Source organism: Candidatus Hydrogenedentota bacterium, assembly GCA_019637335.1.
In the GTDB taxonomy this organism is placed as follows: Bacteria; Hydrogenedentota; Hydrogenedentia; order Hydrogenedentales; family JAEUWI01; genus JAEUWI01.
In genome coordinates this window covers 1-57,671 of record JAHBVV010000010.1, presented here as the reverse complement: position 1 = coordinate 57,671, position 57,671 = coordinate 1, and the positions used below count along the sequence as shown (strand labels likewise).

The following is a 57,671-nucleotide window of genomic DNA, read 5'->3' as shown; positions in this document are numbered from 1 at the left end:
AGCCCCAAAAATATTCGCACACTTGATGCTCTTAATCTTTTCCCAATCCTTTACTCCTCTTAGCGATGCAAATACCAAGTAGGCACCACTCAAATCGGCACCGCGCAAGCTAGCACCACCCAAATTGGAATACAAGAACGTAGCGTATTGGAGGTTGCATTCCGACAGATCTGCATTACTCAGATCTGAATCATCAAATCCAGCGCCCCTCGCATCCGCCTGACTGAGATTTGCCCCGATCCATGTTGCTAGCACACTTCTCATTTGTACAAGTGTTGCATTCCTAAGATCGACTCTATCCAAGTGAGACTGCGAAACATTGGCATTTTGTAGATCTGCTCCAACTAGTGATGCCTCGGTCAGACAAGATTGAAACAAGTTAGCTCCACTAAAATTCACCCCGTCAAGCCTAACCTTACGAAAATCGCTCCGAATCAGATCAGGCGCCCCCCAAGGCTTCTCCTCTCGCCAAGCATTCCAAACTCCAACACCCTCCAACAATCGCCTCGTGTTAGGAGTGTTATTCCGACAATCCCGACCCACACCCAACCAAACACTTAACGCCATTAGCAGCGCTACGGAGAGAATTATCACAACCGCAGGACCACGAGAGCAACTTTCACGTGAACGTCCACTACTTTCGTCAAGAATCATAAAACAGCACTCAGCAGATCCGGGAACGCGAATTAGCGAACCAGATCATTGAAGCAAGACCCTTTTGGCCAACCCACTCTACAGCCTTTAATTCGGTTTTCAATGATTCAAGCTCACAAAATATTCAATGACTTTTCAATTCCTCTGCCAGTCGCATAAGTTTTCGATACTTTTCGGCATCCCTTTCACTTACGGATGCTAGCAGACTTTCACGCATTCCGGGATTCACCATGTGACTAAGGAGGTCAAGGTAAACATCATGATTACTTGAGTATGACTCGATTGCAAGCCACCGCTCTCCCGCCGGACCCAGTTCTTCCAATGCCTTTGCAACCTCACCGATCCCTCGATACTTTTGATCATTGACAAATTGCTCAAATTGCTCTCTCCACACAAACCTCCGCAGTCTATTATAATCGAGAACCCGCGTCATAAACTGGATTATATACACGGGATCCTTCACATGTAGCACAAATACGGCGTTTCCGGACACCTCTTCATATAACCCAACACGAGCTAAGGATATCTCGGGGGCTCCGCCAGGAGTGTCCATGAAGCGTACGGAATTGTTACCAAGGGACACTCGCCGATACGAAAGTCCAAATTGTTGGATATATGATGACCAACACGCTTCCTGCGGCATTACTGGCCTGTCCTTACAAAACGACATGAATGGTTTATAGTCAGCCCCGAACTCCCCGAGCGTCCGGTCCACTGCTTGGAACAGCCCCCGACCCGTCAAGTTGTTTCGGGAGCTAACACCACTCAATGCTTGCGAGAAGCTATTATCGACCTCCGATACCTTCTTTGCGAATTCAATCAGTAGCTCATCGATGGCCATCGTTATCATTCCCGCCAACACACATCTCACCACACTTTCTTCTTGAAGCCACCGATCCCGAACATCCAAATAGGCCTCCAAACGATTGATTGTCTCCGTAGAGACTTCTGAGTTCGCCATACTCATAAACTGGTGACGCAAATCTACCCGAAATAGACCAATCTCACTTTCAGTTTGCTCAGGATACGTTCCGGCCAAATCGGCCAGGCGTGGAAACTCATATCCAACCAATTGGTCAATCAATTTCTCCCTAACTTCTTGACACATGGCTGGCATCGCCAAGCTCAAGAAGATACAGAGCGTCACATATCTGCTCTTATTGTTCTCTAGTATTCTTCTTATCACGATATTCTCCGGACGGCGCGATCCGCTCAGTTTTTTTTAATCTAATGCGTTTACTTCCCTGATAAAATCATATTCTTTATTTATATGTATTCGAATTCCGAAGATTTGCCCCGGATGTCCGTAGACCGAATGACCGTTTTGGATTTCCGCCGCCAAGCGAGGAACTCGCAAATTCAATGGCCATATGACGGTATTGAAGTAATCGTAATCAAACACGTCGTCGATTACATACTGGGCGGTGACCCCACTGAGTTTGAATCGATTGAGTGGTTCATATTCTGCGGTCACCCAAATACCACCAATCACACGATCCAAGCCCCCGACTCCATATTGTGTAAGTCCAGCGATTCCAAAATCTACTCCGTCAAGAGGCACTTCAAAATAGATCGGCGTCTGGGAATTGACGTAATTGTCCGCAATTTGGGCATATGTAATTGTGTCAAAGACACCACGAACAGCTGATTTGATTGCACTGCTTTCCTCGAAGAAATTTGAGCCGACAGTTCCGTCGGAATATTCGAAATACGGAACAGATACCATATCGCCCACCCTGATCTGACTCGACAAATAGCCGAACCTGTGAGTAATTCTCCCTGCTGGCCGAGGCCCGTGGTGTCGGGGTATCGAATCTGCCCGCGTCGGTATCCATGGTCGATGGTCGGTCGTAGGATAACTGTTCCAGTTATTGTTGGCGGTATAATAGAACAATTGGCGCGCGACCTTATTCGTAAGATGCTCGGAGATAAGGTTTACGGCAAGCCGGCCTGCATCATACTCAAGTTCGCTTACATAGTAGATTCTAAACCCGACACCGGTTGCTTCCGTTGCGGTTACCACCCCATCACCGTCGGCATCACGACCCCAGAATAGTCTAAAGTCAAAGCCACTTCTGAGTGTGTGCTCCGCAACTGGCAGCACGATGTCGAGCGATTCTCCAGAGTTCAGCTGGCCGCTTTCTATTAACCTCGACTCAATAGTCGTGCCTCCCGCAGTTGGTTCGCCAACGATGACGTCATAATACTCAAAAAGTGAGAAATCAAGCGAGCCGCCTTGTTCCACTCCGATTCCTTTAAGGGTTATCTTGTCTGTAGCAATAATCAGATACCCACTCTGCCCTTTGTTGTCCACATAAGCCGGATCGACATAGTTGAATGGCCGAGCCGTCTCATACACCTTCAGGTCGATCGGTGCGCCCGGGTCGACGCGCATACGGACAGTCCGCCGGATTGTCAGCGGATTCGCATTCGAGTTATGGCTCTTGTACACGGGCACGTCGACTATCACTCGCTGGTAGTTTGTATCCTCTGAATCAAGGAGGCTTATGACAGGAGTCCCGGCCATGACCGATTCGGGAAGTTCTGGCTCGAAGTATGGATCGCTCAGGTAATCCCGCAGGTCCTCCCCTGGTAGCAGGTAAGCCCGCCCGCCCGGGAGCTCCGGCCTCACGACCAAATTGTGATTTCTGAAAATCGCGTTCACGTTCCGCGCCGGGTTGTTCTCCTCGATCGTGCCGGCCAGATGGTACAACGCATTGTTCGCTTCCCCTACGTCCGGCGTTACCTCCCACCGGTTCAACAAAGTGAGCATGCTAACCGGAGCAACATGGCTTGGAAGCGGTTTTAGCTCCATCCCGATATAGTAATTAAACTCCCCGTCGAGATCGCCAGCCGCCTGCCAACGCCAGTCTGGCGATGTTAGCCCGGACAGGTAGCCTTGTGCGACACCCATGCGGCAACCGTATATATTTTCGCCGTCCCCGTCCTGCAACGGCGGCACGCAATCCACCAATTCTCGTCTCCACGTGTTCTCGTCCACCCTGAATTCGACATATGAACGGAAATTAATGCTCCAGCCTTCGTGCCCGGTATTCCAGTAGCCTGTATGAATATTGATATTTGAATCGGGCATCTCGAACTCGATAATCCGATTCATATGGTTGTATAGATTCCCGTTTTGGCTGAAGCAACAGAATTCGTATCCTTCCGGCGAATATGCGTCCGCTTCGATTCGAACCGACGCACCAGCGGAAACCTGATACGTTCCAGGTGGCGGATCGGTCAAATCAAAGCCATTCCATGGCTCAATCGTCAGCGTAAACGTTCCTCCGCCCTCGCCTTCACCCTCGCCCTCTCCCTCGCCTTCTCCCTCGCCTTCTCCCTCTCCCTCTCCCTCTCCCTCTCCCTCTCCCTCTCCCTCTCCCTCTCCCTCTCCCTCTCCCTCTCCCTCACCCTCACCTTCTCCCTCACCTTCTCCTTCACCCTCACCCTCACCTTCTCCCTCGCCTTCTCCCTCGCCCTCACCTTCACCTTCGCCTTCACCTTCGCCTTCACCTTCGCCTTCACCCTCGCCCTCACCTTCGCCTTCACCCTCGCCCTCGCCCTCGCCCTCGCCCTCACCCTCACCCTCGCCTTCTCCCTCACCCTCGCCCTCGCCTTCTCCCTCACCTTCTCCCTCACCTTCTCCCTCACCCTCGCCCTCACCTTCGCCACCCCCGCCCCCACCGCCACCTTCCCCTTCGCCCTCACCTTCTCCTTCTCCTTCACCCTCGCCACCCCCACCGCCGCCTTCCCCTTCGCCCTCACCTTCCCCTTCGCCCTCGGCCGCGCCGATCTTCCGGAGCACGGCGGTGATCACCTTGATTTCCGGCTCGGGGGACTGGAACCGCACGTGCAGGTCCAACTCCGTAATGTCGCCGATCGCCTTTTCCTCGCCCGCGTCCCCGATGTCGTCCTCGTCGTCCCAGCCCGCCTCGTCCTCGCCCTCCCAGCGCACGAATTCATAGCCCTCGTGCACGTGCGCGCTGACCGTCACGTCCGCCCCCGCGGCATAGTACTTCCGCGCCGGGCTCGCCGAGCAATAGCCCGCGCAGGGCGCCGCCTCCCCGTCCTCCAGCACCGCCGACAGCACAAGCTGGCCCAGCGGCTTGAATTCCCCCGCCACCACAATGCCCTCCTGCTCGATCGGGCGCATCCCCTCCACCACCGACGCGTTGAAGTGCCCAATGTCCGGGATCGGCAGGCAATCCAGGCTCTCCGCGAAGCCCTGCGGGTGGCGCGGGCGCGTCGTGACCGAGCCCAGAAACATCGGCTCCAGATCGCTGTGGTAGATCGTCGCGTGCCCCATCGCCACGCGCCCGCCCCCGCTCGACGCGTCCACGTGCCGCAGGCGCCCCTGCGGGAAATAAACCGCGCCCGAGCCCCGGAGCAGCGGCCCCGAATGGTTCGGCCACACCCGCACCGGCGACGCCAGCGTCTCGTGCGTTCCACCGCCCAGCCCCGGCCCCCAGTTCCCCTGCCAGCTCGAACCCCCCGCGAGCATCACCGGCTCGTTCATCCGCGCGGCCAACACCGACGGCGTCCCGATACCGTCGTGGATATACAGCGTCAGCGCCGGCTTCTCGTTCGCCGCCACCGTCACCGCCCCCGTCACCGTGAACGTCTCCTCCGGCTCCCCGCTCCCGTCGATCAGGGTCCCCGGCGCCAGCCACGACAGAAACGCGCCCCCGTCCGGCGCGCTCACCGTGAACTCCGTGCCGATCGCCACCTCCTCGCTCCCGCCCGGATGCGTCACCGTAACCTTCGCCAGCCCGCTCTCGCAGTCTATCGTCGGCGGCTCCTCGCCTTCGCCTTCGCCTTCGCCTTCGCCTTCACCTTCACCTTCACCCTCGCCCTCGCCACTTTTCCACAGCGCGGACTTCGCGCCGCCGCCGGAGCCCGCGCCGGGCCAGTTCGGGTTGAGCGCGTTCGACGCGTAGTACCAGACCCGCAGCACGTTCGGATCCCAATCGAAGAATTGCGCCCCCTCCGTCTGCGACCACTCCGCCCCGTTGGACACGCCGTCGCCGTCCGCGTCCTCCCCGGGCAGCAGCCGGTAGCCCGCCAGGCGCTTGTAATTCCGCGCGTTCAGCGCCTCGCCGTGCAGCGACAGCGCCCACGCCTTCGCCTGGCCCACGTGGCCGTTCGAGCCCAGCGTCATGTAGCCCGCCAGCGCGTTTACCGCCGCCGCGCTCGCCAGCGGCAAGTCCGCCGCCATCCGCTGCCGGTTGTGGTGGAACGCGTCCCAAACGTGGTCGTGCGCGATACCGCCCTGGCCCGTCAAACTCAGGCGCGGGTTCTTCAGCGCCGCCAGCAGCAGCGCAAACTCCGCCGCGTCCGGAACGCCATTGCCCGAGAAGGCCCGCCCCCCGCCGGGGTAGGAGACCCCGCCGTAGTCCACGTCCAGCGCGTAGAGATCGGCGCCCGCCGTGTAGATCCCCGCCTCCACCAGGAACGCCCGCAGATCGCCCAGGAGATCCAGCGAATACAGCCCCGGGCGCTCCAGGAAGCGCGCGAAAATGTTCGTCGTCTCCCCGGCCGGAATCTCCGCGTGCGCCGCATACACCGGGTCCGGCAGTTCCCCGCCCTCCCAGCGCTCAAAAACCCAGTCCGTGTCCGGAACGGCCTCGGCGCGCAGCGCCGCGTATTCGCACGGCGGGCAGCCCGCCGGCAGCGGGTCGTCCCCGTCCTGGCACGCCTCGACGCATTCCAGATCCGCCCCCGCCCAGCGCGGCATCCGGTGGACGCCCTCCTCCGGGATCGTCGCGCCCTCGCCGATGACCTGAAGCTCCACGTCGATGTAGTCGATCGCCCCCTCCGGCGCGAAGACCGCCGTAATCTCCGTATGCCGCCAGATCCGGAACGCGCCGTCCGCCAGGTACGTCCCGTCGATGTTCGGGTCGTCGCTGAGCCACTGCCAGAACTCCGAGACGCTCTCCTCCGGGGCCGCCAGCAGCGGCAGGGCCTCCTCAGCCAGGTCCACGATGATGTTTACCGGCCCGCCGGACTCCGTGACGGTGTACGGCGTTTCGTCCAGTTCGTAATGCAGCGTTCCATCGCCCTCGACCGCAAGGGTCACCACATAGCCCTCCGCAAAGGTCGCCGTCACGCTCTTCGGCCCGTCCATCGTGATCGTCGTCTCCGCCGCCGTGCTGTCCGCCACCGCGTCGCCCGTCCAGCCCGTGAAATGCGTGTACGAAGTCCGCTCCGCGGCGAGATCCACCACGCTATTCGGCGCGAAATAGTGCGTCATTCCCTCCTGCGGCTCCGCCGTCCCGTAGCCCGCCACCGCCACCGTCAGCGTCGGCCACACCCGCACCAGCCGCGTCACCTCCACCGCCGCGTTGCTCGAGCTGTCGGTCACATTGTACGTCACCGCGTATTCCCCATAGGCCGCCGTATTCACCGCGCCGCTGTCCACCGTCACCGCCGGCAGATTCGGGTCGCAGCCGTCGTAGGCCGTTGCGCCCAATTCATTGTACGTGTCGTTCAGGTCCAGATACACCACCGCCGGGCCGTTCAGCGAGATGACCGGCAGGCTCACGTCCGTCGTGGTCACCGTCACCGTCCGCGTCACCTGCGCCGCCGCGTTCCCCTCGCGGTCCATCACGTCGTAGGTGATGGTGTAGACGCCCGGGTCCTCATTGTCCACCAAATCCCCGCCAACCACGATGTCCGCCGTGATATCCCCATACCGGTCATCGCTCGCCGTCGCCCCGGGGTCAACAAACGCCTCCCCGCAGTCGATGCTCATGCTCGCATCGCCCAGCAGCGTAATCACCGGCGCCGTGGTGTCCGACGCCAGGAATGTCGCGCTGATCGTCTTGTCGTCGTCCATCACCAGCGACGCCTGCGCCGGCAAGTCGCGAAATTCCAGGTTGTCGAAGGTGTAAGAGGTGTCCGAGCCCGTGCCCCACTCGAAGGCCGTTGTGGTCGTGTGGGTTGTTGCGGCGGCCAGCAGAAAGCGCTCGGGGCCATCGACTTCCGAACGCCAAACGGTGCTCGCACCCCTTGACAAGATTATTCGTAATCTGCCTCCGGAAATCCGGATCGCAAGCAGGCGCAGGCTCCCATTCGTCCCCGGTTGCGCAGTTCGCCATTTTCTGCTCGTAGCTCACTCGACGTCCGCGGACGCTTCCCCATCAGCCGGGCTAGTTTCACCTTTCCCCTCATACAATACCTCCAGTTCGCCCATGGCCACTTTCTCAATCAGCAACCCGGGCTTGCACACGTAGACGTACTTCTCGTCGTTCGTTACGGACAGCACCCTTCCCGGAGCCTTCAGTGTTCTTCCCGTCTCCACGTACAGAAGGTAATCTTCTAATTCCAACTTATAGTGGGGCAACATCGCGAGCGAATCGCTCATCCAATACAAGGGTGTTGCGTGCCGCCGTGTCTTCAATAGCTCAAATTCAGTGGATACTATCTCGTCCGTTTCCCAGTTCTTTATATACACGCCGCCCCAAGTCATATATCCCCATCGGTACGTACCCGCCGTTGAAAAACTACCGTAAAGCAGGTCCGAATCTTCGATCTCACCTGTTTCCATTAGATAACGAAACCCATCACCGCCTTCGCCGCTATTGCGTATGTAGAGAGACCTATTGAAGGACGCCCATTCCAAATACAAACCCGTTTCAGCAATCATCTTCTCTTCGCCCGTACTAAGGTCGTGCAGCCACGTTCCGCGACTCTCCGTGAGCAGATTCTTGTTCAGTTCGCCCCGAGTGTACACCATATTACTCCCTGCCGCATCGACAAACACCGCCGACACACCATCCTGAAACTTTTCCACCAATTCACCGTTGCGTTTTATAAGGTGCACTTCCTTATCGCCAGTTTCGTAGTTCGTTGCATGTACAATCATTCTATCGGATTGTTCCGCCGATACAACATCACGGAGCACAAGATCGCTGGTATAGATCACGCGCGCCGTGAAGTTTTCTAAATCAATTTCATACACCGATTTGAAATCTCCTTCAACCGGAAGTCGATTCTCGGTGAAGTACATCAAGGGGCTGACTTCTGCCTGCGCACTCAATCCAGTCACAAGCAATGTGATTCCAAGAACCAGAGTATGCATCTTAGTTCTCCAACCCGTCCGGGTCCTCATATCTCACGTGAAAATGCGTATCGTGACCGTCTACCCAACTGACCTCGCCGCCGAGCGTAATGCTGCCATTCGAAGTGAAAACAGCTATACAATCTGCATCTGCGGTAAATATCGCGATCAGGTCATCGGACAGCGCACCCGTGGCCTGATTCGCAATATCGACATCCAGTCCATTTTGATGGCTGTCGTGTCCCGGAAATGGGCCGCCGCCTTCATTGCTGATATCGTTTACACCCATCGTTCCATCTGGATGGATCGCCCGCCAGGAAGCTAATGCATCTTTCACCTTTTTGTGTATGTAATAGGCACATCCCCAGTCGTCCCCTCCTGCGTCAGCGTCCCCGAAGCGAAACATTCCGACCGGCAATGCTCCGAGTCGAACGTCACCAATCAAATAGCCATCGTCCACCGTTCCCCCATGAATACAATACTGACACGTGTCAGGATTAAAAGCCTCGTCCGGGGCTTCTGGAAACTGTTTGGCGAACACCGCCGTCACCTCATAGTCACTGTCCATGGTAAACGATATCTCGGGGCTGTAGGGCGACACGCCGTGGTGCCAGGTGGAGGCGTCGCCTGCCCACTCGACGAATTTGTAGCCGGGCAGTGCAACCGCCTCCAGGGTCACCCAAGTCCCCGGAAGATAGTACTTCTGCGCCGGGGTAGCGATCACGTAGCCGGAACATCCCGGGTCATCGCCATCGACTTCAATGGCCAGGCTGTACTCTTCCTTTTCCTCGAACAGGGCCGCAGCAAAATAATGCTTCCCGGCGACCAGAAAGGACGTGGTCGGCCCGTAGACGTAGTTCCCATTCCAGCCCGCAAAACCCACCCCCTGACTGCTGAACCCCGCGAACTTGTAGCCCGCGCGCGGGGAAGCGTCCACCCGAACCAGGGAGCCCTTCGCGTCGGTTACGCTGTCCAATACCCGCCCCACATTGTGCTCGTTCGAACTGCCCAGGAGATCGCCACCGCGGCTGGACAGCAGGCCGATGGCCGCCTGCCGCTCGCCGGCGGACACGGACGAGATATGCGCGTATCCCGCGCCCCGCACGGATACGGGATTGGTCCGGCTGTGGGAGGGCGCCGCATGGCCATAGCCCGGCTGGATCACCCACATCGACCGGCTGAACTGGGTGCTCGATCCCGAAAGTGTCGCCACTTGGTCCGGTCGCAGCACGTAGCGTACCAGCCCCGCATGCGTCGGGTGCGGCCCGGCGTTCAGGGCGCCGCCAACCGCATAGGTCACATACATGCTGTTCTCCGGGACGACCACGGTGTTTCGGGCGAAGCCAGCGAAAATAAACGTATCGCCGGTGGCGTAAAACGATTCCGAAAGCTCCCGCGAGCCATGAATCAGGGTGTCGCTTACGGACCACGAGTGGAATCCGAAGCGCTTTCCCGCGTCGGGCGTCGCCAGGACGAGTATCCTGGTGCCGATTGGGACGGCGGCGAACGAGCCGGGCGGGATTGTAGCCCCGGTATCCCCTCGGATAACGGTGACCGTGTTCTCATGACCTAACGGGTCGGGCGGGCCGAAAAGCGGCGGCGTCTGCGGGTCCCACACACCGATCTGTACGGTGGGGATACAATTCGCATTGGGGCAGTCCACCGCTACGACCTGCTTCGCCACGCCACCCGCCGCCTTCGCGGAATCCGGGCGCACTTCCGGGTCCAGGGCGACTTCGGCGTAGGCGGCGATGTCCTCTTCGATAATGCCCGTAAGGCTGAGCCCTTGCCATTCCTCGATATTCCGGGCGCCCTCGTTGTCCGCATCGGCATCGAACCTGAGATATCGCTGCTTACTCCGGTCGTAGGCGTCGAAATCCAGGACATCGGTCCCTGCATACGCGTCCATCACGACATCGATCCACGCCGTGCTCGCAGAGTCGCCCAGCGTGAAGTACGCCGCCACGACGCGGACCAGGTAGGGTTTGCCCGACAGGCCGGGAATCTCGCCATCGAGCTGCGCTTCCGCCGCCGCCAGGTTCTGCTCCCACGCCTGCCAGGTGAAATAACTCACCACGCCGCTCCGCGCGGAGAAATCGAGCGCCGTATCCTTCAGGACGGCATTCAGCAGCCCCAACTCCGCGACGTCCGGCATGCCGTTGCCCGTGAAAACGGGATTCACCTCGCTATCATAGCTTATGCCGTTCTCATCCAGCATCTCCCAGTCCTCCGCCGGCAACACCTCCGCCACGAAGTCCTCGAAGTCCGCCACCAGGTCCAGCGTACCCAACCCGGGCGATACCTTCATGACGGCATTAAGCTTCGTGTCCTCGAAGAGGATCACGGTCAGCTCGGCATTGTCCCGTGGGCCGAATGCGAAGTACGCGCCCATCCAGTAATCCAGATGTCCGTCCACATCCTCGGGCGTCGCCGTGATGCTCACCGGGTTCGACGGCGCATCTACGGTACCCGTTTCCGCCGGATACTCCGCCAACAGGAGGTCGTAGGTCTCGCCCTCGTAGTTTCTCAATTCGTGCGTTTCCACGCCGCCTGCGGGGACCGTGTTGATTGCGATTTCGCCCGTGCCCTGCTTCACGCCCACAACGAGCGTACGCAGGCCGTCCGATTCATGGCCGAGCACGTCATTATACGTCACTTCCCCGGCGTACTGCTCCAGAAGCGGCAACTGTACATGCCAGGCCAGGGAACCCAGGGGATTGTCCGTGAGGTCCAGCGTGCCGCCTTCGAGTATTCGCGTGTCGATCAACGCCTGGAGGTCGCTGATGTCGTTATCGCTGAGATCCAGTTCCGAGAGGACGGTCAGGCCTTCCAGATCGGAAAGGTCCTCCAGGCTGTTGCCGCTCAGGTCGAGATAGGCCAATGCGGTCAGCGAGGCCAGGGGCGCGAGGGAGGACGGGCTGACGCCGCGCAACGACAGATCGGTGAGCCCGGTAAGGTATGCCAGCGGCCCGAGGTCGCTGATGGTGTTTTCGCTGAGCACAAGGCTGATCAGATCGGCGATCTGCTGGATACCGCTGATATCCGTGATGCCGTAGTCGCCCGCATCCAGCGTTGTTAGATTTTCCAGGTCGCCCGGCAGGATTGAGCCGGTGGGCTTGCTGATGGCGTCGCGAACAGCCTGTTCCAGGTTCGCATCCGGAAAATAGATTCCCGCATGGAACACCGCCGTGACCGACTTATCCGCGCTCATGGTGATATCGATGGGATTGTCCGTCTCCAGGTGGATATCGTCGCCCTCCCAGTGGCTGAAGTTCGCCGGCGGGGTAGCAGAAAGGGAAACAACAGCGTTTAGCGGGAAGTAGTGACTTCCCAGCGCTGGGGTGGTGTTGCCTGCGTTGGTCTTGGCGATGGTGAGGGTGGGGGCTACAATTACGGTACGGACGACTTCAGTGGCTGCGTTCTCTTCCACGTCGGACACGTTGTAGGTCACCGTGTACGACCCGAAGTTGGCGCTGTTCACATCGGTGGCGTCCACCGTAATGGCGGGCAGTGCCGTATCGCAGTTGTCGGTTGCCGTTGCGCCCGGATCGCTGTAGGTCGCATTCCTGGCGAGGTAGAGGGGATTGTCGCCCGTCAGCGTGATGGCCGGGGGCGTCGTGTCGCCGACTACCACGTCTCGCGTTACTTGCGTCGCAGTATTGCCGTCGCGGTCCATGACATCGTAGGTGATGGTGTAAGTGCCCGGCGTCTCCGGTTCGACTGTGTCCCCGCCAACGACAATGTCATGCGTCAAGTCCCCGTAGCGGGCATCGTAGGCTGCAGCGCCGGGGTCGGTGAAGATATCGCCGCAGTCCAGCGTGATTTCCGTGTCGCCCAGCAGCGTGATTGTGGGCGGCACGGTATCCTCGGGCAGAAAGGTCGCCGCCACGGTGTGTGGTTCGTTCATGACTACGGAAGCGCGGTTCCTGAGTTCGCGCAGCAGCAGTTTGTCAATGTCATACGCCGTATCCGCGCCGGTTACGAATCCGAACACGCCCGAGTCCAACGTAGCGGCCGTAGCACTCAGGAGCAAGGACTTCGGTCCTTCGATTGGCTTCCGCCAGACGCGGATGCCAGCGCCGGCGGCTTCAATCTCCACGTGGTGCCACTCGCCGGCGCCGGAAGCCGCTCCGGTGGCGCTGTCGAGCGTGCTGATGCTTCCGCCGGACTTTTCCTTGAGAAGAACCTGACCAGCCTCGACGCGAAGATAAAGGTGGTTGTCCGCGTTCTCCCACCGAATCAATACGTCGAAGGGCGCCGTGCCAGAGACCCGGCGGTACTCGAATTCAATCTGGAGGTCGGGCTCCGGTTGGCTCCGGGTCAACTGTGGCAGTACGCCCGTCTCCGCCGCAACGGACAGGTATTCCTCGCCTGATTCGCTCCAGGATCCGCCATTTACCGCCCAAGCGGGGTCCAGGGTCTGGTCGTCGAAGTCGTCGGCGAGCAGCACGGCCTGGCCCGTTCCATACAGGTCCCCGCCCCATTCCCAGAACACGTAACCCGTTGCCGGTACGGCGGCGAGGAACACCTCTGTTCCAAAATCGTAATCGTCGCTGTAGTTGCCCGTACCGTCCTCCACCACGTGGACGGGATCCGGGGGAGTCAGAACGATATCACCCCCGACCGGACCCTCCACGAGCAGGGTCTGTGGTGGCCCCATGACGGTGACCACGCGGGACACGGTTTCCGCTTCGTTTCCAGCGGCATCCTCCACGTCGTAATAGCGGGTGTAATTGCCCGCCGTTGAAGTATCCACCGTGTCGCCAGTGACAACGATGGAACTCGTCAGGTCGCCGTCCACGTTGTCGCTGGCGGTCGCGCCGGGATCGCTGTAGGTACTCTCGAAGACAACGGATTGCGGATTGTCCCCGAGCAGGGTAATCACCGGCGGCGTCATGTCCACGACGTTGACCGTGCGGGTCACCTGCTGGGCGGGATTGCTGTCCGCGTCGGAGGAATCGTAGGTGATGACATACTGGCCCAGCGTATTGTTGTCCACGGTGTCCCCGCCGACGACAACGCTGGCCGCCGGGTCGCACGCATCGAACACCGTGGCCCCGGCGTCCTCGTAGGTCCCGCCCAGCGGGGTATCGACCGGGTTGTCCCCCAGCAGCGTAATCACGGGCGCGGTCGTGTCTTCCACGATCACCGTCCGGGTCACTTGCGCAGCGTCGTTCTCCGCCTCGTCCTGGACGTCGTAGGTGACGTAGTAGGTTCCGGGGGTCTCGGGGTCGACGGTGTCGCCGCCGACCACAATCCAGTCGGTGATGTCGCCGTTGTGGTTGTCGTCGGCGGTGGCGCCGGGGTCGTTCCAGGAGGCGCCGCATTGGAGGTAGAGCGGGTTGCCGCCGATCAGGGTGATAACCGGCGGGGTGCTGTCGGCCACGAAGACGGCGCAGACGCTTTTGGCGGCGTTCATGGTGATGGTTTCGGGATTGTCCGAGCCGCTGAGGGCGCCGGTCCAGTAGTCGAAGGCGTAGCCCGGGTCGGAATCGGCGGTGAGCGTGACCACGGTCCCGTCGACGTAGCTCGGCCCGATGGGGTCGGCCAGGATGGCGCCGTCATTCGGGGAGCAGAGCGTGAGCGTGTAGTAGGTGACCTGGCCGCCGCTGTCGGCGAAGGCGGGGGACGGGATGCGGCTGGCGCCCCAGAGGCCGGCGAGCACGGCGGCGGCGACAAGAAGGTAGGACAGCCGTGCCGGCTGTCCAACGAGGTCGCGGATGCGGTCGAGGGACATCGGAAAGGGGAAGCAGTTGGCGCGCTGGCATCCCTGCCGGCAGAGATGCCGGCGCTCCAGCGCGCGCACGTTCTTTGTTTCAGGGCGCCAAATCGACATGCGCTTACGCCCATTCCCCATGTTCCAATTTGACGGCGATTGCACGGACGAACGGGGCGCCCGCCCTACTTTGGGATCGGTCGCTTCGCGACCGGTGGACAGGTCCAGGATGCGCCGTGGCGGACGGGACGCCCGTCCTACTTTGGTTGCGAGTGCGTTCCAGAGGCGGCGCGGGATGTTGCGAAGGTTCATGGTGTGTTTCCCCCCTTGGATCAGCGCGCGCCGGCCGGCAGGCGGGCGGGCTTGTTTTCGAAGAGTTCGCCGCGCGCCCCATCGCCACGCGCCCGCCCCCGCCCGACGCGTCCACGTGCCGCAGGCGCCCCTGCGGGAAATAGGCCGCGCCCGAACCCCGGAGCAGCGGCCCCGAATGGTTCGGCCACACCCGCGCCGGCGACGCCAGCGTCTCGTGCGTACCGCCGCCCAGCCCCGGCCCCCAGTTCCCCTGCCAGCTCGAACCGCCCGCGAGCATCACCGGCTCGTTCATCCGCGCGGCCAGCACCGACGGCGCCCCGATCCCGTCGTGGATATACAGCGTCAGCGGCGTCTTTTCGTTCGCCGCCACCGTCACCGTGAACGTCTCCTCCGGCTCCCCGGTTTCCTCAGTTTTCCCGCCAATTGCTCCCCTGCTATCTATTGTCGGACGAATAAAAATGCATATATGTCTCCAATTGGTCCCAGTTGTTTATGTCATCACCGCCACCCATATACTCATCCGATGCGCCATTTCGGTAATGGCTGCTGACTGGAGGCAGGTAGAGATGCGAAGGATCGTAAAGCGGTTGATCAGACACTCCGTTTGCCCCATTGGACCAAATATAGACCTCCAAAGAAGGCTCAGCGGGGATACCTTGTTCGGCCCCATCAATACTGACTGTGAGCGGGTCTGCAGCCATAGAGTTTCGCGTCTCCCTTGACTGGCTTGGCCCGTAGTACGCTGTGCGTCGTTCGCGACCGTAACATCGAAATACTATTGGACCCCATTCGCCAGGCCATGGCCCAACGAAAAAGTGGAAAGGTCCACCCCAAGAATCGTGTATCAACAACGAATAACTTGGGGCCAGTACCTGAACGAGCTCTGGATCGAACGTACCAGCAAGCGCCCTCTCGCTCTGGCGTGTTGCAATAGCAAGAACCTCTGGCGCACGATTACCATGTTTTAGCAATGCACTTATGACCGTCGTATACTGGTCTATATAGGCTTGCACCACGTTTACTCCCGCATGTTTCGCATACTCAGGAGCGAGTCGGTGAAATTCTTCAACCTCAATCAGCTCGCTGATACTGTCCACTCCGGCATCCATACAAATCTTTACGAGCGCGGACTCGATACTTCGCATTGTATTCACAGTTTCGGCATGCTTGCCTGGCACCACCCCATGCATCCAGTTCGCTAGATGCTGGCGACTGAGGGCAATAAGGATGAGCGTAACCGCCAACCCGATTGCAATAACTCTATTGGAGGCACCTGATCGCCCCAATGTTAATCGCATATCATGTCTTACTCCCGGAGATGTCATGCCTCACGAATGCGCTGTGGAAACCAAGGGACAGCCACCTATTTCACCTCTCCATAAGCCGTGTCCCGCCGCCACAGCCACCCACCCCGACATTCCGAATGTGTCGACGCTGTCCATCGATTCACCATTTCTCGCTGATCCGCCGCTTGCCAAGAACTGCCATACCCGCAACTTAGCACAAGCGCGCCCGCCCGTCAAGAGCCCGCGGCGGGCATGCTCGCCGCTGATCGGGGCAAGCCATGCCTTGCCGCCAGGCAATACCCGTGGATACAAAGCCCCTGCCGCCCGCCCCAGACCGGAATCCGCCGGTTCTGTGCTATAGTCTCCCGCGTATTCGGGATAGTATCCGCGGGTGAGGAGGAAATACATGTTTGGACTACATCCGGCCGACTTCCTGGTGCTCACGGCATACCTCGCCGGCATTACCCTGGTTGGCATCTGGGCGGGAAAGGGCAGCACGACCACCGGCGAGTTTTTCATGCCGCGGCGCTTCGGCAAGTGGATGATGCTGATGAACGCGTTCGGGACGGGCACCGCCTCGGATCAGGCCGTCAGCGTGGCCTCGGGCACCGCGCGCACCGGGCTCTCCGGCATCTGGTACCAGTGGGTCTGGCTCTTTGTAACCCCGTTCTACTGGCTCATCGCGCCGCTGTTCCGCCGGTGCCGCGCCGTCACCACGGCGGACGTGTACGCGTTGCGCTATGACCGGAGCGTTGCGGCGCTCTTTGCCGTGGTGGGCATCGCGAGCCTCACGGTGAAGACCGGCGTACTCCTCAAGGGCACCGGCGCCCTGATCGAGGCCTGCACGGGCGCGACGGTCAATGCCGACGCCGCGATCCTGATCACGGCCCTGCTCTTCGTCCTCTACGGCACGGTCGGCGGATTGGCCGGGGCCATCGTTACGGACTTCTTCCAGGGCACGCTCACCCTCTGCTTCTCCTTCATGCTCCTCCCCTTTGTGCTATACGCCGCCGGGGGCATCGACGGCATCAAGACCACCATCAACGACCCGCAGATGCTCTCCCTCGTGGCGCCGGGGAAGGTCACCCTCTTCTTCGTGATCATGATGGGTATCCAGGCCCTCGTGGGCATCGTCGCGCAGCCGTTTATCATGGGCATCTGCGGGGCGGGAAAGACCGAGTACGAAGGCCGGGTCGGCATGATGTTCGGCAACTTCCTCAAGCGCGCCTGCACCATCGCCTGGTGCGTCACCGCGATTGCCGGCGTGGCCTGGTATGCGCAAAACGGGACGGGCCTCAGCGAGATCGAACCGGACAAACTCTACGGAAACCTGGCGCAGGCCTTTCTCCCCCAGCTGGCGCCCGGCGCACTCGGCCTCTTTCTCGCCGCCATGCTCGCCGGCGTGATGAGTTCCTGCGACGCCTACATGCTCTCCTCCGCGGCGCTCTTCACGCAGAACATCTACCGCCCGCTCCGCCCCGACCGCACGGAATCGCACTACCTCACCGTCGGCCGCATCACCAGCGTGCTCCAGGTGCTCGGCGGCATCATCTTCGCCTTCTGGGTGCCCAACGTGATCAAGGCCCTCGAAATCTGGTTCATGATCGCGCCCATGATGGGCATCGCCTTCTGGATCGGCCTGGTGTGGCGTCCCTTCACGCCCGCCGCCGCCTGGGCCAGCACTCTCACCGGGTTCGCCGTCTGGTGGCTCACCACCCAGCCCCCCGCCATCGCCTGGGTGGCCGCGCTGCCCGCCGCGGACGCGCTCCAATTCATCTGGCCGGAAAACGGGCGCGACGCCATCTATCTCCCCTGGCAGATTGTGGCCTATATGACCGCGGCCGCGGGCGTGGGCCTGGCGATCAGCGCCGTTTCACCCCGCGTCCCGGACGAACAGCTCGACCGCTTCTATCGCCTGATCCGGACACCGGTGGCGCCCGGCGAAAAAATTCTCGCCCCCTGCACCGTTCCCGAGGAGTCCATAGCCGGAGAACGCGCCATCCTCATTCGCGCACTGGGCTTCGAAATCGCCCGCCCGAGCTCCCTGTCCGTGGGCGGTTTCCTGATCGGCTGGCTCTGCGTACTTCTCATGATTCTCGGCTTCTGGTGGATATGGCAGTAGCCCGCCGCGGGCGTGCCCCCGCGTTTGAGAATGCGCGCACCCTATTCCCCCCGGTGGACTTCCATTTCCGCGACGACGCCGCGCAGGTGATGCCGATCCCCCGCCGCCGGGCCCGGCCGGCTTGGGCAAGCATTGGAATGGTGAAGAAAATATGATTCACTACGTGGTGATCAATTTCGATGCGATCCTCAACCCTGCCCACGCCCCTTTGCTTAGTCTGAAGATACTTAAAGAAGAATACGAAAAACACAATTGGACACCTCGATCATCAGGCATGGAAATACCTCCTGCCATTGCAACCAAACTGGAAAGGAGCTGGCTTGACCTTCCTGATATTGCAAAATACTATCGACCAGAGACGGATGATGAAAAGCTCTATCTTGATGGAAATCCAAGTCGCGCATTCGTCAAACGGTACGAGAGAAACCCCCACGCTCGGAAAGCTTGCATAGATGAGTACGGTTGTTCATACGCCGCATGTGGCTACGACTTCGAGAAAACCTTTGGCGAGCTGGAAAAAGGTTTTATTCATGTTCATCACTTAGAACAACTTGCAACTATTGGAAAGGAACACGCCATTGACCCAGTTAGAGACTTGCGACCTGTATGCCCCAATTGCCATGCCATGATCCATAAGAGAAGACAGCCCTATACCATTGCAGAGATGCAAGAGAGACTTGCCTTCCTGTCACAATACGCACACTCCCACGAAAGCATGAAAACCTAAGCTCGAACGCTCAGATGCGCGGGCGTGTCAACCGCCCTCCTCACGCCGATCTCGATATCCTGGCCGAGCGCAACGAGGAATCGGCACAACTCGTCGATAGTGAAGTCGTCCAGATCCGCGCAACATGCCATTTCGACGCGGTTGGGCAACGCGCCGATCTCATTCGCCGCCTCTTCATAGGAAAGGCCAAGCTCGCGTATGACGTCTATAAACTTCGCAGCGAGCTCCGCCTTCGCCGACAGTTCCTCAGCGCCAGGCAAACGCAATGTGTCGAACACGTTCTGGAATGTCTCAGGCTTGTTCATTGTTGCTCGGCCTCCAACTCCATGGCTTCCTTTAGACGCTGGCGAATTATCTCCAAGTCCTGCGGTGGGATTCCAATACCTTTCTTCGACTTTTTGTGAAAAACGTGCAATAAGTATACCCTATCGCCCAACACAACGGTGTACACGGCCCGATAGGCCTCCTTTACATCCCGAACTCGAATTTCGAGAACCTGCACCGGAAATTCGGCAAGCGCCTTCACATTGTCGGGCCTGCTACCCATTTGCACGATACGGAGAGCGAATCCGAGTTTCTTTCTCGCCCCCTCTGGAAGCCCCTGCAATATCCGTTGTGTGTTGCCGAGAAAGCTGATGGGGTTCGAATGTGGTGGCGCAAATCTCACTCCCTTACAGTTTTTGTACCTCTGTATGACGCCCATACACTCCAACAGCCAACCCGGCTCTTGAGAGCACAGCCACCAACTCCGTCGCGTCTTTGCCTACATCCTGAAAGGCCATAATGGCCACTTCCAGCAAGTTTTTCGCTGCCTCTTCACGCGTTTCCCCCCAAGTGGCCACACCCAGATGCTCGAACTCGGGTATGCACGCAAACCATTTGTCACCGTCGGGTTCCAGGACCACGGACAAGTTGAATCGTTCCATCGGCTGCTCCAAGAAATCGGTTACTTCCTCGATCATCGTACCGGAGGTCGTGCGATCTTTCAAGGGGTGGCGCGGTGAATTGAGAGCATTGGACGGATGCGACCGATTGGAGCGATTGCTGGGACTCCGGTTGTCATATGCGGAAGCTCAATATGCGTGATAACCAACAAAGGGCCGCCCAACCGGACGGCCCGTTGTCATTTTCAGCCTGGTCGATGACAGTTCTCATCACTGCCTATCACGGACACGCGCATCTCCGAACGTTACCCGGTATCGGTGAGTCCGCAAGCCCTCGCACGTCAGTTACCGACATCGAGATGATCGGACTTCAACGAGTTAAACCCAGCCTGCTGGAAATGATGGTCGAACGCCAACGCAGATGAAATGCCGCTACGCCCCATCAAGCCAAACGATATGCAATCAGTCAGCGACCATTCTTTATCTGGCCGGGCAGAGAAAAGCAAGAGCCCGGCCCGGAAATCCGATTGCGTGGCGGGCAAAACGTCCGTCGATTCCGACCTGTCAAGGAGATTGACAAATTCGAGAAAGAGCGTCCTGTTTCTCGGCGCCGATAACAGTGCCCCGAGCTCGCACATGACGAACTCCGATGTAACACGCCGTCCCGAGAATTCCTTCGAGAGTCTAAGAGCCTCTTCGTGCCATCGGTCGTCAGGAACCAGTAGCGCGAGATAAAACGACGTATCTACAAAAACGGTTTTCACGCCGAATGCTCGTCCCGAAGGTATCTGTCGTGGTTCTCGGATACATCCGATGGAAGCGCTTGCGCCTTCCCGATAACCGCCGCCAATTCTTCGGCCAGCGTTTTGCCTGCGAGGGAAATCTCGGCAGCATGCTCTTCAGCGTATAGTTCGACACGAACCCGAGCGCCTTCTTTCAGCGGGGCGGGTTCGTCGAACACCACTTTGCCAGCTTCGATGTGCCCTTGATAGGTCATAGGTCGTGAATCCTTTCTGAGCGTCGAACGCCCTAATCATCCTAGCGAAGGTCGATCATCCTGTCAAGAAAGCCAGGCGCCGGAATACGTCCTATCGTCCTATCCGCCCTATCGGTCGTATCGGTCCGATATGAAAGGGCCGCCCAACCGGGCGGCCCGTCTTGCTTTCAGCTATATCACTTTACTTCAGCACACATCCATCTTGGACAGGCTCAGCAGCTCGCCGGACCGGTAGTCGTTCAACGGCGCATACCCCGGAAGCGGCTTGATCTGCGCGTGAAACGCATCCAGGAACCAGTGCGGCTGCGGGAAATACTCGTCCTCCATTTCCGCGGGCGGCACGATCCAGTTGTAGGAACCGAGGACCACGGCGGGCGCGTCGAGGTAGTCGAAGGCCATCGTGCTGATCTGGGAGGCGACGGTGTGCATGTAGCTGCCGCGCTCGCAGGCGTCGCTGGCAAGAATGAGGCGGCCGGTCTTCTTCACGGACTGATACAGCTTGTCGTAGTCGAAGGGCACCAGGCTGCGGCCGTCTATGACCTCGACCGAAATACCGTATTCCGCCTCAAACTGCTTCGCGGCGTCCAGCGCGCGGTAGAGCGTGGCGCCGAAGGTGAGGATGGTGAGGTCCGACCCCTCCTTCACCACGTTGGGCTCGCCAATCGGCACACGGTAGTACTCCGCCGGCACGCCGCCCGGATGCAGGATCTCGGTCTGGCTGCTGTAGAGCCGCTGGCTCTCGAAAAACACCACCGGGTCGTGGCCGCTCAGCGCCGTCGCCATCATGCCCTTCGCGTCGTAGGGCGTCGCCGGAAACACGACCTTCAGGCCCGGAATGTGCGCGCAGAGCGCCGTCCAGTCCTGCGAGTGCTGCGCGCCGTACTTATTCCCCACCGACACGCGCAGAATCACCGGCATTTTGCAGTAGCCACCGGACATAGCCTGCCACTTCGACATCTGGTTGAACACCTCGTCGCCCGCGCGCCCGAGGAAGTCGCAATACATCAGCTCGACGAGCGCCTTGCCGCCTTCGAGGGCATAGCCCACGCCCGTACCGACGATCGCAGCCTCGGAAATGGGCGAGTTGAAGAGGCGGCGGTACGGCAGGGCTTCGGTGAGGCCCTGGTACACCGCGAAAGCGCCGCCCCAGTCCCGGTTCTCCTCGCCGTAGGCCACGAGCCGGTGGTCATTGTAGAAGTGGTGCAGCACGGCCTCGAAAATCGCCTCGCCGTAGTTCACCGCCTTGGCGCCCTTCAGCACGGCGCCGCTCTCGTCGATCCCGCTGCGCGATTTCTTCGCGATCTGCTTGACGCGCGGCACCTCCTCCATCGGGATGTTTACGTCGTCCTTCCGCTTCAGCCCGGGCAGGGTCTCGTCAATCTCGTTGTTGAACATGATGTTCGCGATGCCCGTGCGCGTGCCGAGCGCCAGGCGCGGTGACAGGTCCATGGAGACCGCCAACTTGCAGGCCTTCGTGCACTTGCGCGTGGCGTAGGCCAGGATGGCGTCGATGTCGCCCTGGCTCGCCACGCCCGCCTCGACGAGCTTACCGGCGAACTCGCTGATGGGATCCACCTTGCGCCACATCTCGATTTCTTCGCGCTCGCGGTAGGAGGACTGGTCGCTCGGCGAGTGGCCCGTCTGCCGGTAACACTGCACGTCCAGCAGCACCGGACCCCTGCCGCTCTTGATGAGGTCCATCTTGCGCTGGTACGCGTCCGCGACCGCCAGCGGGTTGTTCCCGTCGATGCACTCCGCGTGCATGCTGTCCGGGTTCACGCCCGCGCCCACGCGCGCCAGGCGCTCAAAGCCCATGGTCTCGCCGATGGGCTGGCCGCCCATGCCGTAGAAGTTGTTCATGAAGTTGAAGACAATCGGCAGCCCGCCGCGGAATTCCTCTTCCCAGAGGCGCGTGAACTGTCCCATGGACGCGAAGCCCAGCGCCTCCCAGACCGGGCCGCAGCCCATGGACGCGTCGCCGATGTTGGCCACGGTAATCCCGCCGGCCTGCTGCACCTTCTTGTACAGCGCCGAGCCCGTCGCGATATCCGCGCTGCCGCCCACGAGGGCGTTGTTCGGGTAAATGCCGAAGGGGGTGAAGAACACGTGCATCGAGCCGCCCATGCCCTTGTTGAAGCCGGTCTCGCGCCCGAAGATCTCCGCCAGCAGCCCGTACAGCAGGAAGTCGATCCCGAGTTCTTCTTTCTCGTCCGTGCTCAGTGCGTTCTTCTTCCCCGCCTTGAGCCCGCTGAAGTCGGTCTCGTTCTGCTCCACAATCCGGAGAATCCGGCCGTCCCAGAATTCGGACATGAGGCCGTGGAGCCCCTTGTCGTCCAGCTCGGCGATCGCGCGCATGCCCTTGGCGATCACCTCGCCGTGGCTCCGGTGACTGCCGAAAATGTGGTCGTTGATGGAGAGGTGGAAGCACTCACCCACCGCCGCGGCTTCCTGGCCCGTCGAAAGGTGGGCCGGGCCCGCGTGGTTGTAGTTGATGCCCTCGTAGCTCTGCGTCTTCTTGATGCTGTCGAGCATGTTCTCGAACTCGCGGATCACCGCCATGTCGCGAAACGCGCGCAACAGCCGCTCGGCGGTGATGGCCTTGTTGCTCTTGAGCTCGTCCTTGACGGATTTCTTGTAGGCGTTGACGGGAATATCGCCAATCTTGAGGTAATCGGACTTCCGGACTTCTTCCGGGACGACCATGAGGGGCTTGGGCATTGTGGTTTCCTTAACTCGTTTTTAATCAGCGTTGAAAGATCGTGTTGGACAGGATTTACAGGATGAACAGGATGAATTTCCGTGTGCTTAAATCATGTCCATCTTGTAAATCCTGTCGAATAAAAGGTTAAAAATCAGCCGTTTCCAGCAGGGTCTTCAGGTGGCCCATGAACTGCGCGGCAACCGCGCCGTCAATCACGCGGTGATCGCTGCTCAGGGTCAACTTCATGATCGGGCGCACCTGAATGCCGCCGTCGATCACCACGGCCCGGTCCTTGATCTGGCCAATCGCCAGGATCGCGCTGTCGGGCTGGTTGATGATCGCCGTGAAATGGTCCACGCCAAACGCGCCAAGATTCGACACGGTAAACGTGTTGCCCGCGTAATCGTCCGGCGTCAGCTTGCCGGTGCGCGCTTTCTCGGCCAGCGCCTTGCACTCGCGGTTGATGTCCTGCAACGACTTGTTCTGGATGTTCTTCACCACCGGCACAATCAGGCCGGACTCCATCGCCACCGCAAAGCCCAGGTTGATCGTGTCGCGCATTTCGATGGCGTCCCCGAGCCACTTCGCGTTGACCTGCGGAAAGGCCTGAATGGCCCGGGTCGTCGCGCGCATCACGAGGTCATTAAACGACGGCTTGAAGTTCGGCAGCGCGCCCCGGAAGGCCACCGCTTCCTTCATGTCCACCTCGACCGTCACGTAGAAATGCGGCGCCGCAAACTTGCTCTCCACCATCCGCTGCGCGATGATCCGGCGCATCGGGGTGAGGGGCACGCGCGCGCCCGTGAGGGGCTGGGCTGCCGGCGCAGCCGCCGGGGCCGCCGGGGCGGAAGCCGCCGCCAGCACATCGTCCTTTTCCACGCGCCCCGTCGCGCCGCCCGGCGCCACCGACGTGATGTCGATGCCGTGCTCCCGGGCCACCCGGCGCGCCGTCGGCGTGGAGCGAACCGCGCCACGCTTCTGGTCATACGCCAGCACATCCTCTTCAATGATGCGGCCTTCCGGGCCGGAGGCCGACAGGAACGCGGGGTCGACGTTCAGGCGCTGCGCCGTGCTCCGCGCGCGGGGCGACATCGCGCCGCCCGGCGCCGCCACCGGCTCGGACTCCAGCGCCACGACCGCTTCCGGCGCGGCGGATTGCGCGGGAGCGGGAGCCGCCGCGGGCGCGAGCTCGGACGCCGCCGGGCCGCCCGCCGCATACTTCGACAGATCCGGCAGCGCCTCGTCCGCCGCGCCCACCAGCGCGACCACGGTCAGGACGGGTACCTCGATGCCTTCCGCTACGATGATCTTGCGGAGGATACCGGCCGCGGTGGATTCACACTCGATCTCGGCCTTGTCCGTCTGGATCGTGAAGATAGGCTCGCCCTGTTCGACGGCGTCACCTTCCTTCTTCAGCCACTGCGTGATTTCCGCCTCTTCAACGCTCTGGCCCAACTGGGGTAGTTTAATCTCGTGCATGGGTGTTCCTGTCTTCGTCTGCGCGGTTGCCACCGCGTCCCGCAATCGTATTTTTACCGTCCCTACGGGACTGATTCATCCAGCATTCTGACAGCAATCGAATTCAAGGGTGGGTGCCACGGTCAAGCCCGGCAGGGCTTGCCCGTGCGAGCTGCGGGTAGCACCAGAAACTTCCTCGATGTCAATGCCATTCCAGGTTTCCACACGGGCAAGGCGCTATCGCGCCTTGTCCGTGGCACCCTGCGATCTGTCAGTGTTGCTCACGCCAGCACCACCACCACGCCATGCCGGGCGCAATACTCTTCATATTCCTCCGGCAGCGGCGCGTCCGTCACCAGCGTCCCCGCGTCGGACAACTTCCCCGCCCGCGCAAAGGTCACCGTGCCGACCTTGTTGCTGTCCGCAAGCAGCACCACCTCCCGCGCCCGACGCATCACCAGCTCCTTCGTATACGCCTCCCCCGGATCCGTCGTCGTCAACCCCTCCTCCAGCGAAATGCCAATCGTGCCCATGAAAGCCTTGTCGATGTGCAGCTCCTCCAGCATGAACCGCGTCAGCGGCCCCACCATCGTCTGGCTCAGGCGCCGCAATTCGCCGCCGATGAGAATCAATCGCGGTCCGCTCGCACCCAGCTCCGACGCCGCCCGGAGCGAATTCGTCACCACCGTGATGTCCGGACGCGAGGGCAGCAGCCGCGCCAGCTCCAGCACCGTGCTCCCGCCATCCAGGTATATCGTGTCGCGCGGCCCGATAAGCTCCAGCGCTTTCCGCGCGATCCGCTGCTTCTCGTCCCGCGCCATCGCCGCCTTGTCATCAAACACCGGCTCCTCAAACGGCTTCCGGCTCACCGCCACCGCCCCGCCATGCACCCGCCGCGCCTCGCCCCGCCGCTCCAGCTCCTCCAGATCCCGCCGAACCGTCGCCGCCGACACCTTCAGCGCCGCGCAAAGCTCGTCTACCCGAACCACCGCCGTTTCGCGTAAGATATCCCGAAGGCGGTCGAGGCGCTCCGGCGCGAGTTCCTTGTGTTTCTGGGTGCGGGTTGCTGGCATGGGCAGACTTTAACGACCCTTCCGTGCGAGACCTGTTCTCTGTCGAGTTCTCATCCCGCCCACAATCCCAACCCACACAACTGCGGAGGCCGGAAGATTGGACGATTCCAAACTGAATGAGATACTTACGATTCAACGCGAGCAGCTGACTGAGCTGCGCCAGATCCACCATATACTTGCCAAGTTCGCGTGGTCCGCGACCGTGTTACTCTGTGGGATTCTGGGCTTGATTACATTTGGGGCGCTGGGGCTTGCAGTACTCTTTATTGCAATCTTGTGATAGATTATACTATATTCTTGAAAGAATTCAATCACAAATAAACAAATTCTCGCAAGAATTCACTCAAGGAATACACGCACCATGACCCAGACCCGCGCCGTACGCCTCTATGGCAAGCACGACCTGCGCCTCGAAACCTTTGACCTGCCGGCACTTAAGGACGACGAGATCCTCGCCGATGTGCGCACGAACAGCATCTGCATGTCGGACTACAAGATCTATCAGCAGGGCGGCGATCACAAGCGCGTGCCGGACAACGTCGCGGAGCAGCCCATCATGCTGGGCCACGAGATGTGCGGCGAGATCCTGGCGGTGGGCGCGAAGTACGCGGACAAGGTCAAGGTGGGCGCGAAATACAGCCTCCAGCCCGCGCTCAATATCCCCGGCCGCGAGTTTGACGCGCCGGGCTACTCCTTCCCCTACCTCGGCGGCCACGCCACGAAGGTGATCATCCCGCGCGAGGTGATGGACCAGGATTGCCTGCTCTCCTACGACGGCGAGGGCTACTTCCAGGCCTCGCTCGCGGAGCCGGTCTCCTGCATCGTGGGCGGCTTCAACGTGCAGTACCACTTCGAGCACGGCTCCTACGATCACAAGATGGGCATCGACACCAACGGGAACATGGCCCTGCTCGGCGGCACGGGCCCGATGGGCCTCGGCGCCATCGACTACGCGATCCACGGCCCCGACAGGCCGAAGATTCTTATCGTGACCGACATCGACCAGGCGCGCCTCGACCGCGCGGCGTCCCTCTTCACCGTGGCGGACGCGAAGGCCAACGGCGTCGAGCTGCACTACCTGAACACGGGCGGCGCGAACCCCGTGCAGGATATGAAGGATCTCACCAGCGGCAAGGGCTACGCCGACGTGTTCGTCTTCGCGCCGGTCGCGTCGCTGGTGGAGCAGGCGAGCGCGATCATGGGCAACAACGGCTGCCTCAACTTCTTCGCCGGCCCGACGGACACCGAGTTCAAGGCCACGATCAACTTCTACGATGTCCACTACGCGGCGCATCATGTGGCGGCGAACAGCGGCGGCAACACGAACGACATGCGGATCGCGCTCAAATACATGAGCGAGGGCAAGCTGAACCCCGCCGTCATGGTGACGCACATCGGCGGCCTCAACGCCTCTGCGGAAACCACGGCCAACCTGCCGAAAATCCCCGGCGGAAAGAAACTGATCTACACCAACTCGAACCTGCCGCTCTTCGCCATCGCCGACCTGCCGGATCTCGGAAAGAACGACCCGTTCTACGCGAAGCTCGCGGATCTCTGCGCCGCAAACAACGGCCTGTGGTCGAACGAGGCCGAGGCCTACCTCATGGCCAACGCCCCCGCGATTGGATAAAAAATATGGAGCGCCGGCGGCCCGCCGGCAATGTATGGAGCGCCGGCGGCTCGCCGGCAACCTATGGAGCGCCGGCGGCTCGCCGGCAATGTATGGAGCGCCGGCGGCTCGCCGGCAATGTATGGAGCGCCGGCGGCTCGCCGGCAATGTATGGAGCGCCGGCGGCCCGCCGGCAACTTGCCTGAAAGGCAAGCTAAACACAGCATTCGATACTTTAGATAACCATTACGACCCGTCGAGAATAAGGATGGCCCCGATAAATGCACCTGCGGTGCATTGCCAGCGGGCCGCTGGCGCTCCATAGAGGCTGCGCCCCTTTACTCAGGCGTTCGTTTACTTTTTCCCGGAGCCCAAACAACCATGTCCTCCCCCATCCCCTGGCCCGATTTCGCCGCCCTGACGACGCCCATGGAAAAGCTCGTGGCCGTTTCCCATTTCTACGGCGCCGACCCCAGCTTCGCGATCGCGGGCGGCGGCAACACCTCCGTCAAACAGGGCAACCGCCTTTTCGTCAAGGGCAGCGGGACCTCCCTCGCCGACATCACGGCGGACGGCTTCGTGGAGATGGACCGCGACGCGCTGGACGCGCTCCTCAACCGCGATCTCAGCAGCGACATCGACGAGCGCGAGGCCCAGTTCAAGGACGCCGTCATGGCGGCGCGGATCCATCCCGAACGCGGCCAGCGCCCCTCCGTGGAGTGCGTGCTCCACAACCTCATGCCCGGGACCTACGTCGTCCACACCCACGCCACCGTGGTCAACATGATCACCTGTGCGCAGGGCGGCGAGGATCTCACAAAGCACTACTTCGGCGACAGCGTCCTCTGGCTCCCCTACGTCACCCCGGGCTACATACTCTCGCGCGCCCTGGCCGACGCGCTTGCGGCCTACCAGCAGGCCACCGGGCGCCCGGAGCCCGAGGCCGTCTTCATGGGCAACCACGGGCTCATCGTCAGCGGGGAATCCCCCGAGGAAGTGCACAGCCGAACCGAGAGCATCCTCGGCACAATCATCCGCCACCTCGAAGGCAGCCCCGACGCGCCCTTCGGCCGGATCTCCCTCCTGAAGGACGAACTCCGCCACGGCCTGATCAACACCATCGCCCCCACACTGCGCGGACTGCTTTCCGACGGCCCGAACCTCAAGGTCGTTCTCTTTGACGACAGTGATCTGGTGCGCTCGCTCGCGGGCGGGGCAAACGGCCGGGAATTCGCCGGCGGCGGCCCGCTCATCCCCGATCAGATCGTCTACTGCAAGTCCTTCCCGCTCTGGACAGTATGCGACCCGACCATGGACGAGGCCTCCATCGCCGCGCACCTGGCGGAGTCCATCGCCGCCCACACAAATGCTACCGGCTTCCCGCCGAAGGTGGTGCTTGTGCAGGGGCTCGGCATGTTTTGCGCCGGGGACACCTGGAAGGACGCGGCGGTTGTGCGCGATATCTACCTCGACGCCATCAAGATCATGGCCGGCGCCAGCCAGCTCAGCGCCGTCGAATACATGACCAAACCCGACCGCGACTTCATCGAAAACTGGGAAGTGGAGAACTACCGCCGCCAGGTGGCCGCCGCCGGCCGCGCGAAAGGCGCCATGGACGGCAAAGTCGCCCTGGTGACCGGCGCCGCGCAGGGCTTCGGCCTGGAAATCGCCCGCGGCCTCGCCGGCGAGGGCGCGCACGTGATCCTGGCGGACATCAACGCCGGCGGCGTCCAGGCCGCCGCGGATGGCCTCGCGGGCGAGTACGGCGTGGGCCGCGCGACCGGCGTCGCCATGAATGTCACCGACGGCGCCAGCCTGGCCGGCGCCATCCACGCGGCGGTCCGCTACTACGGCGGCTTCGACCTCTTCGTCTCCAACGCCGGCGTGCTCAAGGCGGGCAGTGTGAAGAGCCTCGCCGAAAAAGACTTCGATTTCGTCACCAGCGTCAACTACAAAGGCTACTTCCTCTGCGTGCAGCACGCCGCACCCATCATGGCGCGCCAGCACCGCGCGAAGCCCGGCTACTGGAGCGACATCGTCCAGATCAACTCCAAGTCCGGCCTCGAAGGTTCGAACAAAAACGGCGCCTACGCCGGCAGCAAGTTCGGCGGCATCGGACTCACCCAGTCTTTCGCCCTGGAGCTCGTGGAAGACGGCATCAAGGTCAACAGCGTGTGCCCCGGCAACTTCTTCGACGGCCCCCTCTGGTCCGACCCCGAAACCGGCCTCTTCGTGCAATACCTCCACTCCGGCAAGGTCCCCGGCGCCAGGACGATTGACGACGTAAAGCACTTCTACGAGGCCAAAGTCCCCATGGGCCGCGGCTGCACCGGGCCCGACGTGCTCCGCGCGATTGTGTACCTCGTGCAGCAGCAATACGAAACCGGCCAGGCCCTACCCGTAACCGGCGGGCAAACGATGCTGTCGTAGAGAAAATGGTAACGTTTTAGTCGTCTAATGCGGCGAGCAGGTATAGTTTCATGCGCTCCCGCAAATTGCGAGGAGGCGCGACAAAAGGATCGCGGGCATTCCTGCCTGCGGCAACGCCCGCTTCGGGTTTCGACGGGCATGCCTGGCCCGGAATAGAATCCCTGCGTCCCAAAAAACGGAATGCAAGGCGGACCGGGGCCAATTCACAATCGCAAAGGTTCATTTCGCTTTGCACTTTGTGCGATCTTTCGCGGCCGCTCTCACCCCTTGGACTGCTGCGACTCGCACCACTGCCGCAACATGTCGAGGGTGACGCCCCAGGCGTAGTTGCAGAACCCATAGAACGGGCTGTCTGCGTCCCATCCCGCGTGCCGGAAATTCAGGACGGCCATCGGCATCCCGCCGTTCTGCATGCCCATCCAGTGCCCCGGACTCGGCCGCTCCTCCAGGTCAAAGGAAATCCGCGTCCCGGTCCAGGCCGAGGCCGGACTCTCCGGCGGGTGCGTGCTGATAATCTCCCATTCCACGCGCTTAAACGGAACGAGCTCGGCCACGCGCATCCGCACATCGCCGTGCTCCTTCCCCGGGCTGTGCGCCAGCACCAGGCCCGCGTCGGTCTCCTCCGACGTGTGGGGCGCCCACCAGCGCCCCAGGCCCTCCGCCGTCGCCAGCGCGCCATACACCGTCGCCACCGGCGCATCAATCCAAACCTGATGAATAAGCGTCGCCATCCAACTCTCCCTGCCGTATCTGTAGTCCCTGTAGTCCCTGTAGTCCCTAAAGCCTGAAGCCTACTGTCAACTGTCAATGGTCAACTTTCCCCGCCGGCCCCGAAACACGCCCCGGACCCGGCCGAAAGCCCCGCGCAGCACGCGGTAGAACTTTGGGGAGAGCCAGATAAAGACCAGCAGAAACACCACCACCAGCCCAAGCATAATCACTGGCAGCAGAAACGTCAGAACCGCGCCCACCACCACGATCACGTCCTCAAAAATGCTCAGGAACGAATTGGAAAACGGCTCGGGGCTGGCGTTCGCCACCACGCGCGTGCTGGCCTTGGTGGTGTGGCTTGTCAGCGCCACGCCCCCGCACGCGAGCGCGAGCGCCGTCTGCGTCGCGGGATCGGCCCCCGTCAATGCGTAGCCCCCCATCACCGCCGCGCCCACCGGACGCACCAGCGTATGCACGCCGTCCCACGTGGAATCGACCCACGGGATCTTGTCGGCCACAAACTCGATCGCAAACAACACCCCCGCGGCCATCAACACGGTCGGGTGCCCCAGCACCTCCAGCGGCGCAAGCCGCTCCGGCAGGTCAACCAGCCCGATTTTCGTGATCAGCCCAACCGTGAGCACGGTCGCATAGAGATTGATGCCCGAGACAAAACCCAGGCCAAAAAGCGACCCCAACAGGGTTAATGCTTCCATCTCACGGCCCTCCTGAAGCGCCGGGGCATCTAGTCCGGCTTATCCCGATCGCTGCCACCATTATGATATGTCGAACATCACGCACGCGCGTAACGCAGACAAGCCAGGATGTCTTCGTGAGACACTCCGGGGTAATTCTCAATGATCTGCTGCTCAGACCAGCCCTCCGCAAGCAACTCAACGACAAAAGCAACAGCGAGGCGCGTCCCGCGAATCACCGGCTTACCGACCAGCACACGCGGGTCAACGGAAATTCTATCTTCCCAGTCCATACGACTACCCGATCATTGTAACAAATCGCTGCAATTACCTCAGTCAGGCACGTTTTATTCTAACGCAATTGCTTGCTGTATTCGACTGCCTCGCCACCGGCCTCCTCTTCAGAAAGCTCAGTGCCAACTATGTGGCTCTTCTTGGGGTACAGCTACCCTCGCATCGAAGCTGATCGTTCCACGCTTGCGCGACGGAGCTGGATGCGGCTCGGGAAGCAGTCCCCCTTTAGCGCCCGCAGCATTTCTTATACTTCCGGTTGCTCCCGCAGAGGCACGGGTCATTCGGCCCGGGGCCCTGCTTGCCCTCCTTTGCATAGTCCTGCCGCCGCACCCATGCCATCACGTTGGTGGCGGGACGCCGCGCGCGCAGCTCGCCGGCCATGAACTTCATATACGGGTCGATGTGGTGGAAAAAACGCTTGTACCCGGAACAGAGGTAACTCAGCCCGGGCTCCCCGTCGGGGGTATTGATGAAGCGGTGCTTCGGACAGTCGCCGTTGCAGATGAAGCGCACATCGCAGTCGAGGCAGTACTGCGGAAGGGTCTCCAGCTTGTCCTTCCCGAACTGTCGCTGCTTCTCGGAATACACCATCTCACCAAGCGGCGTCTCCATGATATTGCCCAGCTGGTGCTCGGGATACACGAAGTGATCGCAGGAATACAGGTCGCCGGTGTGTTCCAGGGCCAGCCCAAGCCCACATTCCTTCTGGAAGATGCAGAGGTTCGGCTCCAGGCCCATCCAGGCCATCAGCGACACCTCGAAGGTCTGCACAAACACCCGGCCCACATCATGCCTGACCCACTCGTCGAAGATGGCGCACAGGAATTCGCCAAATTCATCCGGCCGCACCGACCAGGGCGTCACCTTCGCCTCCATGGGCGAGCTCGGCAACACCAATTCCAGGTCCTGGCTGCCACAATCCTGCCCGCGCCGCTCCACGATGGGGATGAACTGCATGTGGCCGCTGCCCTCGTCGCGAAGGAACCGGTACACCTCCAACGCCTGTGTCGCGTTCTTCCGGTTCACGCAGGTGAGCGTGTTGAACTCCACCCGGTGCTTCTTGAGAATGTCCAGCCCGCGCTTGACCTTGTGGAAGGTCGGCTTCCCCTGCTTGTCCACCCGATACGCGTCGTGGATCTTCTGCGGCCCGTCAATCGACAGCCCCACCAGGAAGTTGTTCCGGTGCAGAAATTCGCCCCAGCGATCATTCAACAGGGTGCCGTTGGTCTGGAAGGCATTCGCGATGGCCTTGCCGTTCGCGTATTTCGCCTGCAATTCGACCACCCGCTCGAAGTAATCCACCCCCAGCACGGTGGGCTCGCCCCCCTGCCAGGCAAACTGGATCTCCGGCGTATCCTGCGCTTCGATGTAATCCCGGATATACCGCTCCAGCACGTCGTCGGGCATGCGCCAGTGCTTCTGGTCCGGAAAGAGCTTCGTCTTCTCGAGGTAGAAGCAATACTTGCAGTCGATATTGCACAGCGGCCCCGACGGCTTCGTCATGACGTGAAACGCGCTGGGGCGCGCTGGCGCGGTGCTGCTCATGGGTTCGCTGCTGCCTTCCAATTCGTTGTGCCGCCCGCGGCGCGGACAGGGCCCGACCCTCCGCAACCGAACGGCCTACGGGGCCGCAAGCTCGAAAAGCCGCGTTTCGCCCTTCTTGAAGCTGTGCACGAAGCTTTCCTTCTGCGGCCAGCCGATGCTGGAGTCGAACAGGTCCACGATATCGTAAATGCCCCCGGCATTTACAATGCGCTCCCCGGATTCCGCGGCGTGCACCGCAAGTAGCCCGGGCGCGACGATAGTCGTGTCAAAAAAACGCTCGCGGCCGGGCCGGAAGTACAGCGGTTGCTCCAGAATCCGGAGAATCTCTCGGACGAGCGGCGCGGAAAGGCGTGGTTCCGCCACATACACCGAAGTCCAGCCCTCTTCCATCGTGCGAATGGCCACGCTCGGCTTCTCGCCGGTCTGGTAGTTCGCCAGCACATCCGCTTCGGGGTCGTCGATGTAGAACAGCGGCTGCAGGAGCCGCGGATCTCCGAAAGCCTGCCCGGCGCCGATCCACTGTCCCCCGCTCAGCGCGTACACGGAACCGCCCGGCGCGGGCCCATCGAACTCCTTGATTTCCATCCCCACCGTGTCCCGCACATTGTTCCGGTTCATCGTCACGTCAAGATAACCCGGCGCATAGACCCAGATCGCCGTCGCCTTTTCCTCGGCGAAGCGCGCGTGCAGCCGCTTCACGTCCGCCGCCGCAAGCTGGTACGCGTTCAAGAACACATACACCGGCGCCGGCATCGTGCGCCCGTCCAGTACGTCGTCCAGCAGGTTGAAGGCCACGCTCGCGCCGGACTGGAGCAGGGCATCACGGTTGGCGTGCAGGTGCGCCTCCACGCCCGCCTCGGGCCGCAACAGGAATTGCGACCGCTCGTCAACCACTACCTGCACCGTGGGAGAAGGAAGCGCGGCGGGCGGCTCGCCCGGCGTCGACCCGATGTCCCGATAAATCTCGTACAACCGCCCAAACACTTCCCATTGACGGTCGTCATGCAGGAAGCCCTCCCCCTCCGGGTCCGACCAGACCAGCGTCATGCCGCGCAGGGCCGCCAGGCTGAAATTGCGCCGCTGCACCTGGTGGACATCCTCCGCGCGCAGGCCGCGCATCTGCTCGACCTGCCCCGTCTCCGGGTTCCAGGCAACCCCCGTTCGCGTGTCGTCGACAAGAATCCAGCTCTTGCCGTGGGCGCGGGCGCTGTCCGCCGCCCCCAGAAAGCCGCCCGTTCCGCCGATACCGCGGTTTACCAGGCTGACGGGCGAGATAAACCCATCCACATCGCTGTCGAGCAGCGCAGTGAGGGCCAGGTGCCCGTCGGCGGGTCCGCCGCGCTCGAAGGTATGGCCGTAGTTTGCCCAGATGCTTACGGCATTGCCCGCGCTCTCGCGGATATGCCCGGCAATCGCGCCTATGGCGTCCGCCACCGACTCCGCGGCGAAACGCCGATAGTCCATCACGGGGCGGTTCGCGCCCAACGCGTAAAACACCGCCGGCGGCGCGGCCACGGGATTCTCCGGGATCGGCGCCTCCGCCCGCGTCGCGCCGTCCACCCCCCACGCCTTGGCCAGCGCCGCGTCATCCGCGTACGCCCGCGCGAGCCAAGCCCGGAAGGCTTCCGCATTCACCTCGGAGGCATCCGGTTCGGGGCCGCGCTGCCACGCGCCGGACAGCAGGCCATACAGGGCAAAGCCAGACACGCGCGCCGCCTCGCCGCCGGTCTCCAGCTCCGCCCGCAGCCGGTCAATCGCCGTGCGGGCGCCGTCCAGCCACGCGGGGGATGCGGGCGAGGGATACGGCGCATCTCCCAACACGCCGCCCATGCGCGCTTCCGGGTGGCTTTCGAACCAGGCAGACGGTGGATTCAAGTCCAACTGGAGCACAAACGATGCGGCGGGATCCACGCCAACAATGCGCTCGATCATGTCGTTCACGCCCGTCTGGCCGACGTTTTCGTCCCAGGCCAGGCGCGCGGGAACCATGTAGCGGTGCAGGCCAATCCCGGCGGCATAGGCTGCCTCCGCCTCGATGACGCTCCAGGGGCTGTCGGCGCCGATGCCCAGGTGCAGCAGGATCGGCGGCGGATCCGGTGGAAGCTCGGGTTGGGCTTCGGCGGTTTGGACGGGCGTCGGGATCGCGGGATCGGCCGGTCCCGCGCCGCCCGACACGGGGCTTCCCGTTCCCGAAGGCAGAAGATTGGGCGCGGTAACGCGACCAAAGAACATCCCCGCGACGCCCGCAAGAACAATAATGGCCACCGCGCCCAGCACGCGCAGCGCGACGGCGTATTGGCTCAGGTTGGTTTCACGCGACATCCGTAACTCATCCGCGGTGGGTCAGCGGGGCAACTCAACGCCGTTGCACGCCAGCCGCAGCCAGGCCCCGGCGTCGGCGGTTGCGCCGGTATCTTCCAGGAGAAATGTCGAAACGGCGATAATCGTCAATGCGCCCGCCTCCACGGCAAACCGCCCCTCCGCCGCATCGCTGGCGGCAAGCTCTCCGATCAGGGCGTCTCCCTGCAACAGGCGAACACGCGCCTCGCCAGCGGCAGGATAGCAATTCACCAGCAAGACCTGCAATGCGCCCGCCGGAACCTCCACTTCCGCGCGGGGCGCAATGGGGCGCACCACAGCGCCGCGCCAGACAACCGGCGGATACCAGCCATCGCGCGGAAGCATGAGCTCCGGGCAAAACCACGGCCGCCGCGCAACCAGCGGCCAGAACGCCGCCGCACCCGTGCCCACCCGCGACTTCCGGAAACGCCGCGCGATCGGCCAATACGCCAGCGCCGCGCCCCACGCCCGCAGGTGCGCGGGAATACGCCACAACGCGCCCGATTGCGCGGCCCGGCCCATCGCACGCGCCTCCCCCACCGCAATACAGGCCAGCGCCAGGAGCAGCGCCCGCGCGGGAAAGTGGCGCAGCACGATCCGGAAGCGATTGCGGGTGTTCAGGTAGTACTTCCGCCGCGCCTGGCGACCCGCCCCCATCGTGGCGCTGTATTTGTGGCGCACCACCGCGCCCGCACATTGCTCGATACGCCACCCCGCATTCCAGATCCGCAGGCAGAGATCCAGATCATCCAGATAGATCTCGAAATCCTCCGGGAGCAACCCCGCATCGCGGACCGCCGCTGCGCGCAGAAACATCGCGCCGCCGCACACCCCGGCGACCGGCCCGTCCGCACGCCAACGCGGCCCGTCGAAGCGCCCGATCCCGATGTCCCACGCCGCTCCGACTATCGAGAGCCGGAGGCCCGTGGAATTGAGAATCTCCGGCTGATCAAACATCAGCATGCGCGGCGCCAGCGCGCCCAGCGCCGGATTGCCTTCCATCCGCTCCACCAGCACCGGAATTGCCTCGGGCGCCGTCGCCGTGTCGTTGTTCAGCAGGAATATATAGTCCGCGCCCGCCATCAACGCCGCTTCGATGCCCGCGTTGTTACCCCCCGACCAGCCCCGGTTTTCGGACAGGGCGAGGACGCGCACCCGCGGATCGGGGCCAAACCGTTCCTCAACAAACGCGACCGACCCGTCCGTGCTCGCATTGTCCACGAGAAGATAGACCGCGTTTTCCCACGCGGCGTCGAGCAGCGAGGCGAAGCACGCCTCCAGGTGCTGCCGCCCGTTCCAGTTGATGACAATTACAAAGACCAGCGGGGTGTTCATGATGCGCGGAGTATAACAAAGCCGCGCTGGTTGCGCCTCCCCGCCGCCCGGCTTGTAGCGCGCCCGCTTCCCGCGTTAGCATGGACGCCGGCAACCAACAGGAGACTTCCCATGAGCTTTCTACGCACCCTGGTCTGCATATTGCTCCCGCCCGCGGCGGTCTACGACAAGGGCCTCGGCCCGATCCTGCTCACCTTCATCCTCTGGCTGGCCGGCTGGATACCCGGTGTCATCGCGGCGATTCTTTTCTGCACACGCGCCGAAAACTCCACCGTATAACATGTGAAAACACCCCACGCATGCTGCTACCATGGCGGCGCTGGCGGACCCGGAGGGCCCGCCGGCCAGCGTGACGCAATCTAAGCGGGCCCGAGGCCCGAACCGTGGCCCAGCCACATACCCAGAGGAGCTTGACCATCCCATGAATATTTTTGACCAGTTTCTGGCCATTCTCGCGGACATTATCCAGTTCGTGGATCTGTTTGCCGCGATTGTGACCTTCCTCAGCTTCTTCGGCCTGACACTCTAGCCCCCGGAAGCCAGGCTGCTCCGGCCCGCCGCCAGTAAACGCTGGCTGCGGGCCGTTTCTCTTCCGCGGCGCGGACTCGGAGTTGGGAAGCTCCGCGCTCATTCTGCTATTCTGGGTATACTTGAGTTGACCCGGGCAGACTGAGCGATTTCCCACAGGAGAGCGTTAGGCTTAAACAAACAAAGTCGAACCGCGAACGAACGTAAGTGGCGGGTCGATTCAAAACACGTCGGTGATGAATGCAGTGGACCCAAAATCCCCGTTCTTCCGGCCCGAAGGGCCAATGCAGCTTCGAGCCCTGGGCAACGCCCAGGGGAAGTGTGGTGGAGATTTGATACGCACCGAACGGGCATCGCAGCAAGCTGTGATCGCGTGCGCAACACGGATTATTCCGCACACTTCAATCGCGTGTGCTGATTCGCGCCGGGAAATCCCGCAAGAGTATCGAGAAAACGACGGATAGTAGCATGGACCTGTTCTTTTTGAAATTCCACCAGCCACACCGACGCGGTCTCGGCGCCCTGATCGCCATGGTGGCATGCCTCGGCGCCGCCGGCGCCCTGGCCGATCCCCCCGCCTACACCGGCCAGGTCCAGCCCATCCTGGAAAAACACTGCTACGCGTGTCACGGGCCCAATGACCGAAAGGGCGGCCTCCGCATGAGCAATGAGGCCGACGCCCGCCAGGGCGGCGACTCGCTTCATTCGATCGTGGACCCAGGCGCGGACGGCAAGGTTCCGCTGATTGAGCGCATTCTGGCGACCGACGACGCCGTGCGCATGCCCCCCAAGGGACCCGCCGTGCCGCCGGAGGACATCGCGGTCCTGAAGGCCTGGGTGGACGCGGGCGCGCCCTTCGGCTCGGGCGGGCCCACGCAACCCGACGCCGGCACGGTGCCCGCATTCTGGTCCTTCGAAGCCCCGGAGCAATCCGCGTCCCCGGAAACCGGCGTGACCTGGGGCCACAACCCTATCGATGCCTTTCTGCTGCGCGCGATGGAAAAACAAGGCCTCTCCCCCTCGCCCGAGGCCGATCGCAACACCCTCATCCGCCGCCTGAGCCTCGATCTGCGCGGTCTGCCCCCCACACCGACCGAAGTGCAAGCCTTCCTGGCCGATGATCGCCCCGACGCCTGGGAAGCCCTGGTCGAGCGCTTCCTGGCCTCCCCCCACTACGGCGAGCGCATGGCCATCGGCTGGCTGGACATCGCCCGCTACGCCGACACCAACGGCTACGAAAAGGACCGCCCCCGCAGCGTCTGGCCGTACCGCGACTGGGTCATCAACGCCTTCAACGCGGACATGCCCTTCGATCGCTTCGTGATTGAGCAGATGGCGGGCGACATGCTCCCCTCGCCCACGCTGGATCAGCGCATCGCCACCGGTTTCTTCCGCAACGAGATGCTCAACGAAGAGGGCGGCATCGATGTGGAGGAATTCCGTTACCTCAATGTCGTCGACCGCACCAACACCATCTCCACCGCCCTGCTTGGCCTTACCATGAGCTGCGCGCAGTGCCACACCCACAAGTACGACCCCATCACACAACGGGAGTACTTTCAGCTCTTCGCCTTCCTGAACAACACGGACGACGTCACGCTGACCGTGCCCGACCCCGCCATCGAGGCGCGGCGCGAGGAACAGCGCGCGCGGATCCAGGCCCTCAAGGACGCCCTGGAGAGCCGCTTCCCACTCGAAGAGGCGGAAGCGGCGGACGGCGCGGATACCCGCTCCGAAGAGGAACGCCGCGCGGCGCGCCTGGAGGCGGAGTTCGCCGCCTGGAAAGCCGAGGTCGCGGCAAAAGCGCGCCCCTGGACGGACCTGTATCCTGTGGAGATGACGGCGGAGAAGCGCACCACGTTGACCCGTCTGGCGGACAACTCCATCCTCGCGGCGGGCGACCTGCCGAACAACGATGTGTATCACCTGGCCATGCGCACGGATGCGGAGCGGATCACCGGGTTGCGCCTGGAGGTGCTCCCCCACAATAGCCTGCCCGGCGGCGGGCCCGGAAGGGGCGTCATCCTCGCCGAGGGCGATTTCCTGCTGACCGAGGTCAAGATCAGCGCGGCGCCCTGGAACGATCCCGACGCGAAGGTCCCCGTCACAGTCGCGCGCGCCACACAGAGCTTTGCGGACGGCGAAAAGACGGCGGAAAAGGCCCTCGACGGCCGCGCGGACACGGGCTGGTCAATCAAGGGCGGCGAGGGCAAGCCGCACGCGGCGGTGTTCACATTCGATCAGCCAGCCGGCTTTCCCGGCGGGACCCTGTTCCACATCACGCTGGAGCAGAAGTACATCCACCAGCACACGATCGGGCGATTCCGGCTCTCCGGCACGGGTAGCCCCGCGCCCGTGGCCTCGGGCGTCACGGCGCCCATCGAGGAATCGCTCCTGGCGGGCGCCCCGGATCCGGAGGCCGATGCGCGGGTCCGCCAGTATTTCCTGGAGCATACCCCGTTGCTTGCGGAGGCGCACGCGGAGATCGCGAAACTTCAAAAGGAAATGCCACAACTCCCCACCACGCTCGCGTTGGAAGAGCGCGAAGCGCCGCGGGTGACGCGCATCCACCACCGCGGCGAGTTCCTGAGCCCGAAGGACGCCGTGCAACCGGATGTGCCCGAAGTGCTGCCCCCGCTGCCCGCGTTCGCCCCGCGCAACCGCCTCACCCTCGCGCGCTGGATCGTCAGCGAGGATAACCCGCTCACCGCGCGCGTCACCATGAACCGGCTCTGGCAGCAATTCTTCGGACGCGGCCTCGTCCGCACGGCGGAAGACTTCGGCATCCAGGGTGAGGCGCCGAGCCACCCGGAATTGCTTGACTGGCTCGCGGTCGAATTCGTGCGGCGCGGCTGGTCGACCAAAGACATGGTCCGGCTGATGGTGACCTCGGCGGCCTACCGGCAGTCCGCGCGCATCCAGCCCGAACACCGCGCCATCGACCCCGAGAATATTTACCTGGCGCGCGCGCCGCGGTTTCGCGTGGACGCGGAGTTCGTGCGCGATATCGCCCTGGCGGCGAGCGGATCGCTGAACCCCGAAATCGGCGGGCCGAGCGTCTTTCCGCCCCTGCCCGAGGGCCTGCTGGAAATGGTCTACGGCGGCTTCAAGTGGCATACGGATGAAGGCCCCGCCCGAAAGCGGCGCGGTATGTATACCTACTGGAAGCGGATGCTCACCTATCCCACCGCCGCCGTCTTCGACGCGCCCGCGCGGGACATGACCTGTGTGCGCCGGCTGCGGACCAACACCCCCATGCAGGCGCTGACGCTCCTCAATGACGAGGTCTTCATGGAATCCGCGCGCGCCATGGCGGAAAGCCTCCTGGCGGAGGCGCCCGCCGGGCCGGAACAACGCCTCCGCGCGCTCTTCCTGCGCTGCCTCGCGCGCGAGCCGGACACCGTGGAGGTGGAAACCATGCTCGCCTGGCTCGATACGCAGCGGGCCCTGCTCGCCGAGGAGCCCGCGGACCAGGTGCGCGCCCTGACCGGCCGTGAAGGAACCGGCCCCCAGGACATCGAGGCCGCCGCCTGGACCCTGCTCTGCCGCGCCGTGTTGAACCTGGACGAGACGATAACCCGAGGGTAGTACGCATGCAATCGAAGCACGAAAGCCCGGCCAACCCCCTGCAACAGACCACCCGCCGCCATTTCTTCCGGGAATGCGGCGTCGGCCTCGGCAAAATCGCCCTGGCGTCCCTGCTCTGCTCGCGCGCCGCACCGGCCGCCGCGGCCGCAAGCCCCGGCCCGCTTGCGCCGAAACCGTCGCACTTCGGCACCCGCGTGAAGCACGTTATTTACCTTTTCATGGAAGGCGCGCCGAGCCAGCTCGACCTTTTCGACTACAAGCCCGTGCTGGAAAAGTACGATGGCAAGCCGATTCCCGCCGACGTGGTCAAGGACCAGCGCTACGCCTTCATCCAGCCCGACGCCGCGCTGATGTCCTCCCGCTTCGCCTTTTCGAAGCACGGCCAGTCCGGAGCGGAACTCTCCGAACTGCTGCCCCACCTCGCGTCGGTCGCCGACGATCTCGCCATCGTGAAGTCGGTCCACACCGACCAGTTCAACCACGCCCCGGCGCAGCTGTTTATGAACACCGGATCCCCGCTTCAGGGCCGCCCCTGCCTGGGCGCCTGGGCAAGCTACGGCCTCGGCAGCCTGGCCGACGACCTCCCCGGCTTCGTGGTCCTGCAATCGGGCGCGGGCACGAGCGCCGGCGCGCACAACTGGGGCTGCGGTTTCCTCCCCACGGAGTACCAGGGCGTCCCCTTCCGCAGCCAGGGCAGCCCCATCCTGAACGTGCACAGCCCGCAGGGCGTCAACGCGCAGCTCCAGCGCAACAGCATCGACCTCATCAACCGCCTGAACGCGCACCGCTTCGACGCGCTGGCCGATCCCGAGATTACGGCCCGCATCAACGCCTACGAAATGGCCTACAAAATGCAGACCAGCGCGCCAGACCTGATCGACCTCTCCCAGGAGTCGGAAGAAACCCTCGCGCTTTACGGCGCGGAGATTGGCAAGCCCTCCTTCGCCAACAACTGCCTCTTGGCGCGCCGCATGGTCGAACGCGGTGTCCGCTTCGTAAACGTCTACCACGGAAGCTGGGACCACCACAGCGATGTCGCCGGCGGCCTCAAGCAGAAGTGCAAAGAAACCGATCAGGCCATGGCCGCGCTCATCAAGGACCTGAAGCGCCGCGGCCTACTCGATGAGACCCTCGTGATATGGGGCGGCGAATTCGGGCGCACTCCCATGGTCGAGTCCATCGCCGCGCTCGGCCGCAGCATGGGCCGCGACCACCATCCCCAGGCCTTCACCATGTGGATGGCGGGCGGCGGCGTCCGGGCCGGCCACACCATCGGCGCCACCGATGAACTGGGCTTCCACATCACCGAACGCCCGATCCACGTGCACGACATGCAGGCCACCATACTGCACCTGATGGGCATGGACCACGAACGGCTCACCTACCACTACCAGGGCCGCGATTTCCGGCTCACCGACGTGTTCGGAAATGTGGTGCCGGAGCTAATCGCCTGATTTCGGGTAGATGGCCTCGATCCTGTCCACTTCCAGCCGGAAAGCGCCCGGCTGCTTGTCCGCCAGCAGAAAACCAACCGTAACCGCATCCGCGCCGGTAAGCGGCGGCTGATCACGCAGCACCCGGCCGCGAAACACCGCCTGAAACGCTTCCAGCGGCAACGCAATCTGCTGCCATTCGCCCGCCCGGGTCGTGAATTCGGCGCGGTACGCGATCCCGTCGAAATTGGGGTCCGTCCGGACCCGAAACTGGTACGTGCGCCCGTCCCCCTTCACCCGCAGCCGGAATCCCGTCGCGCCAGATGGCGACTCCGCCAGCGGCGCGGACCGGACCGACGAAAAGCCACCGTTATTATCCAGCGACAGCGTTCCCCAAAATACGCCCCGGCCTTCCTCCACGCCCCAGTTTCCCCGGGACACGCCACCCATCACACCGTCGTCAATAATGCGCCACGCCCGTGCGTCATCTTCAAACTGGAACAATACGCGGTCTCGCTCGCTGGGTTGTTCGAACACGGGTGTCTCCAGGGGCTTTGCTTCGCCGCTTGTCACCAATCCGAGAAGTAACAGAGTCCAATGCATGGGGATTCCTCACGGAGCGCGCAACGACACGAAGGCGCTGGTTTGAACCGCATTTTCCTGAATGCAGTCTACCATGGAACGGCCGTCGTGTCCAGATTCTATTTGACAAAAGCTAGACAACATGGTATCGTACAGACAAGCGTGTTCGACGCGTGGGATTTGGAAAGGGTGTGTGGAATGCGGATTGCCATTGTCGGCGGCGGAATTTCAGGGCTTGTTGCGGCGTACCAGCTGCAGAAGCTGGGGGAGGTCTCGGTATTTGAGGCGAACGACTATATGGGCGGCCACACACACACGGTGGACGTCCCGGAGGGCGCGCGCACCCATGCCGTCGACACGGGCTTCATTGTCTATAACGACTGGACCTATCCGAACTTCATCCGGCTGCTGGACAAGCTCAATGTCGCCACACAACCGAGCGACATGTCCTTCGCGCTTTCCGACCCGGCAACCGGATTCGCCTATGCCGCACCCCGGCTGAGCGGATTGTTCGCCTACCGCAGGAACGCGCTGAGCCCATCGTTCTACCGCATGCTCTGGGATATCGCTCGTTTCAGTAAGCACGGCCCCCGCTTCCTTGAACAATGCGAGGATGGGCGCGCGCTCTCGGCGTTTTTTGAGGACGGGCGCTACTCCCGGACCTTTCTGGACCGCTACCTGGTCCCGATGATCTCCGCCATCTGGTCCGCGGGCTGCGGCGATGTGGCGGATCTCCCGGCGCGCTACTTCCTGCATTTCTTCAAGAACCACGGCCTCATGAACCTCCTCGACCGCCCGCAGTGGCGGGTGATCACGGGCGGCTCGCGCAACTACATCGCACCGCTGATCGCCGGCTTCCGGGATCGCGTCTACACGAATTCGCCGGTGCGCAATGTAACGCGGAACGAAGACCACGTCGCGCTCTCCCTGCCGGATGGGGAAAAACAGCGCTTCGATCACGTGGTGCTGGCGCTCCACAGCGATCAGGCGCTGCGGGTACTGAGCGACCCCAGCGATGCGGAGCGCGATATTCTCGGGGCCATCCCCTACCAGCCCAACGATGTCGTCCTGCATACGGACACCGCCGTGCTCCCGGGCCGGCGCAACGCCTGGGCCAGCTGGAACTACCGCATGGAGCCGGGAACCGGCCACCGCGCGCACCTCACCTACCACATGAACCGCCTCCAGTCACTGGACGCGCAGTCCGACTATCTGGTGTCGCTGAATCAGACCGACGCCATCGCGGAATCCGCGCGTCTGGGCCGTTTCTCCTACAGCCACCCGGCGTACAGCGCGGCGGCGGTCGCGGCGCAGCAACGCCACGCGGAGATCAGCGGCGTCAACCGCACGCACTACTGCGGGGCCTACTGGGGCTACGGCTTCCACGAGGACGGCGTCAAGAGCGCGCTGCAGGCCTGCGCCTGGTTCGGAAGGGGAGAACTGCAATGAACGCCGCCCTGTACACCGGAACCGTCTGGCACGCGCGATACACGCCCGTTTCCCACGCCTTCCATTACCGCCTGTTCATGGTCTGGCTGGACCTGGACCGTCTCGACGAGGCCTTCCGCCATCGCCTTGCCTGGTCGCACCGCTTCCCCACCATCGCGTGGCTCCGGCGCAAGGACCACTTTGGCGATCCCGCTCGCCCGCTGGCCGACTGCGTGCGCGATACGGTGCAGCAGATGACCGGCGAGCGCCCGGGAGGCCCAATCGCTCTGCTGACGCACCTGCGCTATTTCGGCTTCTACATGAACCCGATTTCGCTGTACTACTGCTACGACGCGGCGGGCGAACGGGTCGAACACGTGCTCGCGGAGGTGCACAACACCCCCTGGAACGAGCGCCACGTGTACCTCTGGCCCGGCGAAGTGTGCCGCGACGCCAACAGCGCCTACCGCTGCGCCAAGGCCTTCCATGTGTCCCCGTTCATGCCGATGAACCAGGCCTACCGCTGCAAGCTCAACGAACCCGGCGGCGCGCTCGAGGTGGAGCTGCAGAATGAGCAGGACGGCGCGGCCGTGTTCGGGGCGGGCATGTTTCTCGAACGCCGCTCCTGGGGAACGCCCCGGCTGGCCGGAGCGCTGCTGGCCTATCCGCTCATGACCTTGCGTGTATTCGTCGCCATCTACGCCCAGGCCGTGCGCCTGTGGTGGAAAGGCGTACCTTTTCAACCGCACCCGAAACAAGAGAAACCACTGGAAAACGGAAACCGCTTATGAAATACTCGGCCTTTGACACCGCCCCCCTCGAAGCGATGGCCTCCGAGACCGCGAAATGCGACTCCCTGTGCCGGCGTATCGTGTTGCGGCGCCTTTCCGGACTGGAAGAGGGCGTCCTGGTGCTGACCGATCCGAGGGAGACCCACACCTTTGGCCGGTTCAGCGAGAGCTTTCCAATTTCGGCGAGCGTGCGCGTCTACCATCCGCGCTTCTACTCCCGCATCGCCATGGGCGGCTCCATCGGCGCGGCGGAGTCCTACATGGATGGCGACTGGGCCACGGACGACCTGGCCGGCCTGTGCCGCATTCTGGCGCGCAACGCCGCCACCTTCGAGGCCATGGACAAGCGGATGAGCGCGTTGCAGGCCCCGCTGCTCAAGCTGTACCACGCCTTCAACAAGAACAGCCGGAGCGGCAGCCGGCGGAATATCGCCGCGCACTACGATCTCGGCAATGATTTCTTCCAGACCTTCCTGGACGAGACGATGGCCTATTCCAGCGGCTATTTCGAGAGCGACGCCGATTCCCTGGCGCAGGCAAGCATCAACAAGTTCGACCGGCTCTGCCAGAAACTGCGCCTGCAAGAAAATGACCATCTGCTGGAGATCGGCAGCGGCTGGGGCGGATTCGCCTGCCACGCGGCCCGAAAGTACGGCTGCCGGGTCACGACGGTAACCATCAGCCGGGAGCAGCTCGCAAAGACTCAGGAGCGCATCCGCGAAGAGGGGCTCGAAGGCCGGGTCACCGCAAAATTCTGCGACTACCGCGATGTACGCGGCGCCTACAGCAAAATCGCTTCGATAGAGATGATCGAGGCGGTGGGTCACCAATACTACCCGACCTTCTTCAAGCAGTGCATGCGCCTCCTTCAGAAAGACGGCCTGCTCGGCCTCCAAGCGATTACGATCCGCGACCAGCAGTACAATTTCGCCCGCCGGAATGTAGACTTCATCAAACGTTACATATTCCCGGGCGGGTGCCTGCCCTCGCACACCACGCTGTGCAACGTCGCCACGAAACACTCCGACCTGGCGCTGATCAAACTCGATGACATGACCCCGCACTACGCAAAAACGCTTGCCAAGTGGCGCGAACGCTTCCTGGCGAATGAGTCCCACATCGCCGGTCTCGGCTACTCCGAGTCCTTCCGGCGCATGTGGAACTTCTACCTGTGCTACTGCCAGGCGGGCTTTGAAGAACACCTCACCGGCGTCTCCCAGCTCGTGTTCGCGCGCCCGGGCTACCGCGCGCCGCTATAAGCGCGGTGTTTCCCGGTGATGCCGGCGCGCGAGAACAGTTGAACCACGAATGAACGCGAAGATGCGTAATTCTCTGCGGGCACGTAGCAATGCCGCCGTCTAGATGCAATACCCCGACCCTGCGACGAGAGCGAGAAAGGCTGGGAGCGCAGGCGTCCCCGCCTGCAACGCACCGGAGGTGCGATGAAGACACACGGCACGTAATTGCGCTCAACGCGAGACCCGGAACAACTGAAACCACGCTATGCGCCGGTGGCGCATGATGCAGGCGGGGACGCCTGCGCTCCCAGCCTTGCACGATGAAACTGCAGAATGAGAATAGCGTTTCGAATACGCCAACACACGCCCCGGCTCACGCTTTACCCGAATATCATGCTTCAACGCTTCAGCAAATGAGGATACAAACCATGTCACTTCCCATTCGACTCGCCGAACTCGGCTGGCTGCCGGACGCCGCAATCCGCTTCGGCATCCGCCGGCTGCTGGGGCGGCGCCTGACTGAGTGCCGCGCCGCGGGCGAAAGCCCCGGAGCGCCCGAGCACCGACCGATCGCAGTCGCGACGGAAGCGGCCAACCAGCAGCACTACGAGGTCGACCCCGAGTTCTTCGAGATCGTGCTCGGCGCCCGCCGCAAGTACAGCTGTTGCTGGTACGACACGCCGGAAGCCACACTCGACAGCGCGGAGGAAGCCATGCTCCGCCTGACCTGCGAGCGCGCGGGGCTGGCCGATGGCATGGATATCCTGGAGCTCGGCTGTGGTTGGGGCTCGCTTACGCTCTGGATGGCCGAGCACTACCCCAACAGCCGGATCACGGCGGTTTCGAACTCCGCACCGCAGCGAAAGACAATCGAGGCGCTGGCAGCGGCTCGCGGGCTTGGAAACGTCACGGTGAAGACCGCCGACATCAACCAGTATCGTCCCGACGACCTCTACGACCGGATTGTGTCGGTGGAAATGTTCGAGCACGTGCGCAACCATGTGCTGCTCCTGGATCGCATCGCGCGGTGGCTCAAGCCCGGCGGACGCCTTTTTGTGCACATCTTCTGCCACGACACGTATGCCTACGATTACGAGGATCGTGGCGACAGCGACTGGATGGCGCGGCACTTCTTCAGCGGCGGCATGATGCCCTCATTCCGATATTTCGAGTCCCTTCCGGTTCCCTTCTCCGTGGAAGAAAGCTGGGCCGTGAACGGAGAACACTACGCCCGCACCTGCCGCGACTGGCTCCACAATCTGGACGCGCACCGGGACGCCGTGGAGGCCGTTCTGCGAAAGACCCTCTCTCCCGCCGAAGCGCGGGTTCAGGCCCAGCGCTGGCGCATCTTCTTCATGGCCTGCGAGGAACTCTTCGCGTACCGGGGCGGCAGGGAATGGTACGTGGGCCACTACCTCATGGCGCCGGCGGTGGCCGACTGCGAGGCGCATCCTGTCCTGGAAGTGGAGGCCGTGCGATGATGCTTTTTCTCTGCACCCTGCTCGTTTCCGGCGCGGCCGCGGTCGTCCTGGAGCCCCATACCGGCGTGGAATTTGAACGGCGCCTGGAGCGGGAGGGCGTCGCGCTGGCCCTCACGGGCGTGGACCGGCGCCGCGCGCTTGGCATGGACGCGTACGCGATCGCGCACTACGTCGACGAGCGCGCGCTACCGGCCGACGCCGGCCTTTCCCCGGAAGATCGCTTGGAACGCCATATCGACACCGCCGCGCACAAACTTATCGTGTTTCACGGGGTCTACCGACGCGTCCCCCCGCACGGGATCCGGCTCTCCTGGAAGAAGCACTTCAAGGACCTCGGCCTGGAGCCGCGCAAGGACTTCATCGAAGCCTTTGACCGCCCCTTCTCCCGGGGCGAACGCCTGTACTTTGAAGCCGACCCCGAAGGCCGACTGACCGTGCGCCACGGTGATGAGCTTCTCGGTTCCTGGGAAGACCCCGAACTGACCCGGGCGCTCTGGGCCATGTGCCTCGGGCCGGTATCCGAAGTCGTCGCGCGGGAGAACCTGGTTGCGCGGGAAGACGCCACGCGCGATATAGCCCAAAACGCCCCCAAAGCGTTGAGGTCCGAAACCGAGGAGCGCGCAACCCCATGAACACCATCGCATTAACCCTGGGCCTGCTGCTGGCCACCACGGAGGGCGCCATGACAACCACCACGACCACCGAATCGCGCTCCGAGCGCATCCGCAATGCCTACGACGACGTGCGCGTCGACAACCTGTACCTCCTCGACAGCCTCTACGACGAGAACATGGTGTTCCAGGACCCCCTCGACCGCATGGAGGGCCTCAACGAGTTCAAGATCTACATGGAGGCCATGTACCAGTACGTCACCGACATCCGGTGGACCTACCACGACGAAGTCATCGACCGCGACACCCACGTCCTCGTCTGGACCATGACCCTCACCACCAAGGGCCTGAACAAGGGCGAGCCCTTCACCATCGACGGCGTCTCCCACCTGAAATTCGGCGAAAGCGACAAGATCATCTACCACCGCGACTACTTCGACATGGGCGAGTACATCTACGAGCGCGTGCCCGTGGTGAAATGGTTCGTGAACAAGGTGAAAAAGCGCCTCCACAAGGCGGTCGCGGAGGCGCGGGAGAAGGTGCTTCAAGAAAAGCAGGCGCAAGGCGAATAGCGGAATTCACCCGCCTTTAACCATCGGCTCATTCGCTTCTGACGCAGGGGTTGTACCCTGACCCCGTCTTACTCCCCAACCGCGTCCCGGGACCCAGCGACATGATGCCAAGCCAGTTCGTGAGCCAGTTCTGTTTCAACCGCATTCACGCCAGCAATCTGGTCTACAACACCTGCTGGGAAGACCCGCGCATCGACCGGCAGGCGCTGGATCTCACCCCCGCGGACTCGGTGCTGGTCATTACCTCCGCGGGCTGCAACGCGCTGGACTATGCGCTGGCGGGCGCGGGGCGCGTGCATACCGTGGATATGAACCACCGGCAGAACGCGCTGCTGGAACTGAAGCTTGCCGGGATCCGCACCCTGGACTACGAGGACTTCTTCGAGGTCTTCGGCAAGGGACGTAAGGCGGACTTTCAGCGGCTGTATCGCAACCACCTGCGAACCGGTCTTTCCGAACCGGCGAAGGCCTACTGGGATCGCAACTGGGACTTCTTCGACCCGGCGCACTCGGGGAAGAGCTTCTATTTCCGGGGGACCTCCGGGGCCTTCGCCTGGATCATCAACCGCTACCTGGACTTCAAACCGGCGCTGCGGGATGGGATCGACGCCCTCCTCGCGAGCGAATGCATCGAGGAACAGCGCCGGCTCTATTACGAGGAAATTCGCGAGCGCTTCTGGAATCGCTATGTCCGCTGGTTCATCGACCGCGATATGACCCTCAGCATGCTCGGTGTGCCGTTACGCCAGCGCGAGACGGTGGAGCAGGGCCATGAGGGCGGCATCGTCGGTTTTGTGGAAGGTTGCATCGATGCGGTCTTCGGGCATCTGCCCCTGCACGATAACTACTTCTGGCGCGTCTATCTCACCGGCGCCTATACCCCGACATGTTGCCCCGAATACCTCAAGCCCGAGGGTTTCCAGTGCCTCAAGGACGGCGCGGCGGAGGCGGTTTCCGTGAATACGGGTACGGTCCGCAAGTTTCTGGAGGGGTACGATGGCGAGATCTCGCGTTTCGTACTGCTCGACCACATGGACTGGCTCTGGACCGACCCCAACCGCGAACTGACCCGGGAGTGGCAGGCGATCGTGGACAGGGCGAGCGAAAACGCGCGCATCATCTGGCGCAGCGGCGGAATGAATACCGATTTCGTCAATGCGCTGGAGGTCGAGCGCAACGGGCGGACTGTCCGCGTGGATGAACTGCTGCGCTACCGCAAAGAACAGGCCGAGGAACTGCACCGTCACGACCGCGTGCACACCTACGGCAGCTTCTACATTGCGGATCTGGCGCCGGCCGGCTAGAAGATTTGTTTAGACAGGATTAACAACTCGTGAGTACCGTCTTCTCGATCTAAGCGTCCTCCTTTTCGGCCTGCCGGAGCTTGCATAGTTCGATGGCCAGCGCGGTCCACTCGCTGGTCAGCTCCTTGAATTTTTTGTAGGTCGCGAGTTGCCGCTTTACCTCCTTGACGCGGGCCGGGGGAACATACTCGGTGCGGCCCTTTCCCTGGTGGGTGTAGCTCAGCTGGTGGTACTTTCCGCCCCAGGCGCGGGTTTGGGTGGAGAGCGAGCCGGGCCGCATGTCGCCCAGCTCCGCCAGCGCCTGTTTTATCTTCTCGATCCGGCGCTCGATCCGCTTTGTCCCGTCCAATTTTCCAACCCTCCATTTTTTCCTTGACTTTATACCATTTTATGTATCATTTATATGATACATAACGCGCCCGCTCAAGTCAAGGGCCAATGGAGGAACGCTTCATGTCGCTATGGACTCAATGGTGGGGCTGGTGCGAGCCCCTGCGCGGCGCCTGCGCGCGCCAGAGAACCTTTCTGTGGATGTGCGTCGCACTGGCCGGATTTTGCGTGCGCGGGGACCTGTGGGGCGTCACCAGCACCGTGCGGGCCCTGGGGCTGAAGGGGATGTATTACGACCGCCTGCTCGATTTCTTCCACAGCCCGTCCCTGCGCGTGGAAAAGCTCACCCGCTTGTGGGCGGCCCTGGTCGTGGAGCGCCATCCGGGCCTGACCCGCGTGAACGGGCGGCTCGTGCTCCTGGGCGACGGCATCAAGGTCCCCAAGGCCGGCAAGAAGATGCCCGGCGTCAAGCGCCTGCACCAGGGCGGCGAGTCCAACACCAAGCCCGCCTACATCCTCGGCCATTCCTGCCAGGCCGTCGCCATTCTTGCCGGGGGCCTCATGAGCTTTGTCGCCATCCCGCTCGCGGCCCGCATCCACGAGGGGCTTGTGTTCTCCAACCGCGACCAGCGAACCCTCCTGGACAAGATGATGTTGCTCCTGGGCGCGCTGGGGCTCGATGCGCCCTACTATTTTGTGGCCGACGCCTACTACGCCTCACGCAAGATAGCGCTGCCCCTCCTGGGCAGGGGCCAGCACCTGGTCACCCGCGTCCGGAACAACGCCGTCGCCTACCGGCCCGCGCCCGCCCCGGAAAAGCGCCGGCGCGGCAGGCCCAGAACCTACGGGGAGAAAGTGGCCCTCCGGAGCCTGTTCGAGGAGCCCGGGGAGGCCGGCGAGCTCCAAAGCCCCGTCTATGGCGAGTCCGGCGTCATCCTGCGCGTCTGGACGCAAGACCTCCTGTGGCGCCCCCTGGGCGTACCCGTCCGCTTTGTGGCCGTCGAACACCCCACGCGCGGCAGGCTGATACTGATGACCACCGATCTCTCCCTCGAACCCCTTGATGTCATCCGGCTATACGGCTACCGCTTCAAAATCGAAGTGAGCTTCAAGGCCGCCCTGCGCACCGTCGGCGCCTACCTCTATCACTTCTGGATGGCGCAAATGGACCCCATCAAGAAAAAGGCCAAAGACCAGCACCTCCACCGCAAGCCCGAAAAATACCGGGACGCCGTACGAAGAAAAATGGACGCCTACCACCGGCACATACAACTGGGCCTCATCGCCCAGGGGATCATGGCCGCCATAGCCACCACCGAACCAAAGCTCGTCTGGCGCTCCTTCGGCTCCTGGCTGCGAACCATACGGCCCGGAATCGCACCCTCCGAAGCCGTCGTCGCAGCAGCCCTCAAAAACACCCTGCCCCATTTTCTCGCCGATTCCTCCCCGGCCCCTATCCTCGCAAAATTCATACAGGAAAGAATGGACATCGACAGAGCCAAAGCAACACAGCAACCCGCGGCATGAAAAAGAATGCCTACATCGCCGAGAATACGGCACTCACAAGTTAACAAGATTTACAGGATTATTCGTAACACTTTAGCCGTCTGAAGTTGAATAGCAGTTTAACCACGAATAGACACGAATAGACACGAATAAGTAACTGAGATGCAGTTCATGAAGCCGACCTTAACCCAGGCCCGCAACCACGCATCCAAGCAGCGAGAAACCCGATTGGCCGCGGAGAACATAGCTCAACCCTTTCGCCCCAAAGAAGGAGTCTTCCCAAAATTTCGCGCGGATCCGCACAGAAAGATCTGAATATAATGAATGCTCTCCCCCTCATAGGCTCAAAGGATAAAAGGCGGACTACCGTTCCATTTGAGTCTTCGAACCGGGTCAATAGTCTCTCTTATTCGTGTGAATTCGTGTTCATTCGTGGTTGAAAATCTTCTTTGCTTCAGACGGCCAAACTGTTACGAAATGCAAAGCGACCGCACACCCCGTCCGGCGCGCGGCCGCTTGATCAGGTCTTGTATCAGCCCGCCGTGGCGGTAATGGTGTAGACGCCGGAGGGCAACGTCAGCGCGCCCTCGTCGCCCGGCGCTGGGCGGCCGTCCAGCAGGACCGTGTTCCGGTGCGACGCGGGCAACTTGATCGAAGCCTCCGTGTTCACGGGAATTTCGATCTCCAGCGTGAACCGATCGCCCTCGATCTTCCACTCGGAGCGGATCAGCCCGTGGATCGAGCGGTAATGCGTCTTCGCCCAGGTCAGCCCGCCGCCGGGCTTCGGGGCGATCTCGAATGTCTTGAAACCCGGTGTCAACGGCGCGATACCGCCGATGGCGCTGTAGAGCCATTCGCCCACGGCCCCGAAGGCGTAGTGGTTGAAGGAATTCATGCCCGGATCCTGGAAACCCTCGTCGGGCGTCCAGCCGTCCCAGCGCTCCCACATCGTGGTGGCGCCCTGGGTCACCTGGAAGAGCCAGGAGGGATAGCCCGTGTTCATCAGGAGCCGGTAGGCCAGGTCAATCTTGCCCGCCTCCGCCAAGCCGGGCAGCAGGCGCGGCGTGCCAATGAAACCCGTGGCCAGGTGATGGTCGAAGCGCGCGATCTCCGCCTCGAACTGTGCGGCGGCCTTGTCTTTTAGCGCTTCCGGCACCAGATCCATTGTGAAGGCCAGCGCGTAGCCGGTCTGGCTGCTCTCCAGAATCTTGCCTTCCGCATCGATGAAATTCGTGATGAAGGCGTCCTTTACATCCTTCGCGAGGCCCTCGTAGTACGCCGCTTTGTCCGTCTCGCCGATAACCTCGGCCATTTCGCGCATGAGCCCGGCGAGGTACGCAAAGTAGGCGGTGGCGATGACCTCGTCCTTCGCACCGCCGGCCTTGTTCAGCCAGTCGCCGTAGCCGACCTTCGACCGGATGCCGTTCTCGCTCGTCCTTTCGAGGAACTCCATCCCGCGCACGAGGTTGGGGAAGTGGTCCGCGATAATTCGCGTATCCCCATAGTAGCGGTACAGCTGGTAGGTGCAAATCATGGCCGCGTCGCCCCAGGCCACCGCCCCGCCGCCCAGCGCCACGTGCGGCGCCACGTCGGCGAAGGATCCGTCCTCCAGTTGCGAATCCTGGATGAGATCCACCAGCCACTTGGTGAAAAAGGCGCCGCAGTCCATGTTGAACAACGCCGTGGGCGTGAAAAACTGCGCGTCGCCCGTCCAGCCCATGCGCTCGTCGCGCTGGGGACAATCGGTGGGAATTTCGAGGTAGTTACCCTTCTGGCCCCAGATGATGTTGTGAAAGAGCTGGTTCAGAAGGGGCTCGGAGCACTCGAAGTGGCCCGCCGGCTCGATCACGGACTGCAAGACGACGCCCACGACGTTTTCCAGCGGCAGGGCCCGGTCAACGCCGGTGATCTCCACGTACTGGAAACCGTGGAAGGTGAAATGCGGCGCGAGCGTTACGGGGCCGTCTTCCGCGAGGGTATACGTGTCGATCGCGCGCGCCTTCCGCAGGTTCGTGGTGTAGAGCGAACTGTCCGGATTCAGCATTTCGCCGTGGCGGACGCGGATCCGCTGGCCGGCGCGTCCATCCAGCCGGATCTCGGCCCAGCCAGCCAGGTTTTGCCCGAGGTTGTACACGAATACCCCCGGCTCCACCTCGTTGACCGACTGGGCGGCGATGCGTTCGTGCGCCGTGACGGGCGTGCCCGGGTGGGCCTGCACCGGCACGTCGTGCGGCGTCCCCGTCGCCACGGCGTCCCAGGCGCTGTCGTCGAATCCCGGCATTTGCCAGCCGTCCGTCGCCTGCGCATAATCGTGGGTCTCGCCCATGAGCATGTCCGACTCGCGGATGTGGCCGTAGGCGGCCTTCCAGGCGCCATCCGTCGCAATAGTTTCGGTGCGGCCGTCGGCGTATTCGATTTCAAGCTGCCCGCGGAAGCGCGGCTGGTCGCCGTAGTGATCGCGCGCGTTGTCCACGGGCAACTGCGGCAGGAAGCCCAGGTAGCCCGCATACCAGCCATCGCCCAGCAGCGCGGTGAAGGCGTTCTCCGCGCCCGGGCGGATCAGGCCGGTCACATCGTAGGTCTGGTAATAGACGCGCTTGTGGTAGTCCGTGAAGCCCGGGGCGAAGACGAAGTCCCCGACACGCTGGCCATTAAGGTAGGCCTCGTAATTGCCAAACGCTGTGGCGTAGAGCGTCGCGCGGACCACGTCGTTCGCGGCGGTAAATTCCTTTCGGAGCTGGGGCGGCGGCGGCAGTTCCATGGGCTTCGGGAACTTCGGCACGGGCCAGGGCGGCGTGCCCACGGGCCCTATGGCCGTGGCGGCGGCCCAACGCGCGTCATCGTACTCCGTCGTGTTCCAACCGGCGGGTTTCTCGCCCCGCGCGCACTTCCAATCCGGCCCGCTCTCGAAATGGGCCGGGGCTCCGCTGGCGTAGTCGATGACCACGCGGGCGATCATCCCGGCGGGATTCGGCGCATCGCCCAGGTTCTGCCCGAGAATCGCGAGGACATGCTCCCCCGGAGCCAGGAAGCTGGTCAGGTCGATGAGCATAATCTGATTAAACGCGGTCACTACCCCCTGCAGTTCCACGCCATTCAGATAGGCCCGCGCGGAGTTGTCGGCGGTGATGTACAGGCCGGCCTGCGCTATCTGGCGCCCGGATTCCACCGTGAAGGTGGTGCGGAAGTAGACATCGCCCACGGGAGCGGATTCGGCGGGGTTGCCCTCAGGGTACCAGATCCACTGGGCGTCGCCCATCTCCTGCGCCGGTGGCGCGGCGGCCTCGGGCGCCTCCACGGGCGCGTCGTATCCGATCCAATCCGCCGACCAGTCCGCGGGCGCGAGCAGGCCCATGCTCCACAGGGCGGGCGCGCTCCACGCAGAGGGATGGCCATCGCCGTCCCACACGCGGACTTTCCAGTAGCAGTGATCGCGCGATTTCAAAGGCGCGCCAGCGTATTCGATAAACGTGGTGTCGTCCGATTCCACCCGCCCGGAATCCCAGCGATCGCCCCGGTCCGCCGCCAGCGCCTCGGGTGAGCTCGCCACCATGATCTGGTACGCCGATTGCACTTGCGCGGGGGCGTCCGCCTTCAGCGTCCACGTCAGGCGCGGCTTGGCGGCGTCAATGCCCAGAGGATCGGTCTTGTATTCGCAGCGGAGATTGGTCGGCTGGATATCGGCGAAGGCAGTCATGGTGGCGAAGAATCCTGTGAGAACAAGGGAAAGTGAGCGCGGCAGCATGCTGGCGTATTCCTTATGATTATGGTGGGCAACCTTCAATCCGGGCCGCTTGCATGGAACGTATCAGGGACAACAGCGACTACAGGGACGGCAGACCAGGTGCTCTCCGGCGTCTCCATTCTTGCGAGCAAGGGGAACACGCCGGCGCATACCCGCCGTTTAGAGCCGCACCAGTTTCGTAATCTTCCCCACTTCGTTGGACATCCATTCGGCAACGTAGATCGTTCCCGATCGGTCCACGTGGAGGTCGTGAGGCGAGGAAAAGGCGCCGGGGACCCAGTCCGATTCCGGCAGGTTGGGCCACCCCTCCTTCTTCCAACAGTCCGGACGGTCGCCCAGGTGCGCAATAAGGCGGTCGTCCCGATCGAATATCGTAATGCGCGAGTGAAGATCCGGAATGTAGAGTTCGTCGTTCCACGGATTGACGGTGCACGGGAAGCGAAGTTCTTCGTTTACCTCGGAAAGGCAGGCGCCGTCCAGCGTGAAGTACTGGAGCCGCACATTCCGCCGGTCCGCGACCAGCAGCCGCTCCTCGCCACTCCGCCGATCAACCTTCAGGCCATGCGGGCAGCTCAACTGGCCGGGACCATCGCCGGGCCCGCCGAAGGAGTCGATATACTCGCCCTCCTTCGAGTATCGGTGAATCCAGCTCTGCCCGTAGCCATCAGCGATGTAGATATCGCCATTCCCGGCTACGGCGGTCTCGGTCGGCACAAAAAGGCGATCGGCATCGTAAATATCGCTCCGTGGCGGCGTCCCGATCCGCAGGACCTCCTCGCCATCCAGCCTGGTTTTCACCATGGCGTGCGCGGATGTCGCGGCGCAATAGAGAAACTCGCCGTCCGCCTCCGCGTTCAGGATCATGCCGTGCGCGCCCGCATGCCACGTCGCGCCCCAGTGGGACAACACCTCGCCGTCCGGGTCGCAGATCACGGTGCATTCCGGGCCCGTGTGGTGGATGAAGATACGCCCCTGGCGATCCTCCACCACGGCGTGGGTCGTGCCGATTTTCAACGATTCGGGGAAGTGTCCCCAGCGGTCCAAAACCCGGTAGCGATGCGATCCTGTTCCGATTTCCATGCGCGGCTCCTTGCGTGTACTGGCGCGGGTTAATTTGTGGCCGGTAGTGTAGCACGCGGGCGGGAACAGGCGGAATTCCGCGCGATCGGGGCGGCTGGCGGGGTTTTGGCGGCTGGGGTGGTTGGCGTCGCGGGAGCCAGTCCCCTTGGGGAGTGACGGGACAGCCGCGCCGGTTGGCCGTGTAGCGGCTTTGTTGGGCTCGTTTTCGGTCGCGCGCGGGCTGCTGGTATCCGTGGTGATGGGACGCCGCAGTCCCTGGGGCGGGTGCGCGTGGGACGGGGGGCGTTTTTCTGCGGGTACAGGCACCCGCGATTCTGGGGTGGTTTGGGGCGCTTGCGCGGCTGGGGTGGTTTTTGTCGCGGGAGCCAGTCCCCTTGGGGACGCTTACGCGGCTGGGGTGCTTGGCGTCGCGGGAGCCAGTCCCCATGGGTGCAGTTGTGGTTAAAGAAGGTTGTCCGGCGCCGGACTTGTGCGGGTGATTGGCGGTTTTAACCTTGGGTCAG

39 protein-coding genes and 3 pseudogenes (1 of these 42 running past the window's edge) are annotated in these 57,671 nt (G+C 62.5%); 15 read left to right on the top strand and 27 right to left on the bottom strand.

Annotated elements, in window-relative coordinates; translation table 11 throughout:
* From KF886_12755 to KF886_12715, 9 genes and pseudogenes are all read right to left on the bottom strand, one after another.
* On the bottom strand, window positions 1-399 hold the 5' portion of the coding sequence (locus KF886_12755; GenBank protein MBX3178224.1) for a pentapeptide repeat-containing protein. It extends 135 nt beyond the left edge of the window; the window shows 399 of its 534 coding nt (coding positions 1-399); its start codon is at window positions 397-399; its stop codon lies beyond the left edge, outside the window.
* Between the two features lie 379 nt (window positions 400-778).
* Complete coding sequence (locus tag KF886_12750; GenBank protein MBX3178223.1) at window positions 779-1,840, bottom strand: hypothetical protein; 1,062 nt, start codon at window positions 1,838-1,840, stop codon at window positions 779-781.
* A 36-nt stretch (window positions 1,841-1,876) separates the two neighbouring features.
* A complete protein-coding gene (locus KF886_12745) occupies window positions 1,877-7,672 on the bottom strand; it encodes a DUF5011 domain-containing protein (GenBank protein MBX3178222.1) in 5,796 nt (1,931 codons plus the stop codon).
* Between the two features lie 96 nt (window positions 7,673-7,768).
* On the bottom strand, window positions 7,769-8,737 hold the full coding sequence (locus tag KF886_12740) for a hypothetical protein (protein ID MBX3178221.1): 969 nt from the start codon (window positions 8,735-8,737) through the stop codon (window positions 7,769-7,771).
* Window position 8,738: 1 nt separating this feature from the next.
* Window positions 8,739-11,927, bottom strand: coding sequence for a penicillin-insensitive murein endopeptidase (locus tag KF886_12735; GenBank protein MBX3178220.1), 3,189 nt, complete (start codon window positions 11,925-11,927; stop codon window positions 8,739-8,741).
* A 414-nt stretch (window positions 11,928-12,341) separates the two neighbouring features.
* Window positions 12,342-13,376: pseudogene (locus KF886_12730) on the bottom strand (DUF5011 domain-containing protein).
* A pseudogene (locus KF886_12725) lies at window positions 13,377-13,613 on the bottom strand (DUF5011 domain-containing protein). It lies immediately after the preceding pseudogene.
* 234 nt (window positions 13,614-13,847) lie between these two features.
* A pseudogene (locus tag KF886_12720) lies at window positions 13,848-14,744 on the bottom strand (DUF5011 domain-containing protein).
* A gap of 434 nt (window positions 14,745-15,178) precedes the next feature.
* On the bottom strand, window positions 15,179-16,042 hold the full coding sequence (locus KF886_12715; GenBank protein ID MBX3178219.1) for a hypothetical protein: 864 nt from the start codon (window positions 16,040-16,042) through the stop codon (window positions 15,179-15,181).
* A 394-nt stretch (window positions 16,043-16,436) separates the two neighbouring features.
* Between KF886_12715 and KF886_12710 the strand changes: the two genes are divergently transcribed.
* Together KF886_12710 and KF886_12705 are read left to right on the top strand one after the other, a co-directional pair.
* The gene (locus KF886_12710) at window positions 16,437-18,152 is read left to right on the top strand and encodes a sodium:solute symporter family protein (GenBank protein ID MBX3178218.1); all 1,716 of its coding nucleotides are present in this window, start codon (window positions 16,437-16,439) and stop codon (window positions 18,150-18,152) included.
* 151 nt (window positions 18,153-18,303) lie between these two features.
* Window positions 18,304-18,879 carry an HNH endonuclease gene (locus tag KF886_12705; protein ID MBX3178217.1) on the top strand — a complete coding sequence of 192 codons (576 nt, stop codon included), beginning with the start codon at window positions 18,304-18,306 and terminating at the stop codon, window positions 18,877-18,879.
* On the opposite strand, the gene KF886_12700 is transcribed toward KF886_12705, so the two are convergent.
* The 8 genes from KF886_12700 to KF886_12665 all read right to left on the bottom strand — a co-directional run bounded on the left by KF886_12700 (window position 18,876) and on the right by KF886_12665 (window position 25,992).
* Window positions 18,876-19,184, bottom strand: coding sequence for an XRE family transcriptional regulator (locus KF886_12700; protein ID MBX3178216.1), 309 nt, complete (start codon window positions 19,182-19,184; stop codon window positions 18,876-18,878). The two genes, KF886_12705 and KF886_12700, sit on opposite strands and share 4 nt — an antisense overlap.
* Window positions 19,181-19,582: a type II toxin-antitoxin system RelE/ParE family toxin gene (locus tag KF886_12695; GenBank protein ID MBX3178215.1), complete on the bottom strand. Its 402-nt coding sequence runs from the start codon at window positions 19,580-19,582 to the stop codon at window positions 19,181-19,183. The genes KF886_12700 and KF886_12695 overlap by 4 nt, the downstream gene beginning before the upstream one ends.
* Window positions 19,551-19,841, bottom strand: a complete 291-nt coding sequence (locus tag KF886_12690) for a hypothetical protein (protein ID MBX3178214.1) — start codon at window positions 19,839-19,841, stop codon at window positions 19,551-19,553. The genes KF886_12695 and KF886_12690 overlap by 32 nt, the downstream gene beginning before the upstream one ends.
* A gap of 263 nt (window positions 19,842-20,104) precedes the next feature.
* A complete protein-coding gene (locus KF886_12685) occupies window positions 20,105-20,527 on the bottom strand; it encodes a type II toxin-antitoxin system VapC family toxin (GenBank protein ID MBX3178213.1) in 423 nt (140 codons plus the stop codon).
* Window positions 20,524-20,760 carry a hypothetical protein gene (locus KF886_12680; GenBank protein ID MBX3178212.1) on the bottom strand — a complete coding sequence of 79 codons (237 nt, stop codon included), beginning with the start codon at window positions 20,758-20,760 and terminating at the stop codon, window positions 20,524-20,526. The genes KF886_12685 and KF886_12680 overlap by 4 nt, the downstream gene beginning before the upstream one ends.
* A 186-nt stretch (window positions 20,761-20,946) precedes the next feature.
* Window positions 20,947-23,478: a dehydrogenase gene (locus KF886_12675; protein MBX3178211.1), complete on the bottom strand. Its 2,532-nt coding sequence runs from the start codon at window positions 23,476-23,478 to the stop codon at window positions 20,947-20,949.
* Between the two features lie 127 nt (window positions 23,479-23,605).
* Entirely contained in the window at window positions 23,606-24,940 is a 1,335-nt protein-coding gene (locus tag KF886_12670) for a 2-oxo acid dehydrogenase subunit E2 (GenBank protein MBX3178210.1), read from the bottom strand.
* Between the two features lie 260 nt (window positions 24,941-25,200).
* Window positions 25,201-25,992: a DeoR/GlpR transcriptional regulator gene (locus KF886_12665; GenBank protein MBX3178209.1), complete on the bottom strand. Its 792-nt coding sequence runs from the start codon at window positions 25,990-25,992 to the stop codon at window positions 25,201-25,203.
* A 361-nt stretch (window positions 25,993-26,353) separates the two neighbouring features.
* Here KF886_12665 and KF886_12660 point away from each other — a divergent pair, with 361 nt between their 5' ends.
* A complete protein-coding gene (locus tag KF886_12660; protein MBX3178208.1) occupies window positions 26,354-27,622 on the top strand; it encodes a zinc-binding dehydrogenase in 1,269 nt (422 codons plus the stop codon).
* A gap of 360 nt (window positions 27,623-27,982) precedes the next feature.
* Window positions 27,983-30,031 carry an SDR family NAD(P)-dependent oxidoreductase gene (locus KF886_12655; GenBank protein ID MBX3178207.1) on the top strand — a complete coding sequence of 683 codons (2,049 nt, stop codon included), beginning with the start codon at window positions 27,983-27,985 and terminating at the stop codon, window positions 30,029-30,031.
* Window positions 30,032-30,291: 260 nt separating this feature from the next.
* Here the strand turns inward: KF886_12655 and KF886_12650 are convergent, their stop codons facing one another.
* From KF886_12650 to KF886_12625, 6 genes are all read right to left on the bottom strand, one after another.
* The gene (locus tag KF886_12650; protein MBX3178206.1) at window positions 30,292-30,762 is read right to left on the bottom strand and encodes an SRPBCC domain-containing protein; all 471 of its coding nucleotides are present in this window, start codon (window positions 30,760-30,762) and stop codon (window positions 30,292-30,294) included.
* A gap of 66 nt (window positions 30,763-30,828) precedes the next feature.
* Window positions 30,829-31,458 (bottom strand): DUF4126 domain-containing protein, encoded by a 630-nt coding sequence (locus KF886_12645; GenBank protein MBX3178205.1) that lies wholly within the window; start codon window positions 31,456-31,458, stop codon window positions 30,829-30,831.
* Window positions 31,459-31,535: 77 nt separating this feature from the next.
* Window positions 31,536-31,730, bottom strand: a complete 195-nt coding sequence (locus KF886_12640) for a DUF433 domain-containing protein (GenBank protein ID MBX3178204.1) — start codon at window positions 31,728-31,730, stop codon at window positions 31,536-31,538.
* A gap of 226 nt (window positions 31,731-31,956) precedes the next feature.
* Window positions 31,957-33,276 carry an anaerobic sulfatase maturase gene (locus KF886_12635; protein MBX3178203.1) on the bottom strand — a complete coding sequence of 440 codons (1,320 nt, stop codon included), beginning with the start codon at window positions 33,274-33,276 and terminating at the stop codon, window positions 31,957-31,959.
* 75 nt (window positions 33,277-33,351) lie between these two features.
* Window positions 33,352-35,598, bottom strand: a complete 2,247-nt coding sequence (locus tag KF886_12630) for a hypothetical protein (protein MBX3178202.1) — start codon at window positions 35,596-35,598, stop codon at window positions 33,352-33,354.
* A 21-nt stretch (window positions 35,599-35,619) separates the two neighbouring features.
* Window positions 35,620-36,951 carry a glycosyltransferase family 2 protein gene (locus KF886_12625; GenBank protein MBX3178201.1) on the bottom strand — a complete coding sequence of 444 codons (1,332 nt, stop codon included), beginning with the start codon at window positions 36,949-36,951 and terminating at the stop codon, window positions 35,620-35,622.
* Between the two features lie 111 nt (window positions 36,952-37,062).
* On the opposite strand from KF886_12625, the gene KF886_12620 reads away from it, so the two are divergent.
* From KF886_12620 to KF886_12610, 3 genes are all read left to right on the top strand, one after another.
* Window positions 37,063-37,230 carry a YqaE/Pmp3 family membrane protein gene (locus KF886_12620; protein ID MBX3178200.1) on the top strand — a complete coding sequence of 56 codons (168 nt, stop codon included), beginning with the start codon at window positions 37,063-37,065 and terminating at the stop codon, window positions 37,228-37,230.
* A 717-nt stretch (window positions 37,231-37,947) separates the two neighbouring features.
* Window positions 37,948-41,067, top strand: coding sequence for a PSD1 domain-containing protein (locus KF886_12615; protein ID MBX3178199.1), 3,120 nt, complete (start codon window positions 37,948-37,950; stop codon window positions 41,065-41,067).
* 5 nt (window positions 41,068-41,072) lie between these two features.
* Window positions 41,073-42,521, top strand: coding sequence for a DUF1501 domain-containing protein (locus tag KF886_12610; protein MBX3178198.1), 1,449 nt, complete (start codon window positions 41,073-41,075; stop codon window positions 42,519-42,521).
* Here the strand turns inward: KF886_12610 and KF886_12605 are convergent.
* A complete protein-coding gene (locus KF886_12605; GenBank protein MBX3178197.1) occupies window positions 42,510-43,103 on the bottom strand; it encodes a CIA30 family protein in 594 nt (197 codons plus the stop codon). The genes KF886_12610 and KF886_12605 overlap by 12 nt on opposite strands.
* Before the next feature lie 177 nt (window positions 43,104-43,280).
* Here KF886_12605 and KF886_12600 point away from each other — a divergent pair, with 177 nt between their 5' ends.
* The 7 genes from KF886_12600 (at window position 43,281) to KF886_12570 (ending at window position 50,507) form a co-directional block, all read left to right on the top strand.
* Window positions 43,281-44,531 carry an FAD-dependent oxidoreductase gene (locus KF886_12600; GenBank protein ID MBX3178196.1) on the top strand — a complete coding sequence of 417 codons (1,251 nt, stop codon included), beginning with the start codon at window positions 43,281-43,283 and terminating at the stop codon, window positions 44,529-44,531.
* Complete coding sequence (locus tag KF886_12595) at window positions 44,528-45,301, top strand: DUF1365 domain-containing protein (GenBank protein ID MBX3178195.1); 774 nt, start codon at window positions 44,528-44,530, stop codon at window positions 45,299-45,301. Before KF886_12600 ends, KF886_12595 begins: the two co-directional genes overlap by 4 nt.
* Window positions 45,298-46,560 (top strand): class I SAM-dependent methyltransferase, encoded by a 1,263-nt coding sequence (locus KF886_12590; GenBank protein MBX3178194.1) that lies wholly within the window; start codon window positions 45,298-45,300, stop codon window positions 46,558-46,560. The genes KF886_12595 and KF886_12590 overlap by 4 nt, the downstream gene beginning before the upstream one ends.
* Window positions 46,561-46,952: 392 nt before the next feature.
* A complete protein-coding gene (locus KF886_12585) occupies window positions 46,953-48,020 on the top strand; it encodes a class I SAM-dependent methyltransferase (protein MBX3178193.1) in 1,068 nt (355 codons plus the stop codon).
* The gene (locus tag KF886_12580; GenBank protein ID MBX3178192.1) at window positions 48,017-48,652 is read left to right on the top strand and encodes a chalcone isomerase family protein; all 636 of its coding nucleotides are present in this window, start codon (window positions 48,017-48,019) and stop codon (window positions 48,650-48,652) included. The genes KF886_12585 and KF886_12580 overlap by 4 nt, the downstream gene beginning before the upstream one ends.
* On the top strand, window positions 48,649-49,203 hold the full coding sequence (locus tag KF886_12575) for a nuclear transport factor 2 family protein (protein ID MBX3178191.1): 555 nt from the start codon (window positions 48,649-48,651) through the stop codon (window positions 49,201-49,203). Before KF886_12580 ends, KF886_12575 begins: the two co-directional genes overlap by 4 nt.
* Window positions 49,204-49,307: 104 nt before the next feature.
* The gene (locus KF886_12570) at window positions 49,308-50,507 is read left to right on the top strand and encodes a BtaA family protein (GenBank protein MBX3178190.1); all 1,200 of its coding nucleotides are present in this window, start codon (window positions 49,308-49,310) and stop codon (window positions 50,505-50,507) included.
* A 49-nt stretch (window positions 50,508-50,556) separates the two neighbouring features.
* Here KF886_12570 and KF886_12565 read toward each other — a convergent pair whose 3' ends face one another.
* Complete coding sequence (locus tag KF886_12565; GenBank protein MBX3178189.1) at window positions 50,557-50,856, bottom strand: hypothetical protein; 300 nt, start codon at window positions 50,854-50,856, stop codon at window positions 50,557-50,559.
* 104 nt (window positions 50,857-50,960) lie between these two features.
* Here KF886_12565 and KF886_12560 point away from each other — a divergent pair, with 104 nt between their 5' ends.
* Window positions 50,961-52,364, top strand: coding sequence for a transposase (locus tag KF886_12560; protein ID MBX3178188.1), 1,404 nt, complete (start codon window positions 50,961-50,963; stop codon window positions 52,362-52,364).
* Window positions 52,365-52,875: 511 nt separating this feature from the next.
* Here the strand turns inward: KF886_12560 and KF886_12555 are convergent.
* On the bottom strand, window positions 52,876-56,040 hold the full coding sequence (locus KF886_12555; GenBank protein ID MBX3178187.1) for a family 78 glycoside hydrolase catalytic domain: 3,165 nt from the start codon (window positions 56,038-56,040) through the stop codon (window positions 52,876-52,878).
* 207 nt (window positions 56,041-56,247) lie between these two features.
* Window positions 56,248-57,168 carry a hypothetical protein gene (locus tag KF886_12550; GenBank protein ID MBX3178186.1) on the bottom strand — a complete coding sequence of 307 codons (921 nt, stop codon included), beginning with the start codon at window positions 57,166-57,168 and terminating at the stop codon, window positions 56,248-56,250.
* Window positions 57,169-57,671: the final 503 nt, after the last annotated feature.

What these genes read in the sequence shown, in the direction of transcription:
- KF886_12550 (MBX3178186.1), bottom strand. Translation starts at nt 57,168, where the DNA reads ATGGAAATCGGAACAGGATCGCATCGCTACCGGGTTTTGGACCGCTGG.
- KF886_12710 (MBX3178218.1), top strand. Translation starts at nt 16,437, where the DNA reads ATGTTTGGACTACATCCGGCCGACTTCCTGGTGCTCACGGCATACCTC.
- KF886_12620 (MBX3178200.1), top strand. Translation starts at nt 37,063, where the DNA reads ATGAGCTTTCTACGCACCCTGGTCTGCATATTGCTCCCGCCCGCGGCG.
- KF886_12635 (MBX3178203.1), bottom strand. Translation starts at nt 33,276, where the DNA reads ATGAGCAGCACCGCGCCAGCGCGCCCCAGCGCGTTTCACGTCATGACG.
- KF886_12660 (MBX3178208.1), top strand. Translation starts at nt 26,354, where the DNA reads ATGACCCAGACCCGCGCCGTACGCCTCTATGGCAAGCACGACCTGCGC.
- KF886_12610 (MBX3178198.1), top strand. Translation starts at nt 41,073, where the DNA reads ATGCAATCGAAGCACGAAAGCCCGGCCAACCCCCTGCAACAGACCACC.
- KF886_12555 (MBX3178187.1), bottom strand. Translation starts at nt 56,040, where the DNA reads ATGACTGCCTTCGCCGATATCCAGCCGACCAATCTCCGCTGCGAATAC.
- KF886_12605 (MBX3178197.1), bottom strand. Translation starts at nt 43,103, where the DNA reads ATGCATTGGACTCTGTTACTTCTCGGATTGGTGACAAGCGGCGAAGCA.
- KF886_12650 (MBX3178206.1), bottom strand. Translation starts at nt 30,762, where the DNA reads ATGGCGACGCTTATTCATCAGGTTTGGATTGATGCGCCGGTGGCGACG.
- KF886_12735 (MBX3178220.1), bottom strand. Translation starts at nt 11,927, where the DNA reads ATGAGCGCGGATAAGTCGGTCACGGCGGTGTTCCATGCGGGAATCTAT.
- KF886_12690 (MBX3178214.1), bottom strand. Translation starts at nt 19,841, where the DNA reads ATGATCGAGGAAGTAACCGATTTCTTGGAGCAGCCGATGGAACGATTC.
- KF886_12715 (MBX3178219.1), bottom strand. Translation starts at nt 16,042, where the DNA reads ATGCGATTAACATTGGGGCGATCAGGTGCCTCCAATAGAGTTATTGCA.
- KF886_12560 (MBX3178188.1), top strand. Translation starts at nt 50,961, where the DNA reads ATGTCGCTATGGACTCAATGGTGGGGCTGGTGCGAGCCCCTGCGCGGC.
- KF886_12575 (MBX3178191.1), top strand. Translation starts at nt 48,649, where the DNA reads ATGAACACCATCGCATTAACCCTGGGCCTGCTGCTGGCCACCACGGAG.
- KF886_12705 (MBX3178217.1), top strand. Translation starts at nt 18,304, where the DNA reads ATGATTCACTACGTGGTGATCAATTTCGATGCGATCCTCAACCCTGCC.
- KF886_12625 (MBX3178201.1), bottom strand. Translation starts at nt 36,951, where the DNA reads ATGAACACCCCGCTGGTCTTTGTAATTGTCATCAACTGGAACGGGCGG.
- KF886_12670 (MBX3178210.1), bottom strand. Translation starts at nt 24,940, where the DNA reads ATGCACGAGATTAAACTACCCCAGTTGGGCCAGAGCGTTGAAGAGGCG.
- KF886_12590 (MBX3178194.1), top strand. Translation starts at nt 45,298, where the DNA reads ATGAAATACTCGGCCTTTGACACCGCCCCCCTCGAAGCGATGGCCTCC.
- KF886_12580 (MBX3178192.1), top strand. Translation starts at nt 48,017, where the DNA reads ATGATGCTTTTTCTCTGCACCCTGCTCGTTTCCGGCGCGGCCGCGGTC.
- KF886_12640 (MBX3178204.1), bottom strand. Translation starts at nt 31,730, where the DNA reads ATGGACTGGGAAGATAGAATTTCCGTTGACCCGCGTGTGCTGGTCGGT.
- KF886_12740 (MBX3178221.1), bottom strand. Translation starts at nt 8,737, where the DNA reads ATGCATACTCTGGTTCTTGGAATCACATTGCTTGTGACTGGATTGAGT.
- KF886_12570 (MBX3178190.1), top strand. Translation starts at nt 49,308, where the DNA reads ATGCCAAGCCAGTTCGTGAGCCAGTTCTGTTTCAACCGCATTCACGCC.
- KF886_12600 (MBX3178196.1), top strand. Translation starts at nt 43,281, where the DNA reads ATGCGGATTGCCATTGTCGGCGGCGGAATTTCAGGGCTTGTTGCGGCG.
- KF886_12695 (MBX3178215.1), bottom strand. Translation starts at nt 19,582, where the DNA reads ATGGGCGTCATACAGAGGTACAAAAACTGTAAGGGAGTGAGATTTGCG.
- KF886_12645 (MBX3178205.1), bottom strand. Translation starts at nt 31,458, where the DNA reads ATGGAAGCATTAACCCTGTTGGGGTCGCTTTTTGGCCTGGGTTTTGTC.
- KF886_12665 (MBX3178209.1), bottom strand. Translation starts at nt 25,992, where the DNA reads ATGCCAGCAACCCGCACCCAGAAACACAAGGAACTCGCGCCGGAGCGC.
- KF886_12700 (MBX3178216.1), bottom strand. Translation starts at nt 19,184, where the DNA reads ATGAACAAGCCTGAGACATTCCAGAACGTGTTCGACACATTGCGTTTG.
- KF886_12630 (MBX3178202.1), bottom strand. Translation starts at nt 35,598, where the DNA reads ATGTCGCGTGAAACCAACCTGAGCCAATACGCCGTCGCGCTGCGCGTG.
- KF886_12655 (MBX3178207.1), top strand. Translation starts at nt 27,983, where the DNA reads ATGTCCTCCCCCATCCCCTGGCCCGATTTCGCCGCCCTGACGACGCCC.
- KF886_12680 (MBX3178212.1), bottom strand. Translation starts at nt 20,760, where the DNA reads ATGACCTATCAAGGGCACATCGAAGCTGGCAAAGTGGTGTTCGACGAA.
- KF886_12595 (MBX3178195.1), top strand. Translation starts at nt 44,528, where the DNA reads ATGAACGCCGCCCTGTACACCGGAACCGTCTGGCACGCGCGATACACG.
- KF886_12675 (MBX3178211.1), bottom strand. Translation starts at nt 23,478, where the DNA reads ATGCCCAAGCCCCTCATGGTCGTCCCGGAAGAAGTCCGGAAGTCCGAT.
- KF886_12615 (MBX3178199.1), top strand. Translation starts at nt 37,948, where the DNA reads ATGGACCTGTTCTTTTTGAAATTCCACCAGCCACACCGACGCGGTCTC.
- KF886_12585 (MBX3178193.1), top strand. Translation starts at nt 46,953, where the DNA reads ATGAGGATACAAACCATGTCACTTCCCATTCGACTCGCCGAACTCGGC.